Raw genomic sequence first — 55,363 nt, 5'->3', positions numbered from 1 at the left:
CGATCAATGTGCCCCAGGGCCAGCCTGTGCCAAGGGTGGTCAGGGCGGCGCGCCCGACGAGGTGGCGCAGGCCCGCCCCGGCGGCCCCACCGGCCATCACCAGAAGTAATCCGTTCATTACCGCGCCCCTAGAGCCAAAACGCCCAAAGGGGAACGCCGAACGCGTGCCCTGTGCCGTTCGGTCGGCTTGCTCAGCCGCCGCCGTCGGCCATCAGGTCAACCTGCGATCCGCCGTTTGGGCGCGGCTTGACGATCAGGAAGAAGGCGGCGTTCTTCTTCGTGCCTGCCAGAATATGCTCTCCGCTGTCGGCCTGATGTTCGGATCGGAATCCGGCCTCTGAGGTGCGGGTGTAATACCAGTCGAGCAGCCGCTGGGCGGGCGCTGCGCTGATGAAGCTGACGACTCGCAGCGCGCAGCCGTCGCGATCGGCGCCGGCCGCCTCGCTGATCTGGGCGTCGGGATAAAGCGGCACGCCTTGCGGCAGGCGGTTGGCCCAATCGGCGGAATAAGCGACGTTGTTCACGCATTGCGCCGAGGCGCCCTGGCTCTGCGCCAAGGCCCCAAGCGTCAGCGCGCGCCGGGCGGCGGCACATTGCGTGCAGGTCCCGGTCGGTGCGGGCGCGGCGCGGAGCGCGCCGGCGACCTGAGCGTCAGCGCGTTGGCCAATGCCTTCCGGCGGTAGCGCGCCGGAACCTGGCTGAAGCGGCGGTCGCACCGTATTGGCGTTGGCCTGTTGCACCAGCTTCGGATCGACCATGATCGGATCGCGAAGCGCACCTTGCAGCACCGGGTCATTTGCGCTTGCCGCGTCGTTCATCGTCGCGAGGCTGTTGTCGAGATCAGCCACCGCGGCTTGATCCGCGCGCGGAGATCCGCAGGAGGCGAGTGCGAGCAACGCTGTTGCCACCCCAAGCATTACGTTGGTTTTCATCATCGCTCCCTCGAAAACGGCACCATGATTATCGCCGCATCCGTAAGGAAGGATGCCCACGATGTGTCCCATGCTTGCAACACACCCCGTCCGGCACCATGTCTTGCGGATGTTGAATATCGCTTCGATTCTGATCGGCCTCGTCACCCTCTTGCTGGGAATCGTGGCGTTCATGCCGCTGCTCGGCTGGTTGAACTGGTTCGTGATCCCGATCGGGATCGTGGGCATCGCGGTGGGCGCTTTGTCGTCCACCAATGTCGGGCGCAACCTGAACATCGTGCTTGTCGTGATCTTCGCGCTGCGCCTGATGCTGGGCGGCGGGATCATCTGAACCCCGCCGCGTCAGCGATCATCAGGGAGCGACCACGACGCAGCTGACGCGGGCCTTGGCGCACGCCGCCTGCGCCGCGCTGCGTGAGGCAAATCCCGTCGCCTGCAAGCGCGTGACGGCGCCTGCCTTCACGTAGCTGGGGCTGCCGCCGGTGCGGCTGCCGACCTGTGCCCAGAGGTTGCGCGCGTTGGACTCGTCGCGGAACGCGCCGAGCTGGATACGCCAATTCCCGCCGCTCGCGGCTGGAGCGGGTGCGGGCGCGGGTGTAGGCCGGGGCGCGGCGACGGCCGGCGCCGGGCGCGGCGTCGCGGCGGGGCTAGCCGCGGATGGAGGCGTGCTTCCGGACGTCGTCAGCGGCGCGCGCGTCGCCACTGCCGGGGCGGGCGATGGGCCGGTTGGCGTCGCGGCGCGCGGCGGCGCGGAATCGACCGTCGCGCCGGGGGCACGCGGTGCCGGGAGGGATGCAGCGAGCGCCCGCGCGTCAGCCTCATATTTATGGGCGAGGGTGAGCCCCTGCTGCCGCTGCACCTCCGGGATATATCGATCCATCTGCGCGAGCGTCTGCGACGCCTGTGGCAGGCCTTGCTGCGAGGAGCGGGTGACGAGTGCATAGGCGCGGGTCCAGTCGCGGGCGACACCGTCCGCGTTGAACAACATGGTGCCAAGGACGAGCTGGGTGCGCCGCTCGCCCCGCGCCACGGATTTCTCCAGCCAGGGCAATGCCTCGGCCTTCTTGCCTTCCTGGAACAGGGCGAGGCCGTAATTGTCGATCGCCTGCGCATGTCCCTGCACAGCGGCCTTGCGGAACCACTCGATCGCGGCGGGCAGATCGGCCTGGACGCCGCGGCCCAGTTTGTAGGCTTGACCCATGTTGAACTGGGCATCGGCATTGCCGGCCACCGCAAGCGGGCGCCAGGCCTGAACCGCCGCCTTATAGTCACCCCGCGTCCACGCATCGACACCCTGCTTCACGTCGGCCGCGGCCGGCGCAGCGGCGAGAAGTGCAGCCACGGGCAGCAACAGGCAGGCATTTCGCATCTGGTCAAACCCCCATCCAGCGGCTCCGGCGACCAGCGGTGTCGCGCGGCCGGAGCAGCGATCTGATCGCATAAGATTACCGCTTCCATAACCTCTTGTCAGCGAAAGTGGGCCGCCATTTACCATTCCTTAGACCCAAAGGGGCACATCTACGCTGGCAAGGTGGCAATACCATCGAGGCACGACCGCCTTCGGGCGGCAGCATGGCGACCCGCACGTCTGTGTGTGTGGGGGGAGCGGCTGACGAGCCACGCCGGCGCCGCCAACGAAGATCGTTCGGGGACTGAGACATGAAGAAGCGCGCGATTGCCGGCCTGAGCCTATCCGCGTTGATGCTGGGCGGGACGATGGTCGGGTGTGCGCAAGGCGGCATCTCGACCGCCAGCAGCCGCAGCGACGAGAAGCTCGCCAAGCTGGCCGAGAACAACGCGGCCAAGGCGCAGCAGGCGCTGGCGAAGGGCGATGCGATCAAGGCGATCAGCTATGCCGAGGCGGCCGTGGCGGCGATGCCGCGTGACGCAGAGCTTCGTGCGCTGCTGGGCGCGTCCTACCTGAAGGCTGGCCGCTTTACCTCAGCGCATACTGCCTATGCCGACGTGCTTCAGCTGTCGCCGACCAATGGCAAGGCCGCACTCAACCTCGCCCTGGCGATGATCGCCGAGGGGCAGTGGGATGAGGCGCGCACCCTGTTGGACGAACATGCCGCCATCGTGCCGGCCGCCGATCGCGGGCTGGCGATGGCCCTGGCCGGGGATCCGGCGACGGGCGCCGAATTGCTGATGACGGCCGCGCGCTCGCCGGATGCTACCGCGACGACGCGGCAGAATTTTGCTCTGGTGCTGGCGCTCGCGGGGCGCTGGGCCGAGGCGCGGCAGGTTGCCGGGATCGACATGGCACCGCAGGCGGCTGATGCCCGGATGCTGGAATGGACCGCGTTCGCCAAGCCGACGGGGGCGGCCGATCAGGTCTCGGCACTGCTCGGCGTCATTCCGGTGAAGGATCCCGGTCTGCCGGTTGCGCTGGCGCTGAATGCGAGCGTTCCGGTGACCCAGCTTGCGGCGGCCGCCCCGAGCCAGGTGCCTGCCGACGCAGCTTCGCCCGAGGCCGCGGCCAACGAGGCGGTTGAGGTTGCGCAGGTGGAGCCGGCCGCCACGATGACGTCGCCGTCGGGCAGCAAGATCGTGTTCGCCGAGCGGCAGGAGGTGGTGCAATCGCTGCCAGTGGGCCGCGTCCCGGCTGCTCCCGCAGGCGTCGAGCCCAGAACGCGGCTGGCGGCTGCGACGCCGGCCCCTGCGGCACGGGAGATGGCGAAGGGCAAGTGGTACGTGCAGCTCGGCGCGTTTGATTCGGCGGACGTGGCGAAGGATGCCTGGCATCGGGCGCAGCGCCGCTATCCCGTGCTGGCCGAGCAGACGCCGACCGGCATGGCGTTCAAGACGTTCTACCGCCTGTCGGTGGGCGGGTTTGGTCGCAGCGATGCCGAGACGCTATGCCGTGGCTATCGTGCGACTGGCGGGCGTTGCTTCGTGCGGACAGGAGCCGGCGATCAGACGGCGGTGTGGGTCAAGGCCGGCAAGGTCCAACTCGCCGGCCGCTGAACCGCCTCGCCCGGATCCGGCGGTGCTGATCGGCTGATCAGCCCGTCGTTATCTCTCGGCCGCCCTTGAACAGGCGAAGCACGCGGCCCTGTACGGGCAGTCCGTCGACCGGCGTGTTGCCGGCCATACCTGGCAGCGTATCCGCATTGATCTGCCACGGCTTGTCAGGATCGACGAGCATCAGGTCAGCCTCCTGTCCCGGCGCAAGGACGCCGCTATCCAGCCCAAGCACCGACGCCGGATTGCGGGCGAGCAGCGCCGGCAGGCGATCCAGTGTGACGGTGCCGTCCAGCGCGAGGCCGAGCGCCAGCGCAAGGAGCGTCGCGGCGCCGGCGGCGCCGGGAACGGCATCAGCGAAGGGCAGACGCTTTTCCTCCGGCCCGCGCGGATCGTGGCCTGAACACAGTACGTCGATCGTGCCATCCGCCAGCGCGGCGAGCGCGGCGCGGCGATCCTCCTCCGAGCGCAGCGGGGGGGACAGGCGCGCGAAGGTGCGAAAATCGCTCATGGCGATGTCCGACAGCAGCAAGTGAGCGGGCGTGATGCCGCAGGTGACGCGCACGCCGCGACGCTTGGCCGCGCGGACGAGATCGAAGCCGGCGGCGGTCGTGACCTGGCGAATGTGGATGCGCGCGTCGGCGGCCTCCGCCAGCATCAGGTCGCGCGCGATCGCCAGCGGTTCGGCCAGCGCCGGGGCGGCGGGCAGGCCGAGGCGAGTCGCCGTCTCACCGATCGTGGCCACGGCATCGCCGACCAGCCCGCCGTCTTCGGCATGGGTGATGACGGCGAGGTCAAGGTCGCGGGCATAAGCGAGGACGCGTGCCATAACGCCCGAATCAGCGATCCAGCGCGGGCCGGTACCAACCGCGCGCGCGCCGGCAGAGGCGCAGATCGCCATCTCGGCAAGATCGGTGCCCTCAAGCCCGCGGGTGGCGGCGGCGATCGGGTGGATCCACAGGTCTGGCCGGCCGATCAACGCCGACCGCTGCACGATGCCGGGCTCGTCCAGTACGGGATTTTGATCGGGCAACAGGCCGACGCGGACGATGCCACCGGCGCGGAAGGCGGCGCGATCGATCGTCGCGACGCCCAAGTCGACGATCGCAGGCGCGAGCAGCTTGCCGGCGCAGTCAATGACGGTGGCGCCGTCGCGAGCCTCGTCGACGATGCGGCCATCGGCAACATACAGGTCGCCGCGGCGCTCGCCATCACGCGCGCACAGGATGCGGGCGTTGCGGAAATGAAGCGCGTTGCTCATGCCCAGCCCTCCACGCCGCGTGCTCGTCGGGTCAGCACGTCGAGGCAGGCCATGCGTACGGCCACGCCCATCTCGACCTGTTCGGTGATGGCGGAACGTTCGGGATGGTCGGCAACGCTGGAGTCGATCTCCACGCCGCGGTTCATCGGGCCCGGGTGCATGACCAATGCGTCGGGCTTGGCGCGCGCCAGCCGCTCCGGTGTGAGGCCATAACGCAACCGGTATTCGCGGCTGGAGGGGACGTAGCCGCCCGACATGCGCTCGGTTTGAAGCCGCAGCATCATGACCACGTCGGCACCCTCAAGCGCGACGTCGAAATCGGTGAAGGGGGTGACGCCCATGCGGTCGATCGCGGGCGGCATCAGCGTCGAAGGGGCACAAACGCGCACCTCCGCGGCGAGGGCCGTCAGGGCCAGGATGTTGGACCGGGCAACGCGGCTGTGCAGCACGTCGCCGCAGATGACGACGCGCTGATTGTGGATCGTGCCGCGGCGCCGGCGGATGGTCAGCGCGTCGAGCAGTGCCTGCGTCGGGTGTTCGTGCCGCCCGTCGCCGGCGTTTAGGACGGGGCAGTCGACCTTGTCCGCGATCAGCCGGACCGCGCCGGACGACATGTGCCGGATGACCAGCACGTCCGCCCGCATCGCGTTCAGCGTCATGGCTGTGTCGATCAGCGTCTCACCCTTTTTTACGCTGGACTGCGCGGCGTGCATGTTCACGACGTCCGCGCCGAGCCGCTTGCCCGCAATTTCGAAGCTGAGCAGCGTGCGCGTCGAGTTTTCGAAGAAGGCGTTGATCTGGGTGAGGCCCGCCAGCCTCTTGTCGGGCGCCGCGCGATCACGGTTCGCGGCGATCCAGCCTTCCGCCTCGTCGAGGAGGAAGCTGATCTCGTGTGGCTGAAGACCCTCGATCCCGGTGAGGTGACGGTGCGGAAAAACATCGCCTCCGGAAATGAGGGAAGCGGGGCGGTGGTCCGACATTGGCATCGAAGGCGCCGGATAATCATGGCGCGCAGGCAGGGCAAGCCGCTGTATCCCGTAGCGGCGCGCCGATGATCAGCCGGTCGTGAGGGCGTCGATCGCCGCCTGAAGGATGTGCGCCGCCGCCAGCGAATCGATTCGCTCGGCACGTTTCGCGCGGCTCATGTCCTGTTCGATCATCACCCGTTCGACCGCCACGGTGGACCAACGTTCGTCCCACAGCAGGATGGGACCAAGATCGGTGATGTTGCGGGCAAAGGCGCGGGTCGACTGGCTGCGCGGACTTTCGCTGCCATCGAGATTGAGCGGGAGGCCGAGTACGATGCCGGCGACCTTCTGCGCGGTGATCAGCTCCGCCAGCGCGGCCTTGTCCTGCGTGAACTGCCGCCGCCGGATCAGTGCGGCGGGGCTGGCGAAGGTCCAGCCGGCGTCGCACAGCGCGGTACCGATCGTCTTGGTGCCAAGGTCAAGACCAAGCAGGCGGCCCCCGGCGGGCAGGGTCTCGCGAAACTCGGAAGCGCTTGCCGTAATCATCGTGCCGCCACCCGCCGGGCTGCGTCCTGGCGGACGTTCGCCCAGAACAGGGAATAATCATAGACGTGGTAATTGTTGCCGGGGAGCACATAGGGCCCGACGTCCGGTCCTTCGCCGATGAGCAGCAGCCCGCGATCGCCACAGCGTGCGGGCACCTTGCCCGCCTCGATCGAGGCGCTGGCAAGATCCTCTGACGGGAACAGCGTGCCCGCGTTGGCGGTGGCGGGTGCAGCGGCGTTGGCGGTGCCGGTCAGCGGATTGGTGCAGACAAGCGTGCTGCCCCGGCGCGGCTTGCCATCGAAGCCGGTGCTGCTGTCATAAGTGTCGATCACCAGCGCAGGGTCTGCCGGCTCGGCAAAGCTTTCCCACGACAACAGGCAGCCATGCTGATCGGCGCGGGTACATTCGGGGAGACCCAGCGCAGGCAGATCGTTGCTGCGGCTGACCGGCCAGCCCACGACATAGGCTGCCACCACGCGGCGGGCGAGCGGCGTGCCCGCAACCTGATCCTTCAGCAGATGAGTCAAGTGCAGGGCGCCCTGGCTGTGGCCGGCAAGGATCATCGGTCGTTCGGGCCCGATCTCTCTGAGGAATGCAGCGAAAGCGGCCTGGATGTCGCCATAGGCGAGCTCGAGCGCGCGCTGCGCATCCGCCGCATTGGTGAGGAACGACCCAAAGGTCGCCTGACGATAACGCGGCGCCCAGATCTCGCCCACCTCGTTGAACACGCTTGCCTGTCCACGGAGGAACAGCGCTGCACGGGCATTCGCCTCCTCATCGTCGAGCGGCGCGTTCCAGTGGTCGGCGCTGAGATAGGAGGTCGGATGGATGAAGAAGACCGCGGGCCCGCCGGGCGTCGTGCGCGGCTGATACCCCGCCGGGGTCCATAGTGCCGGGTTCCCGGTCCGATCCGGCCGCGCGAGCCACATGTCGGCGCGGTCATATTCGTTTTCCTGCAAGGCCGGCTGCTGCTCGAACGCGACCTTCGGCTTGTAATACCAGCGGACCAGATCGCTGCCGTAGAAGTTCCAGGTGATCTGAAACGCGATAATCAGCGCGATCAGCACCGCCATGACGTAAAGAAACTTGCGAGCCATGGGCGCCGCCTGCCCCAGTCGCGGCGGCCGCGCAACTTCGGGCATGGTGAACGCCATCGCAGATGGGCGCGCAGGGGCGTGCGCGATCCGCTTTCCCGCCCATTGCGCTTCGCCCCGCGCCGATGGTAGCGGGCGCCATGTCCGTAGATACCGTCACCGTGAAGAAGGTCGCGAGCCTTGCGCGCATCGCGATCGACGATGCCGCCGCCGAGCGGCTCGTGCCCGAGCTGAACAACATCCTCGGCTGGATCGAGCAACTGGGCGAGGTGGATACCAGCGGCGTCGCACCGATGACCGCGGTGATCCCGAACAAGCTGCGCCTGCGCGACGATGTGGTGAATGCCGATCCGTTGACCGGTGGCGGCATCCGCGACGCGGTGCTCGCCAATGCGCCGCAGGCGGAGCATGGCTTCTTCACCGTGCCCAAGGTGATTGAATGATGGCGATCGTGGCCGCACGGCGCCCGATGGCGCTCCTTTTCCTTGAACAGCCGGCGATGGCCGGCGTGACGGTGTTTTGATGACTGACCTCACCGATCTTGGCATCCGCGATATTCGCGACGGGGTGCGTGCCGGCACCTTTTCCGCGCGCGACGTCGCCACCGCCTTCAACGACGCGGTCAGCCGCGCCAAGCCGCTGAACGCCTTTCTGGTCGAGACGCCGGATCACGCGCTGGCCGCCGCCGATGCCGCCGATGCCGCGCGCGCGGCTGGCGAGGAGCTGAAGCCGCTGGCCGGCGTGCCGATCGGCATGAAGGACCTGTTTTGCACCAAGGGCGTGCCGACGACCGCTGCCAGCCACATCCTGGAAGGCTTCACGCCGCAGTACGAATCCACGGTGTCGCAGAACCTGTGGAATGCGGGCGCCGGGATGCTGGGCAAGCTGAACATGGACCAGTTCGCCATGGGCTCATCCAACGAGACCAGCGCGTTCGGCAATGTCATCTCGCCCTGGCGCAGCAATGACGGCAGTACAACGCCGCTGGCGCCGGGTGGCTCGTCCGGTGGTTCTTCCTCCGCCGTGGCGGCGCGGCTGTGCCCGGGTGCGACCGGCACCGATACGGGCGGCTCGATCCGTCAGCCGGCGGCCTTCACCGGCATTTCGGGCATCAAGCCGACCTATGGCCGCTGCTCGCGATGGGGCACGATCGCCTTCGCCTCGTCGCTGGATCAGGCCGGGCCCATGGCGCGCGACGTGCGCGATTGCGCGATTATGCTGGAGGCGATGAGCGGCTTCGACGCGAAGGACGCCACCTCGCTCGACCTGCCGGTGCCGCAGTGGGAGCAGTCGCTGAACGCCAGCATGGCAGGCAAGCGCGTCGGCATTCCGCGCGAATATCGCGTCGAAAGTATGCCCGAGGAGATCGAGGCGCTCTGGCAGCAGGGTATCGCCTGGATGAAGGATGCGGGCGCCGAGATCGTCGAGGTGTCGCTGCCGCACACCAAATACGCGCTGCCGGCCTATTACATCATCGCGCCGGCCGAGGCGTCGTCGAACCTCGCGCGCTATGATGGCGTGCGTTATGGTCTGCGCGACCTGCCGGACGGCGCGAACCTGCAGGAAATGTACGCAGCGACGCGCGCCGCCGGCTTCGGCGACGAGGTGAAGCGGCGTATCCTGATCGGTACCTATGTGCTGTCGGCTGGCTTCTACGATGCCTATTTCACGCAGGCGTCGAAGGTCCGCACGCTGATCGCGCAGGATTTCGAAAAGGCCTGGGAAAGCTGCGACGTGCTGCTGACGCCGACCGCACCGTCGGCGGCGTTCGCACTGGGCGAGAAGAGCGCCGATCCGCTGGCGATGTACCTCAACGACGTGTTCACCGTGCCGTCGAGCCTTGCCGGGCTGCCGGCGATGAGCGTGCCGGGCGGGCTGGATCGCAAGGGGCTGCCGCTGGGGCTGCAGGTGATCGGCAAGGCGCTGGACGAGCAGGGCGTGCTGAACGCGGCGCTCGCGATCGAGGAGCGCGCGGGCTTCGTCGCCCGGCCGCAGGCGTGGTGGTAATGACGTTCGAATTCGGGAATCTGGCCAATGGCTGACGCAACCGCACCATATCGCATCAAGGGTGCCACCGGCGACTGGGAGGTCGTGATCGGCCTCGAGGTGCACGCACAGGTGACCTCCAACGCCAAGCTGTTCTCCGGTGCGGCCACCGCGTTCGGCGCGGAGCCCAATTCGCAGGTCAGCCTGATTGACGCGGCGATGCCCGGCATGCTGCCGGTGCCGAACCGCGAGTGCATCCGCCAAGCGGTTCGCACGGGCATGGCGATCGACGCGCAGATCAACAAATGGTCGCGGTTCGACCGCAAGAATTATTTCTACGCCGATCTTCCCCAAGGCTATCAGATTTCGCAGCTTTATCATCCGCTTGTCGGTGAAGGCTCGATCGAGATCGAGGATGGCGAGACGGTGAAGATGATCGGTGTGGAGCGCATCCACGTCGAGCAGGACGCCGGCAAGCTGATGCACGATCAGCATCCGACGCGTTCCTATGTCGACCTGAACCGGTCGGGCGTGGCGCTGATGGAGATCGTCAGCCGGCCGGACATGCGCTCGCCGGCCGAGGCGGGCGCCTATCTGCGCAAGCTGCGCGCGATCCTGCGCTATGTCGGCAGCTGTGACGGCAACATGGAGGAAGGCTCCATGCGCGCGGACGTCAACGTCAGCGTGCGGCGGCCGGGCGAGGAATTCGGCACGCGTACGGAGACGAAGAACGTCAATTCTGTTCGCTTCGTGATGGCGGCGATCGAGCATGAGGCGAACCGTCAGGTCGACGTGCTGGAGAGCGGCGGGAAGATCGTTCAGGAAACGCGGCTGTTCAACGCCGATACGGGCACAACGCGGTCGATGCGGTCGAAGGAAGACGCGCACGATTATCGTTACTTCCCCGATCCCGACCTGCTGCCGCTGAAACTGGATGACGCATTCCTCGAGGAATGCCGTGCGTCGCTGCCGGAACTCCCTGATGCGAAGCGCAAGCGCTATGAGGCGGCGGGGGTTACCCCGTATAACGCCGCAGTGCTGACCGCGGAGGTTGAGACGGCGCGCTGGTTCGATGCGCTGCTGGAAGAAGGCACGGCGCCCGTCGCGGCATCCAACTGGGTGACGGGTGAGCTGTTCGGTGCGCTGAACCGTATCGGCAAGGACATCACCGAATCGCCGGTTACGCCGGGGCAGGCGGCGGAACTGCTCGCGCTGGTTGCGGACGGTACGTTGTCGGGCAGTCTGGCGAAGCAGGTGTTCGAGGTGATGCTGGAAACCGGCGATGCACCGGGCAAGATCGTCGAGGAGCGCGGGCTGAAGCAGACCAGCGATACGGGCGCGATCGAGGCGGTGATTGCCGAGGTGCTGGCGAAGAACCCGAACCAGCTGGAGCAGTATCGCGGTGGCAAGGTCGCGCTTTTCGGCTTCTTCGTCGGGCAGACGATGAAGGCGATGGGCGGCAAGGCAAACCCAGGCGTCGTCAACGAGTTGCTGAAGAAGGCGCTGGGCTGATCGGAGCGTCACCCCGGCGGCGGGCGCCGGGGTGACCGCCAGCGTCGTGCTGGCGCTGCGTCAGCGCAGCGAGCGGAAGGTGGCGCGCACCTCTTCCACGAACAATTCGGGTTGTTCGAGCGCGGCGAAATGCCCGCCGCGGTCCAGCTCGTTCCAGTGGATGATGTTGGTATAGCTCTTCTCCGCCCAGCGGCGGGACGGCCGCAGGATTTCCTTGGGGAAGATGCTGCACCCGGTTGGCACCGGGACCTTCTGCCCGCCGAACGCGCCGAAGCTTTCCCAATAGAGCCGCGCTGACGAGGCGCCGGTGCCGGTCAGCCAGTAGATCATGATGTCGTCGAGCATCTCGTCCCGGGTCAGCGCATTCTCTGGCACCCCCCTGCAATCAGTCCACTCGTGGAACTTCTCGTAGATCCACATGGCCTGGCCGACCGGGGAATCGACCAGACCATAGCCCAGCGTTTGCGGCCGGGTGGACTGCTGCTTCGAGTAGCCAGTGCCCTGATCGGCGTGACGCTTCAGGTCGGCCAGCGCCGCCTTTTCCGCGTCAGTGGCATTGGCGATATCCTCCTCTGACGGGCGGACGGTGACCATGTTGAGGTGGATGCCCGCGACAGCCGGATCGCCGCTCGCCCCAAGTGCGGTCGTGACGGCCGCGCCCCAATCGCCGCCCTGGGCGCCGAACCGGGCGTAGCCCAGCCGCTTCATGAGCGTGATCCAGGCGGCGGCAATGCGCGGCACGCTCCAGCCCTTTCCGGCAGGCCGATCGGAAAAGCCATAGCCACGCAAAGAGGGGCAGACGACGTGAAAGGCGTCGCGCGGATCGCCATCATGCGCCGCGGGGTCGGCGAGCGGCCCGACGACCTTCAGGAACTCGACGACGGAGCCGGGCCAACCATGAGTGAGGATGAGCGGTAAGGCGTCCGGATTGGGGGAGGGGCGATGCAGGAAATGCACGTTCAGCCCGTCGATCGCGGTGGTAAATTGTTCGACGGCATTGAGCGCCGCCTCGCAGCGGCGCCAATCGTAGCGGTGCTGCCAATGATCGACCAGCGCGCGCGCGGCGGCGAGCGGCACACCCTGTTGCCAATCGTCCACCGTCTCGCGTTCCGGCCAGCGGGTCCGCGCCAGCCGGTCCTTCAGGTCGTCCAGTTGCGCCTGCGGGATAGCGAGCGTGAAGGGGGTTATCGTTTCAGTCATCGGGTCATCCGCGCCGGAGGAGGGAGAGTGCCTGTTCCGCCAGCATCGGGGTGCCGTTCACGGCCTCCCCGGCGTTCGGCGTCACCCCGGCAAGCGCGCGGGCGTAGACGCCCTGGCTGATCGAGGCGAGGCGGAACACCGCGAAGGCGAGGTAGAAGTTCCAGTCCTCGATCGCGTCGCCGCGTCCCGTTCGGCGGCTGTAGGCGGCGACATAATCCTCCTCGCGGGGGATGCCGCTGGTCGCAAAATCGACGCCCTCCAGCGTGCCCCAGCTGGGCGACGTCGAATGCCACATGAAGCAATTGTAACCGAGGTCGGCGAGCGGGTGTCCGATGGTCGACAATTCCCAGTCGAGCACCGCGATCAGCCGCGGTTCGGTTGGATGGAACATGACGTTTTCGAGCCGGTAGTCGCCATGCGCGATGCTGACCGCCTCATCCTTCGGAACGCGTGCGGGCAGTTCTGCGATCAGCGCCTCCATCGCGGGGATCGGCTCCGTCTCCGCCCCGCGATATTGCTTGATCCATCGTGCGATCTGGCGATCGAAATAGCCGGTCGGGCGACCGTAATCTTCGAGGCCGACGGCGCGGTGATCGACCTGATGGAGTGCAGCCAGCGTCTGATTGAGCTGGTCATAGACGGCCGATCGCTCCGCCGGGGTCAGATCGGGGAGCGTCGCATCGCGGAAGATGCGCCCTTCGAGATAATCCATGACGTAAAAGGCAGTCCCGATCACGTTGGGGTCGTCGCAAAGCGCGCGCATGCTGGGAACCGGGACGTCCGTTTCCTGCAGCGCCGCCATCGCGCGATACTCACGCTCCACCTGATGTGCGCTCGCCAGCAGCTGCCCAGGCGGCTTCTTGCGCAGCACATAGTCGCCGGCGTTAGTGGACAGCATGAACGTCGGGTTGGATGCGCCGCCGACGAATTGCTGCACCCGCATGTCGCTGCCAAAACCCTCGACATGGCGGCCCAGCCATGCCGCCAGACGCGGTTCATCGAACTGGTGGCGTAGCGAAACGTCGGTAAGTCGTGCGCCTGTCATGCACGCGCCGCCCGCAATGCAGGCGTTGAAAACAGCGGCATCATCCTCTCCCTCGCGCATGTTCTGCGTCGTTTCACGACACCTAACGCGAAAGATGAGGTCGTTAGAAGATCAAATCGGCCGATCCCTGACGGATGACAGTATTTCGGCGAGGAGGCGAAAATCCTTTTCACGCGGGGAGGCGCGGCGCCAGGCGAGCGCAATCGTCCGTTTCGGATTGTCGCCGCCGAGCGGCCGGGCCGTGATCCCCGTATGGTCGAGGATGCCCGCGGTAAGCGCGATCTCGGGCAGCATCGTCAGGCCCAGGCCATTGTCGACCATCTGTACGATGGTGTGAAGCGACGTACCCATCATGGTCGCCTCCGCGCGCAACTCCGGCCGGTTGCAGGCGGCGAGCACATGATCCTTCAGGCAATGGCCATCCTCCAGCATCAGGAGGCGGGTTTCATCGATTTCCAGCGGCGACACGGGCTGGACGCTGTCCGGAAGCTCGCCGGTCGGAAAGGCGAGGAACAGGCGATCGTCGAACAACGGTTCGGTCGTCACGTCGCCGCAGGCGTAGGGCAGGGCGAGTAGGACACAGTCGGCCCTGCCACTGTGCAGCGCCTCGCACGCCTGGGCGCTGGGTTCCTCGCGCAGGTAGAGTTTCAGATCGGGATAATCGGCGCGCAGCCGGGGCAGCACCCGGGGGAGCAGGAACGGCGCGATGGTCGGGATCACGCTCATCCGCATCTCGCCCGACAGGGGGCGGCCGGCAGCCCGTGCCATGTCGCCAAGCTCCTCCGCCTCGCGCAGGATACGCCGTGCCTTGGCGACAATCTGATCACCCAGCGGCGTGAAGCGGACCACGCGGCGAGTGCGTTCAACCAGCGTCACCCCGATCAGCGTTTCCAGTTCACGGATGCCCGCCGACAGCGTCGATTGCGTGACGTAGCACGTCTCCGCCGCGCGGCCGAAATGCCCCTGATCCTTGAGCGCAACGAGATATTGAAGCTGCTTCAGCGTCGGTAGATAGATGTTTGCCATATAATCGGTCCGATCGATCAATGGCCATGATATAGTGCATTCGGTCGATCATGCGAGATCCACCGCAGAGGTTACAGAACCGCGCGGATAAAACCGTAAGTGCTTGTGATCGTCAGGACGGCGCCGACCAGAACCAGCATCACGGTGGTCGGGATGCGCTTCGCCATGACGGCGCCAAGCGGCGCGGCGATGACGCCGCCAATCAGCAGGCCGACCGTAGCGGTGGCGAAATCCTCCAGGCCGAGATGCCAGATGAACGTTGCCGATACCGTCAGTGTCAGGAAGAATTCGACCGCATTGACCGTTCCTACCACTCGGCGTGGCTCCAGCCCCTGCACCAGCAGGTTGGACGTGACGATCGGGCCCCAGCCGCCGCCGCCAGCCGCATCGAGGAAGCCGCCGACGAGGCCGAGCGGCTCCACCACCTTGGGCTTGCCGCGCGGCGCAGAGAACAGCAGCCCGCGGACGAGCAGGTAGATGCCGACAAAGATCAGATAGCCCAGCACAAAGGGCTTCACCGTTTCACCGTCCAGATTGGTCAGTAAATACGCGCCGCTTACCCCGCCAATGATGCCGGGCACGAGCAGCCGGAAGAACAGCCGCTTGTCCACGTTGCCGTGCAGCACATGGCTGATGCCGGAAATGGCAGTGGTGAAGGTTTCGACGATGTGGATGTTGGCTGAAGCGCGTGCGGGCGACAGGCCGATCACCGCGACCAGCAACGTGTTGCAAATCAGCCCGAACGCCATGCCGAGCGCGCCGTCGACGATCTGGGCGCCAAAGCCGACGAGGATGAACGGCAGCAGCGCTTCCAAGGTCAGCGACGAAAAATCCACACTCATCCCCTAGTGACTGACGCGAATGCCATGCCGCACGAGAGCAAATCCCACAAGATTGCTATGCTTTCGCCGGCCATGTTCATTCTTTGCGGTGCTGGAAATCGTGCGCACGACATCCTAGATCGCGCGTTCGAAAGGGGACGCGTGATGGGGCGTTTGGCGGTTTATCTCGATTCGATCCGCGCGCGTGATCCAGCACCGCATTCGCGGCTGGAGATCCTGACCTATCCTGGCGTGTGGGCGCTCGGCTGGCACCGGCTTGCGCACCGCCTGTATCGTGCGCGGCTGTTCTTCCTGGCGCGCGCGGTCAATCATCTCTCCCGCTTCCTGACGGCGATCGACATCCATCCGGGTGCAAAGATCGGGCGCAACTTCTTCATCGACCACGGGTTCGTGGTGATCGGCGAGACCGCGGAGATCGGCGACGACGTCACCATCTATCAGTGCGTGACGCTGGGCGGGACCAGCCCGGACAACGGCATAGCGGGCAAGCGGCACCCAACGATCAGTGACGGGGCGATCATCGGATCGGGCGCGCAGGTGCTGGGCCCGATTACCGTCGGGCGCCGGGCGCGGGTGGGCGCCAATGCGGTGGTCACGCGCGACGTTCCCGAGGGCGCGGTGATGGTCGGTATTCCCGCGCGGCCGACGGTGGTGGAGGGTGGTCAGGCGCCTGAGCGCAAGTTCATGGCCTATGGCACGCCGTGCAGCGAGATGTTCGATCCGGCGACGCAGAAGGTGGAAATCCTGCGTTGCGAACTGGAGGCGATGAAGAAGCGGCTCGACGCCCTGGTGGATGAGCAGGGCGAGGGGCGGGAGCGTAACCGCGCCTGATGGGGGTCGTCACACCCTTTCCGCTGAAGGGCAAACCGAGTCAGATCGGCTTCGACCGGGGCGAGCTGAACCGTATTCTCGATCTGTACGGGCGCATGGTGGCGGCCGGGCATTGGCGCGATTATGCGATCAGCCTGGGACGCGACGCTGCCGAGTTCGCGGCGTTCCGGCGGACGGCCGAGCGGCCGGAGTTCCGGATCGAAAAGCGGCCCTCGTTGCGCAACCGGCAGGGCATGTGGGCGCTGTACGGCGAGGCAGGCCAGATCGTGAAGCGCGGGCACGAACTGGGCCCGGTGCTGGCACCTGTCGAGCGACGTCTGATGAAGCTGGTCGACGGCTGAGCGGCTACGCTGCGGTGACCGCCACCGCTTCCAATTGCCGGTGACAAGCAAGTCAAACACCGGCGCGCGCTGGTGACACGCGCCGGTGGTTGAGGATCAGCCGCCCTGCAGCTTCTTGCCGATCATCATCGACTGGCCGGCGCCCGAATCAGGCACGATCTCACCGGTACGATCGGTGATTTCCGCCCAATGCTTGGCGATGCCTTCCGGTGACAGCTCGTCGCCGCTCAGCGCAACGCCGGGCGTCAGCGTGACATAGGCAGCCTGGAACACGCCAGCGCCGGCGCCGACGATCTGGTTGGTCGGTGCATCCTCGCTGACGAGATACAGCGCGGCGGGGACGACCTTGTCGGGCGAGAAGGCCTGGAACAGCTGCTCGGGAAACAGATCCTCGGTCATACGGGTGCCCGCCACCGGAGCCAGCGTGTTGACCTTGATGTTGTTCTTCGCGCCTTCGAGGTAGAGCGACTTGGTGAAGCCGGCGAGGCCAAGCTTCGCGGCGCCGTAGTTGGTCTGACCGAAGTTGCCGTAGAGGCCGGTCGACGACGCGGTCATCAGGATGCGGCCATAATTCTGCTCGCGCATCGTCTCCCACACTGCCTTGGTGGCATAAGCCGAACCGAGCAGGTGAACCTGGACGACGAAGGCGAAGTCGGCCGGCTCCATCTTCGCGAACGACTTGTCGCGCAGTACGCCGGCGTTGTTGATCAGGACGTGGACACCGCCCCAGGCTTCCTTGGCCTTGGCCACCATCTCGACCATCTGATCATATTCGGTGACGCTGGCACCGTTCGCCATCGCCTCGCCGCCAGCGGCCTTGATCTCCTCGACCACCTTGTGGGCGGCGTCGGACGCGCCAGAGCCGGTGCGATCGCCGCCGAGATCGTTGACCACGACCTTTGCGCCGCGCCGCGCGAGCTCGAGCGCATATTCACGGCCAAGACCGCCGCCGGCGCCGGTGACGATGGCTACCTTGTCATCGAAACGAATGGACATGGAAAAGGCGCTCCCTCACTTGGATAGAAGCGCCCTCCCATACTCGACATTCAAACGGGTGCAACTGCCCGTCGGGTAGACCTTCCGCTCAGACGATCACTTGCCGCCGCGCTGCATGCAATTGTTGAACTGTCCCTTCTTGCATGGCGGATAGCTCGGCAGCGGCGGGGGCGGCGGGAAGGCGACCGACGGTGGCGGCGCAGGCTGGAACACGACCTTTGAGCCCGGCTCCGGCGTGCCCTTCAGCGGAGAGCCGGCGGGCTCATAGCCGCCCGGAGTCTCGACGATGCGCATGCCGTCGGGATCGGTGCTGGTTTGAACCTGGCCGCCGGACTGGGTGGTCGGTGCCTGATCCGCCATCGCCGACTGATCCTGTGCAATCGCAGGAGCGGCGAGAATGGCGGCAGCGGCGAAAAGGAAGGACTTCATGAGGAAATCTCCTGTGAAAACGCTCGATTGCGCACAAACGCAGCCCATCCAACGCGCTGGGTGACCGATGTATCCTTTGTTTCGGTGGCGATTCGACGCTCCAGCCCTAAGGAAAGTCCCTAGTCGGCGGCTCTAATCGGCCTGTTTTCGCCGACTAATGGCCTGCATCCAGCGCATAACCGGCCGATCTTACCGTGCGGATGATGTCAGGCCGGCCACCTTCGTTGATCGCCTTGCGCAACCGCCGGATGTGAACATCGACGGTGCGGCTCTCGATATCGCTGTCATGCCCCCAGACGCTGTCGAGCAGCCGTTCACGTGAGAAGACGTGGCCGGGATGTTCCAGGAAGTGCTTCAGCAGCCGGAATTCGGTGGGACCAAGGGGAATAACCTCCCCGCTGCGGCGTACCTTGTGGCCGACGGTGTCCATCTCGAGGTCCGCATAGGTCAGGGCCTCGCCAGCCAGCGCAGGGCGGACGCGACGGAGCACGGCCGAGACGCGCGCCACCAGCTCGCGCGGGCTGAACGGCTTGGTAACATAATCATCCGCGCCGGTTTCGAGCCCGCGGATGCGATCCTCCTCCTCGCCGCGTGCGGTGAGCATGATGATCGGAACGTTGGCGGTTTCGGCATTGCGGCGCAGTCGGCGGCACACCTCGATGCCGGACAGGCCCTCCACCATCCAGTCGAGGAGAACGATGTCGGGCACCTTCTCGCGTGCCAGGAGCAGCGCTTCTTCCCCGTCGATCGTGTGGACGACGTCGAAATCCTCGCGCTTGAAATGCCAGACCAGCAGTTCGGCGAGTGCGGCGTCGTCCTCGACCAAGAGCATGCGTGCGCGCGGCATCATTCCCCCTTTTCGCGATCAGCCATCTGGGTACCAGTGGCGGCGAAATACACCATTTCTGCAACGTTGGTGGCATGGTCGCCGACCCGTTCCAGGTTCTTGGCGACGAACAGGAGGTGCGCGACCTCGCTGATGGTCTTGGGGTTTTCGACCATGTGAGTGACGAGGGTGCGGAAGATCGCATCGTAGAAATCGTCCAGCGCCTTGTCGCGCTCGCAGATCTCGACCGCCGCCGCCGCGTCGCGCGCGGCAAAGGCGTTGAGCACGTCATGCACCATCTCGGCCGCCATCCGCGCCATCGCCTGGATGACGGAAATCGGCTCGATCCGATGCTCGCCCTCGATCATCGGCACGCGCTTGGCTATGTTCTTGGCATAGTCGCCGATCCGCTCGACGACGGCCGCGATCTTCAGCGCGGCGACCACCTCGCGAAGGTCGTTGGCCATCGGCGCGCGCAGCGCGATGATGCGCACTGCCAAGCGTTCGACCTCCGCCTCGATCGCGTCGATCTGCTTGTCGTCCTTGCGCACGCGCTTCGCGAGTTCCAGATCGCCGCGCTGGAGCGCGCGCATCGCGCCGTCGATCGCCTGTTCGGCCAGGCCGCCCATCTGGCTGATCAGCCCGCGCAGCCGGCCGATATCCTCGTCGAACGCCTTTACCGTATGCTCTGGCATAGCCCCGTCCCTTAGCCGTAGCGGCCGGTGATATAGTCGGTGGTGCGCTGTTCGCGCGGGTTGGTGAAGATGTTGTTGGTGTCGCCATATTCCACCAGTTCACCAAGGTGGAAGAAGGCGGTTTTCTGGCTGACGCGCGCCGCCTGCTGCATGTTGTGCGTGACGATCACGATCGCGTACCGGCCGCGCAGATCGTGGATCAGTTCCTCGATCCGGGCGGTGGCGATCGGATCGAGCGCGCTGCACGGCTCGTCCATCAGGATCACCTCCGGATCGACGGCAATGGCGCGGGCGATGCACAGCCGCTGCTGCTGCCCGCCGGACAAAGCGGTGCCACTGTCCTGCAGGCGATCCTTGACCTCGTTCCACAGGCCGGTCCGGGTCAGCGACTGTTCGACGATCCGGTCGAGATCGGCCCTGCCGCTCGCCAGCCCATGAATGCGCGGGCCATAAGCGACATTCTCGTAGATCGACTTCGGGAACGGATTGGGCTTCTGGAACACCATGCCAACACGGGCGCGCAGCTGAACGACGTCCATGTCCTTGGAATAAATGTCCTCCCCGTCCAGCCGGATGTCGCCCTCGACCCGTGCGTTCGGAACCGTGTCGTTCATGCGATTGAGCGTCCGCAGGAAGGTCGACTTGCCGCAGCCCGATGGGCCGATGAAGGCAGTCACATCCTCCTGATCGATATCGATCGATACGTGACGGATTGCCTGTTTGTCACCGTAGAAGACGTTGACGTCACGGGCCGTGATCTTGTGGGTCACCAGCGGGTCTCGAAGCGGTTGCGAAGATAGATGGCCAGGCCGTTCATCGAGAGCAGCACGACCAACAGGACGATGATAGCGGCAGATGTCTTTTCCACGAAGCCGCGCGCGACTTCGTCGGACCAGAGGAAGATCTGAACCGGAAGCACGGTGGCGGGATCGGTCAGGCCCTGCGGCGGGGCGGCGATGAATGCGCGCATCCCGATCATCAGCAGCGGTGCCGTTTCGCCAAGCGCACGCGCCATGCCGATGATGGTGCCGGTCAGGATGCCGGGTAGCGCGAGCGGCAGGACGTGGTGAAAGACCACCTGTACCGGGCTGGCGCCGATGCCGAGCGCGGCGTCGCGGATCGACGGCGGCACCCCCTTGATCGCGTTTCGCCCCGCGATGACGATCACCGGCATGGTCATCAGCGCGAGGGTAAGCCCACCGACGATCGGCGCCGATCGCGGCAGTCCGAAGGTGCCCAGAAACACCGCCAGTCCAAGCAACCCGAAGATGATCGAGGGGACGGCGGCCAGATTGTTGATCGATACCTCGATAAGGTCGGTCCAACGGTTCTTGGGCGCATATTCCTCAAGGTACAGCGCGGAAAGAACACCAATGGGAAACGCGAGCGACAGCGTGACCAGCATTGTCAATAGGGAGCCCTTGAGCGCGCCCCAGATCCCCACGCGGGTCGGATCGGTCGCGTCGGCATTGACGAAGAAGTCCCAGTTGATCCCGCGCGACAAATGATCGCCGAGCGCAGTGACGGTCTTTCGGGCGGCGGGGGTGCCATCGCCCTTGAACGCCATGTCGATATCGCTGGCGACGGGCACTTCGACCACGGCGGTGCCGCGCAGCAGGGCAGGGTTCGCCTTCACCGCATCGCGCACCCGCAACCAGGCGCCGTCGGACAGCAGCGCAGCGCCGCCCTCGCGCGGGAACGCCGCGGTCGCGGCCGCATCGACGACACTTTCCAGCCCGGCGCCGGCAAGGGCCAGATCGGCGCGATTGCCGCGCAGCTGATCCGGCTGCACCTGCAGGTCAGCGGCGGCGAAATTGATCGGCAACGCGAGACGCGTCTCGGTAAACCCGCCCAGCCCCTGCGCCAGCATGGTCACGATCAGGAAGGCCAGGAATCCAGCCGACATGATGATGGCGCCAAGGCCAAGCGCGCGAAAGCGACGTTCGGAGCGGTAGCGGCGGGCAATCCGGCGCCGCATGGCGTCGGTCCGCCAGTCGGTGGGCGCGCGATCAGTCATAAGCCTCGCGGTACCTCCGCACGATCATGAGGGCGAAAATGTTGAGCAGCAGCGTGACGACGAACAGCGTCAGGCCCAGCGCGAAGGCTGCCAGCGTCTTTGCGCTGTCGAATTCCGCTTCGCCGGTCAGCAGGTCGACGATCTGCTTGGTCACGGTGGTGGTGCTGGCGAACGGGTTGAGCGTGAGTTGCGCGACGCCAGAGGCGGCCATGACGACGATCATGGTCTCGCCGATCGCCCGGCTCACCGCCAGAAGCACGCCGCCCACGATTCCCGGCAGCGCGGCCGGCACCAGCACGCGGCTGATCGTTTCGGAGGGGGTTGCACCCAGCGCCAGACTGCCGTCGCGCATCGAACCGGGCACCGCGGCCAGCGAATCGTCGGCCATGGACGACACGAACGGGATGATCATGACGCCCATGACGAGCCCTGCGGCGAGCGCGCTTTCGCTGCTTGCCCAGGTGATGCCGATCGACACGGCAAAATCACGCACGGCGGGCGCGACGGTCAGCGCGGCGAAATAGCCGTACACGACGGTGGGCACACCGGCGAGCACTTCGAGGACCGGCTTCATCCACCGCCGGGTCGCCGGGCGGGCATATTGCGTCAGGTAGATGGCGCTCATCAAGCCGAACGGGATCGCGACCAGCATCGCGATCACCGCGCCGATGAAGAAGGTGCCCCAGAACAACGGCACGGCGCCGAGGCTCGCGCCGGGATCGCGCGGGTCGAGGACCTGCGGCGACCAGTGGGTGCCGAACAGGAAATCGGTGATCGGCACGATCGAGAAGAAGCGCGCGCTTTCGAACAACAGGCTGCCGACGATGCCGACGGTGGTCAGGATGGCGATCAGCGACGCCAGCAGGAGCAGCAGCATGACGATGCGCTCCACCTGCGTCCGGGCGGCGAAGCCCGGACGTACCCGCGCAAAGGCATAGGCGAAGCCGGCGAAGGCGAGCACCGCCGCCAAGATCGTGCCGATCCAATTGTAGCGGCTTTGCGCGCTGGCGTAGGCTGGGGCGAGCACCTCCGCCAGATCGTGGAACGCGCCAAATGCCTCACCGCGCGACAGGTTGCGCGCTTCGGAGAGGATCGCCGCACGCTCGAAGCCCGCCGCCGGCAGAGCGGCCGCCGCCGGGTTGGCCAGCACCGCATCGGTGACCAGTGCCGGCGACACGAACCACCAGATGCCGAGGAAGACGAGTGCCGGCACCAAGGTCCAGAGCGCCACATAGGAGGCGTGGTGGCCGGGCAGCGCGCTGAAGCGCTGCGTGCCGCCCACGCGGAAGGCCGCGGCGCGGGCGCGCGCGACAAACCAGGCGATCAGGCCCAACGCGACAATGACGAACAGCAATGCGCCAGCGCTCATTTCAGTGCGTCCAACGCCAGCGGGGTTTCGGTGCGAACCAGGTCGGCCGACTGCTGCTGGACCTCGGCAGGCGCAGCGATCAGGCCGCGACGCGCGAGCGGCCCGCCGGCACCCCAAAGGCCGGTATATTGCTGCACAAAGGCGCGGAGCCCGGGCACGGCGTCCATGTGCTGCTTCTTGACGTAGATGTAGAGCGGCCGGGCGCCGGGATAGCGGCCGTCGACGATGGTCTCGGTGGTCGGCGCAACGCCGCCGATCGGCACACCCACGACCGATCCTCCATTCTCTTCCAGATAGGAATAGCCGAACACGCCGATCGCATTGGGATTGGCGGTCAGTTTCTGCACGATGAGATTATCGTTCTCGCCGGCGTCGATATATGCGCCGTCCTCGCGCACGCGCTGGCAGCGTGCCTTGAACCCATCCTCATCCGTCTCCTTCAGCCGCCGCGCTTCGGGATCGGTGTCGAGGCAGCCCTGCGCCATGATGAGCTCCGCCAACGCATCGCGTGTGCCGCTGGTCGATGGCGGACCGTAAATCTGGATCGGAATGGCCGGCAACGCCGGATTGACGTCCCGCCAGGTGCGATAGCGGTTGGGCTTGCCCCCCGGCGTAGCGGCGAGCGCCCGGTAAAGGTCCGCCGAGGTAAGCGCCATCTTGGGCCCGTTCTTCGCTTCGGCAAAGGCGACGCCATCGATGCCGATCTGCACCTCCAGGATCTCCTTTGCGCCGTGGCGCAGGCAGTCCTCGAACTCGCTGCGCTTCATCCGGCGAGAGGCGTTGACGATGTCGGGGTAAGCGGCGCCGATCCCGGCGCAGAACAGGCGCATGCCAGCGCCAGTGCCGGTGGATTCGATTACCGGCGGGCGCGCATCCGGATTGTTGGCCAGATATTGCTCGGCCGCGATGGTCGTGAACGGATAGACGGTGGACGATCCCACCGCCTTGATCTGCGCGCGCGCGCCAGCACCACCGCTGGCCTGGTCATGGCAGGCGGAAGAGAGCGCAAGCAGCGCGACGATCACAGCGGCGCGAATCATTCAACATCCCGAGAGCGCCGCACGACGCGGCGTTCGCGCCTGTGTGACACGAGCATTACTGCTTGATGACAGCGGCTCCCGGCGCATCAATCGGTAGAGTAACGGAACCTGCCGCACGCAGCATGACCGTGACGCGGGTACCCTCGCCGACCTGGCTGGCGATATCGAGCCGGCCGCGATGGCGCTCCACGATATGCTTGACGATTGCCAGGCCCAGACCCGTCCCGCCGATCGAGCGGCTACGGCCCGGATCGACACGGTAGAAGCGTTCGGTAAGCCGCGGCAGGTGCTGGGGCGGGATGCCCTCCCCTTGGTCGGCGACGACCAGCCGAACCATGTCGTCGGCCCGGGTGATCGAGACGCGGATCGGCGTGCCGGGCCGACCATATTTCATCGCATTGCCGATCAGATTGTGCAGCAGTTGGGAAAGCTGCGCGGCATCGCCCTGCACCATGATCTCGCCCGGATCGTGTTCAAGGATGATGTCCTTGCCGCGGCCGTCATGCGCATCGGCAAGCTCCTGCTGCGTCCTGTCGACCAGGGCCGCGAGGTCGATCGAACTGGCGGGTGCACGGTACTTGTCGGCCTCGATCCGAGAGAGGCTCATCAGATCGTCGACCAGCCTATCCATTCGCTGCGCCTCGTCGAAAACGATCTTGAGGAAGCGGGCGCGCGTTACCGGATCCTCGCCCGCGGTGTCGGCGAGCGTTTCGACATAGCCGAGGATCGAGGCGAGGGGAGTGCGCAGCTCATGGCTGGCATTGGCGACGAAATCCACCCGCATCCGCTCTGCGGCATGGCTGCCGCTGCGGTCGGAAAGATGGACGAGGCGGCGACCGTCGCTGAACGGGGCAAGGCGCATTTCCCAGCGCTGATCCGGCGCGCCGAGGCCCGCGAGCGACGCGACGGCGTCGGCGGCATCCTCGCCAAGCAGCCGTGCGGCGGCCGGATGGCGGATGCCGGTGCGCGCGTCCTCGCCGATAATATGCGCGCCCAGCAATGCGCGGGCCGCCTTGTTGGCGTGGGCGACCCGTGGCCCCTCCAGGATGAGGATCGGCTCGGCCAGCGCATCCAGCACCGGCTCGATTTCGCCAAACGGCGCGGGCGTGGTCGATCCGGCAGGATGTTCGCCCGCATGCTGGCCGCCGCCCGTCATCGTCAGCACCGCGACAATGCCGCCGACGATGCTGACCGCCACAGCATCCAGTCCCGCACCGATGACGCCTAGAATGACGGCGGTGACAACGACGATGGCAAGCGCGGTCCAGCCGCGTGGAGAGATGATCTCGTCCATAGGTCCCTTGGCGGCGAATGACGCAGTTGCGGTCAGTTATGGACGCGAAAGAACGATTGTCCAGCACGCTGGTGAGCGCCGCGCGACGTACGAGGGTGCTGGCGGGGCGCGCCGGCAGTGTCCCGCTACGACACGCTGCCGCGGCGATGCTTGTGCCGGCATTAGGATTATGGAAGGGCTCGGTCGTGGATAGATGCCCGTCATGAGCGATCAGGATCAACCCGAGCAGCCCGGGCGGCGACGCGCCCTGCGCCTGGGTGCCGTTGGCGCGGTGGCGATCGTGTCGATCCGCCCGGCAATGGCGCAAGCCTACGGCTCGGTGATGACGTGCGATATTCCCGTTCCCGATCCGGGCCGCGCGGGCAGCTTCATCGATAAGAATGGCAAGGTGGTACCGCCGGGCACCCCGGGCGCCTATGCGCCGCCCGGCCGACCGCTCAGGGGCGAGGACATTCGGCGCGCGCTGGCGTCTGGCGGCAACCTGCCGGGTGTCGATTACGAACGCAGCCGCGCCTATCTGAAATATGTCCAGAGCCTGCGGAGCGGAACGACGGGGTTCACCTGTTTTGCCTCGTTGCAGATGCCGCGGCGGTAGCCAGTGGACGCGACGCGCTATCGCGCGCCGCCGGCGGCCGACCTGATCGTCACGCCGCTGGACGACATCGTAGCGCTGTTTCACCGTACATCCGGCATGACGCACCTGGTGGCATCGCCAGTGCCTGAGGTGCTGGAGGTACTTGCCGGGCGCTGGATGGCGATTGCCGAGATTGAGGCCGCGTTCGACATCGTGGAAGGCGGTCGCGCGGAACTGATCGCGCTCCTTGATGAGCTTGCGGTCACCGGCTTGATCGAGCGCGCATGACCAGCGAATTCCGCGTTCAGGTTGGACCGGTCAGCTTTCGGATTGGATCGGCATGGCGGCGGCCGCTTGATCAGATGCGTACGCTGTACCGCGACTATCCGACCGACGTGTCGGTGCCTGATTTTACCGTTCGTCTTGAGCCATCGCGGCCCTGGCGCCGGTTCCTTCGCCCCGCCGTGCGCATCGCCGGCGACTTCGTCATTCCGGATGCCGCCCCGCTCCCCTTGCCGCAGGGGTTGCTGGCGGCGGAGATGGCGATGAACCTGCAATTGGCGCTGGGGCTGCGCCGCTTCCTCCTGCTCCACGCCGCTGCGGTGGAGCGCGACGGACGGGCAGTGGTCATGACCGGCGAGTCAGGAGCCGGCAAGTCGACCCTCGCGGCGCTGCTGCAGGCGCGCGGATGGCGGCTGATGGCCGATGAGTTCGTCCTCGTCGATCCGGATACCGGGGCGATATGGCCATTCCCGCGGCCGGTGAGCGTGAAGAATGCTGCAATCCCGGTCGTGAAGGCGGCGCTACCGGATGGCCGCTGGGGACCGGCGATGACGGACACGCCCAAGGGCACGATCCAGCATCTCGTTCCCGAGGGCGCGGCACTGGCGATGGCGAACGTTCCCGCGACGCCGGCGCTGTTGCTGTTTCCCCGCTTTGGCCACGTGGCTGATCAGCGGCCCGTCGGGGCAGGGGAAGCGTTCGTCAGGCTGACGCAGGCTTCGACCAATTATGTGGGCCTGGGCGAGCGCGGCTATCGCGCGCTAACCGGACTGGTGAGGGGCGTTACTCGCGCGGCGATCGACTATCCCAATATTGAGACCGCAGCGTCGATGATCGAGGATCTCTGGTGAGCGCGGCGCGCGATCTGGTCGCCGTCCTCGTGGATCCATCACGTGCCTCGGGCCTCGATGACCAAAGGTGGACGGCGCTATTGTCCGTGGCGCTGGCCGAGCAGATGATGGGAACACTGGCCTGCCGCGTCGGCGATCTGGCCCCGCCGCGCGTGGCCGCCATCCTAGCCGATGCCAGGGCAACCTCACTGGAGGGGCGTCGGCAGGCGTTATGGGAGGCGGAAATGGCGCGCCGGGCGCTGGAAGGCGTCGTGGCGCCACTGATCCTGCTGAAGGGCACGGCCTTTGCCGCCGCCGGCCTTGCGGCGGGAAGCGGACGAGCGATCGGCGATCTCGACATACTCGTTCCCGCTGCCGCGCTTGCAGACGTGGAGGCGGCGCTGCTGGCGCATGGATGGGCGTGGGTGAAGCCCGATCCCTATGACGACAGCTACTACCGGCGGTGGATGCATGAACTGCCCCCCATGATCCATCGCGAGCGCGACCGGATGATCGACGTGCACCACACGATCCTGCCGTTGACGGCGCGGCTGCGACCGGATGCCGCGCGATTGCTGGAGGGAGCGCGGCCGCTGGGCAATGGTCTGGCAATGCTGTCGAACGAGGATGTCGTGCTGCACGCCGCCATTCACCTGTTGGCGGATGGCGATCTCGCCGGTGGACTGCGCAACCTGTGGGACATCGATCGTCTGTTGCGTGAGTTCGCCGATGACGATCCCGGCTATTGGGATCGGCTTACGGCCCGGGCGCGGGACCACGGCGTCTCCCCGGTCCTGGCGCGCGCACTTCGCCTGACGCATCGCCTGTTCGACACGCCCGTGCCGCTTGCATTTCGCCGGACGGAAGTGACCGACCGGCTGTACCTGCGACGATTGCTCGGTCGCGATGGCTGGGGTCGCGCCATCCACCCTGCCACCCGGCTGACGTTTTACGTCCGCTCCCACGCGCTGCGGATGCCGCCGCTGATGCTGGCGCGGCACTTGTGGATCAAGTGGCGGAAGAACGGAGCCGTCGGCTGATCGCGACCACGACAAGCACGCCGATGATGACCGCGGTGTCGGCCACCCAGTCCATGATGTCGCAGTCGCGGTGAAGCACGGGGATCGACTGAACCACTTCGATCATCGCGCCGAGAAAGGACAGCCGCTCGCCGATCCGCAGCAACGGTGTCTGTGGAAATGCGAGGACCGACAGGATCGTCAGCGTGCCGAACGCGAGCATGTGCTGATATTTGTCGCTATCGATCGGCACTTTCGGCGGGTGCGGCAGCAGCGCCATGGTCACCGCAAAGACGAGGGCGGCCAGAAGGATCAGCCGCCAGATCAATCGGGATGTTACCATTACCGCAGCCCGTTCAACGCGGGGACGAGCTCGTCGAAATGATCGATGATCGCGTTGGCGCCCAGTTCTTCCACCGGTTGCATCAGAAAGCCGAATCGGCAGGCGACCGCCGGAATGCCCGCCGCATGGGCCGCGGCGACATCGTAGATCGAATCCCCGACGAATGCTGCCGTTCCGCCGCCTGATCGCCGGATCATCTCGAGGATCGGATCGGCCGCCGGCTTTGACTTGCCTGGCCCCAGCGTGTCCCCGCCGATCACGCAGGTCAGCCGATCAAGCAGGCCGGCGTCGCGGAGTACCTCAAGCGCGAAACGCTCGAGTTTGTTGGTGACGACCGCGATCTGCACGCCCCTTCGTGCAAGTTCGTCCAGCGCCCGCAAAGCGCCGGGAAACGGTACGCTGTGAACGTAGATGTTGGCCTCGTAATACTCGAGCAAGACACGGTGCAGCTGATCAAGAAGGGGGTCGGCACCCCCGCCGGTCGCGGCCAGCCCCTGGGCGAGCATATGGCGTGCGCCACCCCCGATCATGGGCTTGATCGCGTCGACGCTGAGCGGCGGCCGGCCGTCCTGCGCCAGCGCGTGATTGACCGCCGCAGCCAGGTCACCGCTTGTGTCGATCAACGTGCCGTCGAGGTCGAAACCGACCGTGTCGAAGTGAAATCGTTCCATCGTCATGCGCGGTGACGGCTCGCTATGGAATTGGCAAGCCGACGATGGCACAGGCGCGCCATGACGAGCCGACCTCTCGCCGTAATCGTGCTTGCCGCTGGCAAGGGCACGCGGATGAAATCTGACACGCACAAGGTGCTCCATCCTCTCGCGGGGCGGCCGATGCTGCATCATCTGCTGGCTGCGGCGGAGGGGCTGGGCGCGGCAAAAACCGTCGTGGTCGTCGGCGCGGGGCGCGAACAGGTGGAGGCCGCGGTGGTGCCGCTGGGCGTGGCCGTCGCGCAGCAGCAGGAGCAGCTTGGCACTGGCCATGCGGTGCAGCAGGCCGAGCAGGCCTTGGCCGGGTTCGCCGGTGACGTTCTGATCCTCTACGGCGACGTCCCGCTTGTGACGGAAGCGACGATGCGCCGGATGATCGATCGCCTGCATGCCGAGGAAGCGCCGGCTGTCGTCGTCCTGGGCTTCCGCCCGTCCGATCCGGGTGCCTACGGGCGTGTGATCGCCGACGCCGAGGGTCGTATCGCGCGCATGGTGGAGTTCAAGGACGCCTCAGCGGAGGAACGCGCCGAGACACTCTGCAACTCAGGCTTGATGGCGGTTCGATCGGAGGACCTGTTCGATCTGCTGCGGCGCGTGGACAATGCCAATGCTGCTGGCGAATATTATCTGCCGGATATCGTGATGTTGGCGGGCGCCGACGGCCGCTCGTCTGCGGTCATCGAAACCGATGCCGAGGAAGTGACCGGCGTGAACAGCCGTGCTGAGCTCGCCGCACTCGAACTGGTCTGGCAGCAACGCCGGCGCAAGCAGGCGATGGACGATGGCGTCACCCTCATCGCGCCTGAGACCGTCTGGTTCAGCTACGACACGGTTGTTGGCCGAGACGTCATTGTAGAGCCCAATGTGGTGTTCGGCCCTGGCGTATCCGTGGCCGACAAGGTCGTGATCCACGCATTCAGCCATGTCGAAGGCGCGACGATCGGCGAGGGCGCATCGGTTGGCCCCTATGCACGGCTGCGGCCAGGCGCGGTGATGAAAAAGGGCGCACGCGTCGGCAACTTCGTGGAGATGAAGAAGGCGGTGCTGGGTGAGGGCGCCAAGGCGAACCATTTGACCTACCTCGGCGACGCGGAGGTCGGCGCGGGCGCGAACATCGGCGCCGGCACGATCACGTGCAATTACGATGGCTTCTTCAAGTACAAGACCCGGATCGGCGCAGGCGCCTTCATCGGCTCGAACTCGGCACTGGTTGCACCGGTGACAATCGGCGATGGCGCGATCGTGGCAGCGGGATCTACCGTTACAAGCGATGTGGAGGCCGACGCGCTGGCGCTCGTGCGACCGCCGCAGACCGAAAAGCCCGGTTGGGCAGCGAAGTTCAGGAACGTGATGCGCGCTCGGAAGGAATCTCGATAAATGTGTGGGATTGTTGGGATAGTCGGCAAGGAGCCGGCCGCTGATCGTCTGCTGGATGGTTTGAAGCGGCTGGAATATCGCGGCTATGACTCCGCCGGCATCTGCACCGTGACTGATGGTTCGTTCGATCGCCGCCGCGCGCCGGGGAAGCTGCGCAACCTGGCGCAGCGGCTGGCCGAGGAGCCGTTGGGCGGCGAGAGCGGCGTTGCGCACACCCGCTGGGCGACGCACGGCGCACCGACCGAGGACAATGCGCACCCCCATATCGTTGGCGATGTGGTTGTCGTGCACAACGGAATCATCGAGAACTTCAAGCCCTTACGCGACGAACTTATCGCGGAGGGACGCACCTTCCTCAGCCAGACTGACAGCGAGGTCGTCGCGCATCTCATCGCCCGTGAGGTCGAGAATGGCGCAGAGCCGCGTGCCGCGCTGGCGGCTGTCCTGCCGCGGCTCCATGGCGCCTTTGCGCTGGGCGTCATGGTCCGCACACACCCGGATCTGCTGCTCGGTGCCCGCCTCGGCGCACCGCTCACGGTCGGCTATGGGGATGGCGAGAACTTCCTGGGCTCGGACGCGCTTGCCCTTGCGCCGCTGACGCAGCGGATCGCCTATCTGGAAGAGGGTGACTGGGTTGCCATCACCCATGAGGAGGTCGAGGTGTACGACAGCGCCAACCAGCGCGTGTCACGCCCGATCGTCAACTCCGGCGCTTCCGGCCAGCTAATGGATAAGGGCAACCATCGCCACTTCATGCAGAAGGAGATTTACGAGCAGCCGGTCGTCGTGGCGCAGACGCTCCGCTCATATCTCCGCCCGTTGGAATCGCAGGTCTCGCTGCCGGACATCGAGTTCGACCTGTCGACGGTCGAGCGCGTCGTCATCGTTGCGTGCGGCACGGCCAGCTATGTCGGCATGATCGGCAAATATTGGATCGAGGGGCTGGCCCGCATCCCGGTCGAGGTCGATGTGGCGAGCGAATATCGCTACCGTGATCCCGTCCTGCTGCCCAACACGCTCGGTCTGGTGATTTCGCAGTCGGGCGAGACCGCGGACACGCTTGCTGCTCTGCGCCACATGAAGGCAGGCGGCGTCACGACCGGCGGTATTATCAACGTGCCGACCAGTTCGATGGCGCGTGAGGTCGATCTGTTGCTGCCGACGCATGCGGGGCCGGAGATCGGTGTCGCCTCCACCAAGGCATTCACCTGTCAGCTCGCGGTCATGGCCGCACTTGCCACGAACCTCGCGCGCGCCCGTGGCCTGCTGGCGAACGAGGCGGAGATCGTCAAGCAGCTGCAGCACGTGCCCGAGGCCATGAGCATGGCCCTCGCGCACGATGCCGAGATCGAGGCGATGGCGCCGAAGATCGCAGCTGCGCGCGACGTGTTGTACCTGGGCCGCGGACCGGAATATCCGCTGGCACTGGAGGGCGCGCTAAAGCTAAAGGAAATCAGCTACATCCATGCGGAAGGTTACGCATCGGGTGAGATGAAGCACGGGCCGATCGCCTTGATCGACGAGGCGGTGCCGCTGGTCGTCATCGCGCCGTCCGGCCCGTTGTTCGACAAGACCGTCAGCAACATGCAGGAGGCGCAGGCACGCGGCGCTCAGGTTGTGCTGATCTCTGATGCCGATGGTATCGCACAGGCGGGCGAGAACACGATCGCGACGATCGAAATGCCCAAGGTGCATCCGCTGATCGCACCTTTGGTCTATGCGGTACCGGTCCAGTTGCTGGCGTATCACGTCGCAGTCGCCAAGGGCACTGACGTGGACCAGCCGCGTAACCTTGCCAAATCGGTGACCGTGGAATGATCGTAGCCCCTCCCGCCGCCAGAAACGGCGGGAGGGGCAACACGGCGCAGCCTTAATCGAAACCACGATTGAGGAAGCGGTCGGCCAGGGCGCAGTGCATCGCAACGCCCCTGGCCATGACCTGCTCCTCGATCGTCATCTTCACATTGTGCAGCGGCGGGTTGGTGCGCGGATCGCTGCCCTCCGGCGCGACCCCCATGAACGCCATGGCCCCCGGTATCTCGCGCAGGACGTAGGAGAAATCCTCTCCGCCCATCATCGGTGCCGGCATCGTCGTCCAGCCGCGTTCCCCGGAGATGTCCTGTGACAGTTCACGGATCATCGCCGTCGCGCGCGGGTCGCAGAAGGTGACCGGATAGCCTTCCTCGACCCTGGTATCCGCCTCGCAGCCATGCGCCGCAGCGATGTTCCCGGCGATCTGATGGAAGGCGGCACGTGCCTTCTCCCGGGTCGCATCCGACAGGGTGCGCAGCGTTCCCATGAGCTTCACTTCATCGGGAATGATGTTGTGGCTGCTGCCGGCGTGAATCTGCGTGATGGTCAGGACGGCGGGATCAGACACCGGGATACGGCGCGCGACAAAGCTCTGCAGCGCGGTGACGATCTCGCAAGCGACCGGGATCGGATCGATGCAATCGTGCGGCATGGCGGCGTGACCGCCCTTGCCACGGATCGTCGCGATCAGCGTGTCGGTGGAGGCGAGAAGGGGTCCTTCGCGTCCGACGAACACACCGGCGGGCGCGTTGGGGAAGATGTGGAGCGCGAAGGCGGCGTCGGGGCGCGCGAGGTTGAGCAACCCGTCATCGATCATCCAGCGGGCGCCATGGTGGCCCTCCTCGCCGGGCTGAAACATGAAGACCACCGTTCCGGGCAACTCTTCCTTACGCGCGCACAAGGCGCGCGCGGCGCCGGCGAGCATGGCGGAATGGGCGTCGTGGCCGCAGGCGTGCATCGCGCCCGGGATGGTGGAGGCGAAGGGCAGGCCGGTGTCTTCAGACAGGGGCAGCGCATCCATGTCGCCGCGCAACAGCACGGTGCGGGTGTTGTCGCCCGCGCCGCTGCGGCCGCCGCGAAGGATGGCGATGAAGCCTGTGGTGGAGGTGCTGTCGTGAATTTCCAGCGGCAGGCCGGCAAGCGCGGCCTTCAGCTTCGAAGTCGTCTTGGGACAGTGGAGGCCGATCTCTGGCTCGGCATGGATGGCGCGTCGCAGGGCGATCGTGTCGTCGAGCTGCGCCACCCCGGCGGCCTGCCAATCGTCACGGATGAGGGGAGCGTTCATGGGCGATCCTTTCCTTGGTTCGTACCTAGAACGGATCGCCGCCGGCGCAAATCGGCCATTGCGCCGGCGGTCGTGGCCAGATGAGTGCGCGCGCGGCTACCAGGCGACTGCAATCTTCCCGAAATGACTGGCGGATTCGAGGTGACGGAACGCGTCGCCCAGATCCTCGAGCGCGAATGTCCGATCAATGACGGGTCGGATACCGGTCGCCTCGAGGGCGCGGACGAAGTCCTCCTGCTCCTGGCGGCTGCCGACGATCAATCCCTGCAGCTTGGCCTGCTTCGCCATGAGGAATGCGGTCGGCACGTCGCCGCCGACCCCGGTGAGGACGCCGATCAGCGCGATATGGCCACCGATCCGCACGGCCTCGATCGACTGGACGAGCGTCCCCGGGCCGCCGACCTCGACCACGATGTCGGCGCCGCGGCCGCCGGTCAGATCCAGGACCTTGCGGCCCCATTTGGGCTCCTGACGATAATTGATCACATGATTGGCGCCGAGTTCCTTCGCGCGCGCCAGCTTCTCGTCCGAGGAGGAGGTGACGATCACCTCGGCGCCCATCGCATGGGCGAGTTGCAGCGCGTAGATCGACACGCCGCCGGTCCCGAGCAGCAGCACGGTGTCGCCAGCGCGCAGGCCGGCGTCGACGACCAGCGCGCGCCAGGCGGTGAGTCCCGCCGTGGTGATGGTTGCGGCTTCCTTGTGGCTCCAGCCGCGCGGCGCCCTGGTGAAGGCAGTGGAAGGAAGGACCACGCTGTCGCAGGCGAAGCCGTTGATGCCGTCGCCTGGGACGCGGCGGAAGTCGCCCACCTTCGGGCCGCCATCCTGCCAGTCCGGGAAGAAGACCGAGACGACATGGTCGCCGACGCTGAAGTCCGTCACGCCGTCGCCGACCGCCTCGACGACGCCGGCGCCATCCGCCAGCGGGATGCGACCGTCCGCCGTCGGGGACTTGCCCGAGCAGACCAGATAGTCGTGGAAGTTGAGCGAGCTGGCGTGGAGCGCCACGCGGATCTCGCCAGCGCCGGGCTGGCCGGGATCGGGCGCGTCGGCCACGTGCAGACGATCAAGCCCGCCCGGCTGCGACAGGGTGACGGCCCTCACGGCTGGATGCTCGCCTGGGCCGGCATGCGCCGTGCGGTGGTGACCGGCACGGTCGGTTCGAGCATCTGGCCCTTCATAATTCCCTCTCCCTTGGTTGGCGATGTGGGCATGTCCATGATGCGGTGGACGACATCCATGCCGTGCACGACGCGGCCGAAGACCGCATAGCCGGGGTTCGTTCCGTCGGCGTCCATCGCCGGCGTGTTGCCGACGATGATGAAGAAATCGCCGCGTGCGGTGCCGGGTTCGGCCATTGCCATGGAGATGGCGCCATCGACATGGCTGAGCCCGGTCTTGCTGGTCGGCTCATGCGCGATCGGCGGCAGTGTGCGCTTCGGATCGTTTTGGGTGCCGAACTGGATGAAGCCGTAGCGCGGTTCCGCCTGCACCTTCACGGTGCGGTAGAAAACCGTCCCGTCCAGCCGCTTTCCATCGACATATTTGAGGAAGTTGGCGGCGGTCACCGGCGCCTTCTCCGTTTCGATTTCGAGCACGATCGGGCCAGCGGCGGTTGAGAGCGTGACGATCGTGGTCGCTGCCTTTGCCGGAGCAGGGGGCGTAGCGCTGGTGGTGGCCGGTGCAGCCGCAGGAACATCCTGCGCGGCGACGCCGGTGGGAAGGAGGAGCGCGGCGGCGAGGGCGATCATCCGCATCAGCCGACCTTCGCCACCAGCAGCGGCATGTTGTCCGCCTGACTGCCGGACAATTGAATCGTGTAGCGACCGGGCTTCAACGTATAGTCCACCATCTTGCGAATTCCCGTGCATTTGGGGCCATGACCATGCGCGCTGGAGGAGAGCGCACGCCCCTTGTCGACCAGATCGACCCATGCGCGTCCACCCAGTGCCACGCGGTAATTGCCTGCTTCCTGCACGGTCAGCGTCAGCGTTCCGGCATGGCCGCCGTTTTCCTTCGGCACGGGCGCCAGTGTGACGAGATTCGCCGGATGAAGCGCGACCAGCAGCGCCTGGCCGGGCGTCACCGATGCGCCGCCGCCGGCCTTGATCCCTGCCGCGACGGGCGTCTGCTTCGACCAGGCGGCAAGCTCTGCCGGGATCGCGACCCGGACATTCGCGCAGGAAGGATCGTCAGGGGCCTCCTGCGCAACGGCGGGGGAGGCGGCCAGCAGGAGGCCGGCGACGGAAGCACGGATCACGCAAGGTTCCTTTCTTGCTCATTCGTATCGCCCTTCAACGTTCAAGGCGACAGATGGGAGCAAGGACACGGACCATTTGCCATGCCAAGGGCGCGGCCCGTCCCCTGCCGGGGCAGGGGACGGTCGCTGACCCGCGCGCCCGGTCAGGCGCGGGTCGGGATTTTCTCGAACGGGACGTCCTTGTCGACGCGCACGTCGCCGGGCAGGCCAAGGACGCGCTCGGCGATGATGTTGCGCAGGATTTCGTCCGTGCCGCCCTCGATTCGGGTGGCCGGGCTGCGCATCAGCGTCGCCTGGAAGCGTGCCGCATGCGCCGCCTGTGCGGGATCGGTCAGCACGCCGGCCTCGCCCTGAAGGTCGATCGCGAAGGTCGCGATATCCTGGCTCGTCGCGCCGGCGACCAGCTTGCCGATCGAATTCTCCGGGCCCGGCTCCTGTCCCTTCGACAAGGCGGTCAGCGCGCGCATCGAGGTGTATTTCAGGCCGCTGGCCTTGGTGGCCCAATCGGCGAGGCGCGAGCGGATCGAGGGATCGTCGACCAGCCGGCCGCCGTCACGACCGGGCGCCCGGACGGCATAATCGAGCAGCGTTTCGAAGCCGGTCGACATGCCCGAGCCGATCGACAGCCGCTCGTTCATCAGCGTGGTCAGTGACACCGTCCAGCCCTGACCCACGCCGCCCAGCCGCTGGCTGTCGGGAACGCGCAGGTCGGTGAAGAACACCTCGTTGAAGCCGGACTGGCCGTGGGCCTGAAGGATCGGGCGGACTTCGATGCCGGGCGAACGCATGTCGACCCAGAACATCGTCAGCCCCTTGTGCTTGGCGACGCTGGGATCGGTGCGGGTCAGCAGGATGCCATATTGCGAGATATGCGCGCCGGAGGTCCAGATCTTGGACCCGTTGATGACCCATTCGTCACCATCCTTGACCGCGCGGGTGCGAAGGCCCGCGAGGTCCGAGCCGGCCGACGGTTCGGAGAACATCTGGCACCAGATGTCCTCACCCGCGGCGAGCGGCGGCAGCAGCGCCTGCTTGTCCTCCTCACGCCCCCACGCCATCACCGTCGGGCCGCACATGCCCTGACCGATGATGAAGGTGAAGGAGAGGGTGGCATAGACGCCTTCCTCCTGGTTCCAGATCACCCGCTGCATCGGCGTCGCGCCGCGCCCGCCATATTCCTTTGGCCAGTGAAGGCACGCCCAGCCGGCGTCATATTTCTTCTTCTGCCACGCCTTGCTCTCGGCCAGCATGTCGAAATCGGCGATGTCGCCGGCGGTGCCGTGCCCCGACCCCGAAAGGATCGGGTACAGGTGCTTGGGGGCATTGGCATCGATCCACGCGCGAGCCTCGGCGCGGAAGGCGGCTTCTTCGGGAGTGTCGTCGAAGTTCATGGCACGGGGCCTCCGGTTCTGTCCGTGGTGGGGCTCAGGCAGCGATCGGCTGGTTGGCGGCAGCCAGGCGGCTGACCAGCTTCTCTTCCCAGTCGGGCTGGCTGCCGAGTGCGAGCGCGAGGTGGTTCGCGCGCCGGTAGTAGAGGTGGCAATCCATCTGCCACGTAAAGCCCATGCCGCCGTGCACCTGGATGTTGTTCTTCGCGCAATGGCGGAAGGCGTTGGTGGCCGAAACGCGCGCCGTCGCTGCCGCGCGCGGCAGTTCGGCCGCCCCAGTGGAAAGCGCCCAGGCACCGTAATAAGCGTTCGACCGGGCGAGCGTTGCGGAGACATACATGTCGGCGAGCATGTGCTTGATCGCCTGGAAGCTGCCGATCTGGCGACCGAAGGCCATCCGCTCCAGCGCATAGTCGCGGCCCATTTCGAGCGCGCGGTCCGCGCCGCCGATCTGCTCGAACGCCACCAGCACCGCCGCGCGGTCGAGCAGGGTCTGATATTGCGACCAGCCCTCGCCCGGCTCGCCCAGCCGCTCGGCCGCTGCGCTGTTGAAGGTCAGTTCGGCTTGGGCACGCGTGGGATCGATCGTGTCGAGCGCGCGCCGTTCGACCGCCTTCTGCGCGAGATCGACGAGCACCAGGCTCAGCCGATCGCCCTCCTTCGCCAGCACCAGCGCCACGTCGGCAATCTCGCCGTCGAGTACCGGAGCCTTCTTGCCCGACACGGTGCCGCCCGCGAAGGTCGTGCGAACCGAGGTCTCGCTCAGTCGCTCACCCTCCGCGGCGGCGACGCAGCCAATCGCTGCGCCGGCCGCGATGCGGGGGAGCCATGACGCCTGCTGCTCGGCCGTGCCGAACGACTTGATCGCCTCTGCCACCAGGTAGACCGAGGAGAGGATCGGGAGCGGCGCCAGCGCCCGGCCGAATTCCTCCGCCACGGCGCACAGCTCAAGATAGCCAAGGCCAAGGCCGCCATGCTCCTCCGGGATGGCGATGCCGAGGAACCCCATCTCGGCCACCCCGCGCCACAGGTCGCGATCGAAGCCGCCACCCTCCAGCGCCTTGCGCACGCGGTCCGGCGGGCATTCCGCCGCCAGGAAGCGCCGTGCTTCCTGACGGAATTCATTTTGTTGTTCGTTGAAATCGAACTGCATTGATCCCCTCCCTCTTATTCCTGTGGCAGCTGGTGCACATAGACTTCGTTGTGGGTGATCCTGTCGCCATCGAGCAGGACCATGTCGAACCCGCGCATCCGACCCGCCCCTTCAACATCGCAATACCAACGGCCGCAGAAGCCGCCCGGAATGGGCCAGGTCTCGTCCGGGGTGTAGGTCATCGGCGGGGTCGCGGCGAACAGGCCGGTCAGATACGCCCGCAGCGCCTCGTGGCCGGTGATCCCGCCCGCTGTCTGCGGATCGAAATAGCGGCAATCCTCGGCGTAGAAGCCGAGCAGCGCCTCGACGTCCTTGGCGGTCCAGGCGGCCAGCCAGTCGGCATTGTAGCGCGCGATATCCATCGATCAGGCTCCCACCACGCGGGCGACATGCGCCGGCTCGAAAATCTCTGCCGGGACGGCTTCGGGCCCGGCGAGCGTCGCGACGCCGTGGAGGCCGAGCATCGGATCGGCGGCGCTTGCCTCATAGTAACGATGCCGCCGCGCACGGGCGGCCTCGCCAAACTCCATGTCGAGCGTCGCCTGCATCTCCGCCGCGATGCGCAGCCGGCGCATCCGCTCCGCGCGTTCCTCGGCATAAGGTCGGAAATCGGGCGCGTTTCCCGGCGCCGTTTCCTTGAGGATGTCGCTGACGAGGCGAACGTCGCGGTAGGTGATCGACAGGCCGAGGCCCAGGATAGGATCGTTCCACCCGGCGGCATCGCCGACCAGCACGGCGCCGGGCGCATAGGGGCGCTGCGCGGCGCTGCTGTTATTGTAATAGGCGAACAGCGGGCTGGCGGGGGTGCCGCCAGCGATCGCCTCATTATGCGGCGCCGATTTCATCCGGAACGCCTCGAGGAAGCGGGTTGGCCCGTCCTTTCCGGCAAACCGCTTGGTATCGGCGAGCGACCAGCCGCCATAGACGCGCATCCGCTCCTGGCCCTGCGGGAAGGCAAGAAAGCCGAAATCATCCTCCGTGCCGATCGCCTGGCGTGTATCGTCCCAGCCGGCGACACCATCGACCAGCAGCCCGGCGAACCAATGGTGCGGCTTGTCCTGATGCAACGTCAGCCCGGCGGCGCGGCGCACCCCGGATTGCCGCCCCTCGGCCCCGACGATCAGCGGGGCACGCGCCGTATGCTCGGCGCCATCGAGGAGGTAGCTGACCGCGGGCGATGCGCCCAGCGTGATGGAGGTAATGGTGACGCCGCGATGCGCCGTCGCGCCCGATGCGGCGGCGGTGTCGAACAGCGTCTGACAATGGACGGGGTGGCGTAGGCATAAGGGGCCTGGCACGTCGGGCGCGAACATGCCGAGCGGCATCGCCGCTGCCTCCGCCGCAGCGGGATCGCGCGTCTCGTCATAAGTGACGTGGCTGGTCAGGTGATGGCCACCCGCGGCGACCAATGTGTCGTAAAGGCCGAGCCGTTTGGTTTCGGTCACTCCCCACGGCGCGATCCATTCGCCGCGCACCTTGTCCTCATAGACCGTCGTTTTTTCCAGCAGCAGCACGGACCGGCCGGCGCGCGCCATGGTCGCCGCCAGCGCCGACCCGCCGATGCCGCCCCCGACGATGATGAGGTCGTATGTCATGCACGCTCTCCTGCCGTCGGCGGCCATCGTGGGCAGCGCGATCGGTATGGATTAAGTCGATCGACCTAATCGCCTGACAGGTACGAGCGGCGCGGCGGGCAAGTCAATGGGCGGGGCACGCAAAACGACGATTGGGTCCGGGCGGCTGCCGATACGATTGCGATCGTGCCTTAGGGCGGGGGCGGCCGGGTCAGAGAACGAAGTAAAGCAGGACCACCAGACAGAGGCCAATCGCCGCGAGGAAAATCAAAGCGTCGGTGCCGGTGATTTTCGACATGGCTGACCCTTCCTTCGCCGCCGTCATGGATGCTGCGCAGGAGTCATCACCCCTCCCGCGGCAACATGCATTGCGCAATTGCCCGTAGCGGGGCGGGGAGTGGTGGTGTTGGGGATTGGCGAACCAAACATCCGGCCGGTCCGCGCCCCGATTGGGGGGGGCTGCCATCTCAGCCGGACATGCCACTCCACCGAAGCGGTGTGCCCTAAGGCATTGAAACTATTCGGAGGAGGGTGGTGGACGCACTTGGGCTCGAACCAAGGACCCGCTGATTAAGAGTCAGCTGCTCTACCAACTGAGCTATGCGTCCGTTCCGGTGTAGGCTGGTGCCTCGCCGCCGGGAGGCGCGTCATTAGCATTGCTCCGGCGGGACGCAACCACTTTTTTCGGGTTTCACCAATTTTGTTCGCCGCGATTGCTGCGGTCGATCGACATGAGGATGCCAAGGCACAGGAACACGGTCATCTGCGCCGATCCGCCGAAGCTGACGAGCGGCAGGGGGATGCCGACCACGGGGGCGAGGCCCATCACCATCGCCAGGTTGATCGCGACGTAGAAGAAGATCGTCGTCGCGAGGCCCGCCGCGGTGAGCTTGGCAAAGCGGGTGCGGGCGCGCAGGCCGACGTTGATGCCCCAGCGGATCACCATCAGATAAGCGACGATGATGAACAGGCCGCCGAGCAGGCCCCATTCCTCCGCCATGGTCGCGAAGACAAAGTCGGTGTGCCCCTCCGGCAGGTAATCGAGGTGGCTCTGCGTGCCGTTGAGGAAGCCCTTGCCGGTGATGCCGCCAGAGCCGATCGCGATCTTCGACTGGCTGATGTGATAGCCGGTGCCGAGCGGATCGCTCTCGGGATCAAGGAAGATGAGCACGCGATTGCGCTGATAGTCGTGGAGCAGATAGGTCACCGCAAGCGGCGCGGCGACGGCGAGGCCGAGCGCGCCGCCGACGAACAGGCGCAACGGGACGCCGGCGAGGAACATCACCGTCAGGCCGCCGCCAGTGATCATGAGCGCCGTCCCGAGATCGGGCTGAAGCATGACCAGGCCGGCCGGCAGCCCGATGAGGATCGCCGCCGGCCAGATCGCGCCGAAGCGCCGCGTCTCGTTGGGCGGCAGCAGCTCGTAGAAGCGCGCGCAGGCGAGCACGATCGCCGGCTTCATCAGCTCCGACGGCTGCAATCTGATGAAGCCGAAATCCAGCCAGCGCTGGCTGCCGCCGCGCACCGCACCGAGCAGTTCAACCGCAAACAACAGAATGACGATCAGGACATAGCCGGGCAGCGCGCCACGTCGCCACACGTCCTCCGGCACGCGGGAGATCACGATCGACCCGCACAGGAAGATGACGAAGCGAATTCCCTGAGAGAGTGCCCAGGGACGCATGTTGCCGCTGGCGGCGGAGTAGAGGATGACGAGGCCGAACCCGCCAAGCGCGATCACCAGCAGCAGCATCCGCCACGGCAGCCGCGCCAGCGGCGCAGGCACGATCGACGGTCGGCTCATTGTGGATCCGATGGTTCGGTGGTGCCGACGCTCGCGGGACCGGCGCCGTTGGCGATGTCGCTGACGGTCGCCTCCTGCGCCGCGTTCGAGGCGTCGGTCGCCTGGCGAACGGCCGGCGCGCGCGTCGGGGCGGGGGCGTCGGTTTCGGTGGCGGCGCCCTGCGCCGGGGACGGCGCATTGGCGGCGGCGCGGTAGGCGGCTTCCTGCGCGGCCATGCGCGTCCGGATGTCGCCGCCCCATGTCGGTTCGACCTCGGCGAGCGCCTTCAGCGCACGCTCCTTGTCGAACAGATAGGTCATGATGTCCTTGCCGATCATTGGCGTGTCGAGGTTGCGGATGACGTGGCCGTTATGCTCGAGCACGATGGCCGCGGCGTAGCGCGGCTTGTCCGACGGCGCGAAGCAGATGAACAAGGCGTGGTCGCGCAGCTTGAAGGGAAGCTGCGAATTGCGCAGCACGCCGGTACGACGTTCGGCCATGGTGATACGGCGTACCTGGGCGGTGCCGGTTTTCGCCGCCAGATCGATGCCAGGCAGGTACAAGCGGGAGGCGCCGCCCGTGCCGCCGCCATTGACCACCTTCCACATCGATTCGCGAACAATCTGAAGATGCTCTTCCTTGTACGGCAGCAAAGGGGCGTTGCCGTGCACGCGATCCATCAACAGGCTGGGCTGGACCTGCCGTCCCGACGCAATGCGCATCGCCATCACCGCAAGCTGGAGCGGATTGGACAGGACATAGCCCTGGCCGATCGATGCGTTCAGCGAGTCGGCGACGGTCCACTTCGTCTTGTACTTGCGCTCCTTCCACACGCTGTCGGGCACGGTGCCGTAGCGCTGCGTCGCGAAGGGCAAGTCGAATTTCTCGCCCATGCCGAGCGAGCGGGCGACCGGCGCCACCTTGTCGTAACCAAGGCGGCGGATCATCTCATAGAAATAGATGTCGCAGCTCTGCGCGACGGCGCCGCGCAGGTCCATCGGGCCATGCCCACGCCGCTTGTGGCAGTGGAACACGCCGCTTCCGACCCGCATCGCTCCGCTGCAATACACCCGCTCGTCGGGGCTGATCCCGGCTTCCAGCAGCGCAAGGCCGTTCATCGGCTTCACCGTCGAGCCCGGCGGATACAGCCCCTGCGTCACCTTGTTCATCAGCGGGACGTGATCGTCCGCCGACAGCATCTTCCACTCCATGTGGCTGATCCCGTCGGAGAAGCTGTTGGGATCATAGGCCGGCATGGAGACCATCGCGAGCATCTCGCCCGTGTGACAGTCGAACACCACCGCGGAGCCGGAGTTCGTGCCCAGCCGGCGCGCGGCATATTCCTGCAAGCCGGAATCGATCGTCAGCTTCTGCGTCTTGCCGGGCACGTCGGGGCGGGTGGCAAGCTCCGCGACCAGCTTGCCGCGCGCCGTCACCTCGATCCGTTTTGCCCCGGGCTTGCCGCGGAGCTCATTTTCCATCGTCTTTTCAAGGCCGTCCTTGCCGACCTTGAATCCCGGTGTCAGCAGCAGCGGGTCGCGCGTCTGCTTGTACTGCTCCGCCGTGGCGACCCCGACATAGCCGGTCAGGTGTGCGACGGCGGCGCCAGCGGGATAGTTGCGCGCGAACCCGCGCGTGGGCGCGACGCCGGGCAGCTCGGGCTGGCGGACCTGCACCGCCGCGAACCGCTCCCAGCTCACATTCTCGGCCACCTTGACCGGCTGAAAGCCCGCCGCCCGCTTCAGGTCGGCGCGGACACGCAGCAGGTCGTCGTCGGTCAGCGCCAGGAGATCACGAAGCGCCGCCAGCGTCCGTTCCTCGTCAACGATCCGATCGGGGATCAGGTCGACGCGAAAGTCGGTGCGGTTGTCCGCAATGGCGTGACCATGGCGATCAACCAGCCAGCCGCGACGCGGCGGGATGAGGGTCATGTTGACCCGGTTGTTCTCGCTCAGCAGGTTGTAGCGTTCGTTCTCGGCAATCGACAGCCAGCCCATTCGACCGGCCAGCACGCTGCCCACGCCGATCTGCATCGCGCCGAGCAGCCAAGCCCGGCGCGAAAACGTGTAGCCCTGCTGCGCCTCCGTGGCGATCCGCGGTGTCCGGTTCATTCGGCAACGCGACGGCGATCAACCCAGGCGACGGCGCGCGCGGCTAGGGGGAAAAGAAGAATCGACACGATGATCTGGATCACTAGCACGCTATCGACCTGCGCGCCGAGGGGGGTGGCCAGAAAACGACCGGCAATCAGGCAGAAGGCGATACCCACCGCTGCGATCAGCCAATCCTGTGCGAAGGCGCGGAAGATGGTGCGCTGATCAAACAAATCGACCAGGAAAAAGGTCAGCGTCCACAGCAGCATCGCGCTGCCGAGCGGCTGGCCGCTGAGGCAATCGTCGAACAGGCCGAGCAGCGCCGGTGCCCAGCGGCGCAGCGCAAGCGGCGCGAGCAGGCGCCACGAGAGGAGCATGAGGAGGCCGAACGGCGGCAGCAGTGGCAGCGTTGCCACCACCGGGATGATCGTCACCAGGGAGCCGCCCATGACGGTCAGCCATGGCAGCGCACGCGCCGGCGACTGCTGCATCGGCGCCTGGAAGGGTTTGGGCGCAGTGCTCACTGCGCCGCCGCGCTCCCGACGGGCTGGCTGCCGGTTGCCTGGGGGTCGGCAGGGTCGGGCCGCGCCGGGGGCGGGGGCGGCAGGAACGGCGCGCTGACGATGGCGAAATCGAACGTATTGGCCTCGGCAAACGGCTTGGCGGGGGCGCTGTCGGCGCCCGGCTTCAGCACATGGGCGACCAGCACGCCGGGGGTGTAGAGGCCGCCGATGCCGGACGTGATGAAGCGGTCGCCTGGCTTCAGCCGCGCATTGGTGGTGCCGACCGAACGGATATCGAGCAGGCCATCGCCGCGCCCGGCGGCGAGGGCGGGCAGCCCGTCGCCGATGCGCTGCACGGGGATGACGCTTTCCGCGTCGATGGTGAGCAGCACGCGCGCTGAATTGGGGCCGGCCTCGACAATGCGGCCGATGAGCCCGTCGGGGCCGCGCACCGGCATGCCGGGCCGCACGCCCTGCCAGCGCCCGGCGTTCAGGATCCCGAAGCGCCGCGTGCTCGATGCACTGGAGCTGACGATCCGCGCCGTCGCCACGGTATCGGGCGTCGCCTCGCGCAGTTGGAGCAGCCCGCGCAGGCGGCGATTGTCGCGCACGATGATCCGCGCCTGGGTCAGCGCCTCCCTGGTGCGGGCGACTTCGGCGCGCAAAGCGGCATTTTCGTTATGGACGCGGAAATAGGTGGCGATCGTCTCCGGCACGGAGGCAATGCCGCGCACGACCGCGGCCCCCGCGGTGGAAGCCGGCGCGGTGACCTCGGTCGCGGCCGACCGCAGCGCGGCAAAGGCGGGCGGATTGAATTGCGACAGGACGAGCAACACCGCACCGACCAGCGCTCCCGCGACGGCCAGGATGTAGCTCATAAAGAGCGTATATTGCGCCCGTCGCGAGAAACCCGGGCGCCGGTCCCGCGGCGGCGCCATTCGCTATTCCTTCAGATCAGCCGCTTTGCAGCACGCCGCGATAGATCGGATCCTCAAGCGCGCGACCCGTGCCCAGCGCGACGCAGGTCAGCGGATCTTCCGCCACCGTCACCGGCAGGCCGGTCTCGTCGCGAAGCACCTCGTCCAGACCCTGCAGCAGCGCGCCACCGCCGGTGAGCACGATGCCCTGATCGACGATGTCCGCGGCGAGTTCGGGCGCGGTATTCTCAAGCGCCACGCGAACACCCTCGACGATCGTGGCGACCGGCTCGGACAACGCCTCGGCGATCTGGCCCTGGTTGATCTGGATTTCCTTGGGCACGCCGTTCACCAGGTCGCGACCCTTGATGTGGATCGTCATGCCGATGCCATCGACCGGCGGCTTGGCGATGCCGACTTCCTGCTTGATCCGCTCGGCGGTGGCTTCGCCGATCAGCAGATTGTGGTTGCGGCGTACGTAGCTGACAATCGCCTCGTCCATCTTGTCGCCGCCGACGCGCACCGACGTGGTATAGGCGAGACCGCGCAGAGACAGGACGGCGACTTCGGTCGTGCCGCCGCCGATATCGACGACCATGCTGCCGATCGGTTCGGTGACCGGCATGTCCGCGCCGATCGCGGCCGCCATCGGCTCCTCGATCAGCCACACCTGGCTCGCGCCGGCGTTCGACGCCGCGTCGCGGATCGCGCGGCGCTCAACCTTGGTCGAGCCCGACGGCACGCAGATCACGATCTCCGGCCAGCGCATGAACTTGCGCTGCCCATGGACCTTGTAAATGAAACTCTTGATCATCTGCTCGGCGACATCGATGTCGGCAATAACGCCATCGCGCAGCGGACGGATCGCCTCGATGTTGCCGGGCGTCTTGCCCATCATCAACTTGGCGTCTTCACCGACGGCCTTGACCTTCTTGATGCCATTGATCGTCTCGACCGCCACAACGGACGGTTCATTGAGCACGATACCGCGGCCACGAAGATAGACCACGGTGTTCGCAGTCCCGAGATCGATCGCCATGTCATGGGACATGAACTTGAAGAAACGCGAGAAGGCCATGTTCAGCTTAATTCCGTCCCCGAGTCGCCGGAGCGAGGTACATCAATCATCCCGCCGCCGCGGCCGCAAGTCGCTTCTAGGGCTTTGATCGTGCTGTCACGGGGTCGCGGGATGGCGCCGATTGGGCTAGGGGGCTGATGGTGTCAATACGTCGCCTCCCTGAACATCTGATCAATCGCATCGCCGCCGGTGAAGTGGTGGAAAGACCGGCTAGTGCGTTGAAGGAACTGGTGGAGAACGCGCTTGACGCGGGCGCCACCCGAGTCACCGTCCGGCTGGCAGAGGGTGGCCTGTCGCGGATCGAGGTGGTCGACGACGGCTGCGGCATGACCGCGGCCGATATGGCGCTCGCGCTGGAACGCCATGCCACGTCCAAGCTTCCCACCGATGAGATCGATCAGGTCGCCACGATGGGGTTCCGCGGCGAGGCGCTGCCCTCGATCGCCAGCGTTGCGCGGCTGACGCTCGAAAGCCGGGTGCGCGGCGCCGATGGCTGGTCGCGCGTCATCGACAATGGCGCGGTGGTGGGGGACGGCCCCGCCGCGTTGCCGCCGGGCACACGGGTCATGGTGGAGGAATTGTTTGCGCGCGTGCCCGCCCGCCGCAAGTTCCTGCGCTCGGGCCGCAGCGAATATGCCGCCTGCCTGGACGTGGTGCGGCGTCTTGCGATGGCACGGCCGGACGTCGCCTTTCTTCTCGAACATGATGGCCGCCGCGTCCTTGCGGCGCTCCAGCCGGAGGATCGCCCCGCCCGCGTCGCGGCGCTCACCGACCGCGCGCTGAAGGAGAACAGCGTTGCGATCGACATGGAGCGCGAGGGGCTGGTGCTCGGCGGGGTCGCTGGCCTGCCGACCTTCCATCGCGGCGTTGCCGATCACCAATATCTGTTCGTCAACGGGCGCCCGGTGAAGGATCGGTTGCTCACCGGCGCGATCCGCGGCGCTTATGCCGAGATGATGCCGCGTGACCGGCACGCCGTGGTCGCCTTGTTCCTCGACGTTCCGCCCAGCGAAGTCGACGTCAACGTGCATCCGGCCAAGACGGAGGTTCGCTTCCGCGATCCGGCGATGGTGCGCGGCCTTATCGTGTCCGGCCTACGCCGCGCGCTCGACATGGCCGGACATCGCGTGGCGCATCGCGCGCCAGCCGACGCGATGGCGATGTTTCGTCCGGAGCCGAGTGGCGGCGGGGCGGAACCATCGGCCCTCTTTGGCGGGCAGGGGCAGGCGGCTGTCACTCCTGGCGGCGCGCCTTTCGCGGGCGGCAATGTGGTGCGTGACCAGCGGCCGACCTTCTTCGCGCCGCCGCCGCAAGCGCGTGCCGAGCCGGCGACGGCGCCGCTGCCGGACACCGGGGATCACCCGCTGGGCGTGGCGCGGGGGCAGGTCGCGAAAACCTATATCGTGGCGGAGGCGGCGGACGGGCTGGTGATCGTCGATCAGCACGCCGCGCACGAGCGGCTGGTGCTGGAACGGATGCGCGCCGCGCTGGCTGGGGGGCGCGTGGCGGCGCAGGCGCTGCTGATCCCCGAGGTGGTCGAACTGGACGAGCCGGCATGCGACCGGATGGAATCGCGCGCGCCGGAATTGAGCGAACTTGGCCTCGATGTGGAGCGTTTCGGCCCCCGTGCGATGCTGGTGCGGGCAACCCCGGCGCTGCTCGGCCGCGGTGATCCTGCCGGGCTGGTGCGCGACCTGGCCGATGAACTCGCCGCGTTCGACGAGGCGCTGTCGCTACGCGAGCGGCTCGATGCGGTGGCAGGCACCATGGCCTGCCACGGATCGGTGCGCGCCGGCCGGGTGCTGTCGGTCGCCGAGATGAACGCGCTGCTGCGCGAGATGGAGGCGACGCCGCATTCGGGGCAGTGCAACCATGGCCGCCCCACCTGGGTGAAGCTGGCGCTGTCCGACGTCGAGAAGCTGTTCGGGCGCAAATAGCGGCGGGATTACCCCGCCGCCTTCGCCAGCCCCTTCGACAGTTGCAGCGCGCCGTGCAGCCGCGCGGCCGGATCGGCCCAGTTGCGGGTGAGCGCCAGCTTCGAATCCGGACGCAGCTTCGCAATGCCGCCGAGCTTGTCGACATAGGCGAGCAGGCCGGGGACATTGGGCGGCGTATCGTCATGGAAGCTGACGAGCGCGCCCTTCGGCCCGACGTCCATCTTCGACACGCACGCCTTCTTGGCGTTCATCTTGATCTCGATAACCTTGATGAGATTGTCGGTCGCCTCAGGCAGCGGCCCGAAGCGGTCGATCATCTCGGCGGCGAACGCTTCCAGTTCGCGCTTCTCGTCCAGTTCGTTCAAGCGGCGATAGAGCGCCATCCGCAGGTCGAGATCGGGGACATAGTCGTCCGGGATCAGGATCGGCGTATCGACGGTGATCTGCGGCGAAAAATCGCGCGGGCGGCTGGCGAGGCCGCCGGCCTTGGCGTCCATGATCGCCTCTTCCAGCATCGACTGGTAGAGTTCGTAGCCGACCTCCTTGATGTGGCCGGACTGCTCGTCCCCGAGCAGATTGCCCGCGCCGCGAATGTCGAGATCGTGGCTGGCGAGCTGGAAGCCGGCACCCAGGCTGTCGAGATCGCTGAGCACCTTGAGGCGTTTCTCCGCAGCGTCGGTCATCATCCGTTCGGGCGGGGTGACCATATAGGCATAGGCGCGCGTCTTCGATCGGCCGACGCGGCCGCGCAGCTGGTAGAGCTGCGCCAGCCCGAACCGGTCGGCGCGGTTGACGATCATCGTGTTGGCGGACGGGATATCGATGCCGCTTTCGATGATGGTGGTGGAGACGAGCACCTCGAACTTCTTGTCGTAGAAGGCGCTCATCCGTTCCTCGACCTCGCTTGCCGCCATCTGGCCGTGGGCGATGACGTAGCGGATTTCGGGCACTTCCTTGCGCAGGAACTCCTCAATGTCGGGGAGGTCGGCGACGCGCGGCGTGACGAGGAAGCTCTGCCCGCCGCGATAATGTTCGCGCAGCAATGCCTCGCGCAGGACGACGGGGTCCCACGGCATGACATAGGTGCGCACCGCCAGGCGATCGACCGGCGGCGTCTGGATCACGGACAGTTCGCGCAGGCCCGACATCGCCATCTGCAGCGTGCGCGGGATCGGCGTCGCGGTGAGGGTGAGGATATGGACGTCGGCGCGCAGTGTCTTGAGGCGTTCCTTGTGCGTGACGCCGAACCGCTGTTCCTCGTCGACGATGACAAGGCCGAGGCGCTTGAAGTCGACGTTCTTGGCGAGCAGCGCGTGGGTGCCGATGACCACGTCGATCGTGCCGTCGGCAAGCCCTTCCTTGACGCGCTTGGTCTCCGCCGCGGTGACGAGGCGCGAGAGGCGGCCGATGCGGATCGGGAAGCCTTCGAAGCGGGCCATGAAATTGTTGTAATGCTGGCGCGCGAGGAGCGTCGTCGGGCAGACGACCGCGACCTGCATGCCGGCCATGGCGGCGACGAAGGCGGCACGCAGCGCGACCTCCGTCTTGCCGAAGCCGACGTCGCCGACGATCAGCCGGTCCATCGGCTTGCCGGCCGAGAGATCGGCCAGCGTTTCCTCGATCGCGCGGTCCTGATCGTCGGTTTCCTGATAAGGGAAACGATCGACGAAGCTGGGGTAGCCGCTGCTGTCGGGCTCGGCGACCTCGCCCTGGCGAAGCGCGCGCAGGGCCGCTGTGGCGATCAGCTCACCCGCGATCTCGCGGATGCGCTCCTTCATCTTCGACTTGCGGCGCTGCCACGCCTCGCCGCCGAGCCGGTCGAGGCTGGCGCCTTCCTCGCCGGAGCCGTAGCGGCTGAGCACCTCGAGGTTCTCGACCGGCACGTAAAGCTTGTCGCCGCCGGCATATTCCAGCTGCACGCAGTCGTGCGGCGCCTTGGCGACCGGGACCTGAGTCAGCCCGACGTAGCGGCCGATGCCGTGATCGGTGTGGACGACGAGATCGCCGGGCGAGAGCGTGGCGAGTTCGGCGAGGAAGGCGTCGGCGGACTTGCGGCGCTTGGCACGGCGCACGAGCCGGTCGCCGAGCATGTCCTGTTCGGTGAGGACGGCTACGTTGGGTGCGGTGAAGCCGTGGTCGAGCGGCAGGACGATGAGCGCGGTCTGCGTCTCGCCGACGCCCTGCGCCTCCTGCCATGTTTCAACCGCCTTCGCACCGGTGAGGCCATGGTCCTTGAGAAGATTGCCGAGCCGATCGCGTGCGCCGGTCGAGTAGCTCGCGAGGACGGGCGTGCGGCCTTCCTTGCGTAGCGCCTTCAGGTGATCGACCACCGCCTCATAGACATTGGCATGGGCGGCGCGCTCGGGCGCGAAATCGCGCGGGCCGTCGACGTCGAAGTCGACCACGGTGGCGGATTCGGGCTCGTGGAACGGCGTGGTGACATGCGCCGTCGCGGCGGCGAGCGCGTCCTCCCATTCCTTGGGCGGCATGTAGAGCGTCTTGGCGGGAAGCGCGCGGTAGCTGCCGGGCTGCGCTGCCTCGGCGCGCTTGCGGTTCTCGTAATAATCGGCGACCGCCTCGAACCGCGCCTCGCCCGCGGCCTTCACGCCGCCGTCGCGCACGACCAGCGCATCCTCGCCGATATGGTCGAACAGCGTCTCGAGCCGCTCCTCGAACAGCGGCAGCCAATGTTCCATGCCGGCCAGGCGGCGGCCTTCGCTGACCGCCTGGTAGAGCGGGTCACCCGTCGCGGTGGCGCCAAAGGTTTCGCGATAGCGGCTGCGGAAGCGCTTGATGCTTTCCTCGTCCAGCAGCGCCTCGGAGGCGGGGAGGAGGGTGAAGCCGGGGATCTTGCCGGTGGTACGCTGATCGGCAGGGTCGAAGGTGCGGACGCTCTCGATCTCGTCGCCGAAGAAGTCGAGCCGAAGCGCCTGCGTCTCGCCCGAGGGGAAGAGATCGACCAGGCCGCCGCGCACGGCATATTCGCCGGCGTCGTGGACGGTATCGGTGCGCACATAGCCGTTGGCGGAGAGCAGCGCGGCGAGCTTGTCGCGTGCGATCCGCTCACCCGGTTTCAGGTTCGCGACCAGCTGGCGGATGCGGAACGGGGTGAGCGTGCGCTGCGTGGCGGCGTTGACGGTGGTGAGGACGAGCTGCGGCGTCTTGGGGGTCGCCTGCAGCTTGTGCAGCGCGCCGATCCGCTCCGCCATGACGCGCAGGGAGGGCGAGGCCCGGTCATAGGGAAGGCAGTCCCACGCCGGATATTCGACGATCTCGATCTCCGGCGCGAAGAAGCGCGCGGTGCCGGCGATCGCGCGCATCGCCGCTTCGTCCGGCGCGATGAACACCGCCCGCGTCGTCGCCGCGCGGGCGAGATCGGCGAGCAGGCTGGGCAGGAAGCCGGTCGGCACGCCCGAGAGGGTGAGCGGCGTCTTGGCGGAGAGAATCGTCTTCAGATCGGGCAAAGGCGGGTCCGTTCGTATCGGGCGGCGGCAGGTAGGGGCTTGGTCAGGCGCCGGGCTGGCTGCCCGGGGTGGCGAGCGCGAAATCGACGCGGCGCATCGTCTGCATCATCTCGCCTTCCCATTCGGGCGGGCAGGGGATGGAGCCGATCGCCCAGCCCATGATGTCCACGTCCTGCTCCTCCAGCAGGCGTTCGAACCATTGCAGCTGTTCTTCGGACCAGCTGGCGTGATGCGCATCGAAGAAGCCGCCGATCATGAAATCGGCCTCGCGCGTGCCCCGGTGCCAGGCGCGGAAGCGGGTGCGCCGCAAACGAGTTTCTTGATCCATCAGGGGCTCCAACGACACTTGGCCGGCCGTGGTTTCGCACGGTCGGCGACGATAATTCATCCGCTCGCCTGACAGGATCGATGCGAACGGCTAGGCGTGGCGCAAGAGATAGTCATGCGACCCAATATCCTCAATCCACTGTTCGCCGAAGTCACCGCGCTGAAGGGCGTCGGGGCAGGGCTGGCCAAGCCGCTGGATCGGCTTGGCCTTGCGAGGGTGGTGGACGTGCTGTTCCATTTGCCGAGCGGCTGGATCGATCGCCTGCCGCGCGACGAGCTGATGGCGCAGGATGCCGGGCGGACGATCGCGATCACGCTGACGGTGCGCGACATTCGCGTGTCTTCAAGCCCGCGCGGGCCGACGCGGGTGCAGGCTGCGGATGGCTACGGCAATATCGTGAGCCTCGTCTATTTCGGGCGATCGAGCGGGCTGGTGCGCAAGCTCTATACCGTTGGCGAGCCGGTGCGCGTATCTGGCAAGCTGGAGACGTACGGCCAGGAATTGCAGATCATCCACCCGGAGATCGTCGACGGCGAGGACAGCTTTCGCGAGCGCGAGGCGATCTATCCCCTGTCGGAGGGGATTACGTCGCGGCGCGTCGGCGGGCTGGTCGAGCAGGCGATCGCGCGGGCGCCGGAGCTTGGCGATTGGATCGAGCCCGGCCTGCTGGCGCAGCGCGACTGGCCGGGGTGGAAGGAGGCACTGGCGCGCGTCCATGCCGATCCCGCCGACGCGGTGGCGCGGGCGCGGATCGCCTATGACGAGATTTTCGCCAACCAGCTGGCGCTGTCGCTGGTGCGGCAGGATACAAGGCGTCGGCGCGGGCGCGCGCTGAAGGGCGACGGGCGGCTGCGCGACATGCTTCGGCTGCCCTATGCGCTGACCGGCGCACAGGCGCGGACGGCGCGCGAGATCGAGGGCGATCTGGCGCAGGACGCGCCGATGCTTCGGCTGCTGCAGGGTGACGTCGGATCGGGCAAGACGCTGGTCGCCGCGCTTGCGTTGCTGATCGCGGTGGAGGCTGGGGCGCAAGGCGCGCTGCTGGCGCCGACCGAGATATTGGCGCGGCAGCATTATGACACGCTGCGCGAGACGCTGGCCGGCCTGCCGGTGAACATCGCGGTACTGACCGGGCGCGACAAGGGCCGGGCGCGCGAGGGCGTGCTGATGGGGCTGGCGGATGGATCGATCGACATTTTGATCGGCACGCACGCGATCTTCCAGGATGCGGTGACTTACCGCGATCTGGGGCTGGTGGTGGTGGACGAACAGCATCGCTTCGGCGTGGCGGAGCGGCTGGCGCTTTCCGCCAAGGGCAAGACGACGCCGCACCTGCTGGCGATGACCGCGACTCCGATCCCGCGCACGCTCGTCCTCGCGCAGCATGGCGAGATGGACCAGAGCCGGCTGGACGAAATGCCGCCGGGGCGCGAGCCGGTGGAAACGCGCGTCATCAGCGAGGAGCGGCTGGACGAGGTGGTCAACGCGCTCGGCCGGCATCTGGCGGAGGGCAAGCAGGCCTATTGGGTCTGCCCGCTGGTGGAGGAGAGCGAGAAGAGCGACCTTGCCGCCGCCGAGGCGCGGGCGGCGGCGCTGGCGGGGCGCTTCGGGGATCGCGTCGGGCTGGTGCATGGCAAGATGCGGCCGGCGGAGAAGGACGCGGTGATGGCGCGCTTCGCCGGCGGCGAGCTTGGCGTGCTGGTGGCGACGACGGTGATCGAGGTGGGCGTGAACGTGCCCAATGCGACGCTGATCGTGATCGAGCATGCCGACCGCTTCGGCCTGGCGCAGCTTCACCAGCTGCGTGGGCGGGTGGGGCGTGGCGGCGGGCAATCGCGCTGCCTGCTGCTGCGCGGCAATGCGCTGAGCGAGACGTCGCGCGCGCGACTGGCGCTGATGCGCGAGACGAACGACGGCTTCATGATCGCCGAGGAGGATCTGCGGCTGCGCGGCGGCGGCGAATTGCTCGGCACGCGGCAATCGGGCGAGGCGGCGTTCCGGCTGGCGACCCCGGAGCTGCTCAATGAGCTGCTGCCGATCGCTTATGATGACGCGCGGCTGCTGATCGATCGCGACGGCGGGCTTTCCGGCGCGCGCGGGCAGGCGGCGCGGGTGGCGCTATATCTGTTCGAGCGCGACGCGGGCGTGGCGCTGCTGCGATCAGGCTGATCAACGATTGCGCGCCGCGTCCCGGATGCGCGGGCAAGCGGCGCCGTCAGAACGAGGTCAGCGCGACGTAGAGGCCGACAGCGATGACCATCACGGCAAAGCCGCGTTCGAGCAGGCCCTTGCGCGTGGCGAGGCCCCGAGCGGCGGCCATCCCGGCGACGGTGCCGATCGCGCCGCCCGCGATCATCAGCGCGGTGACCCGCCAGTCGACCATGCCCGAGGTGGCGTAGGACGCTGCGGTGGTCAGCCCCAGTGCGCTCACCACCACGAGCGAGGTTCCCACCGCGTTGGCGATCGGCATGGCAGTGGCCAGCATCAGGCCCGGCACGATGAGGAAACCCCCGCCGATACCGAAGAAGCCGGCTGCAAGGCCGACGCCAAGGCCAATCGGGATCAGCCTCGGCAGCAGCGTCTCGGCGGACTCTCGCGACAGGCGAACGTCCGGCGCTGGCGCAGACTTGCGGGGGCGGAGCATCGAGACGCCGACGCCGACCATCAGCAGGCCGAACAATGCCAATAGCCGCGCGCCACCCATTGCCTTGCCGAGTTCCGCACCGATGCTCGCCCCGGCGACGCCCACCGCCGCGAACACGGTGGCGCAAGGCCATTTTACCGTGCCCGCCTGGGCGTGACCGGCAAGGCTGGCCAGCGCGCTGGCGGCGACTGCAACGGCGGCCGTCCCGATCGCGAGATGCGCAGACCCGGTCCCGACGACATAGACGAGCAACGGCACGGCGAGGATCGACCCGCCGCCGCCGACCAGCGCCAGGATCAGGCCGATCGCCGCGCCGGACGCGAGCGTGGCGAGGATGGCGGCGGCGGTCATGAGCGGCTCAGCTCGCGGCGCGCCGGTTCCACGGCATCATGCGCAGCAGGTTCGCCATCCCACACCAGCCGGTCGCCCCGGCGAGCATCAGGCCGGCACCAACGAAGGCGGACAGGCCGAAGAAGGCGGGAGTGACGAACAGGCCCAACAGCACGCCCGCAAGCACCAGCATGCCTGCCGTGATCTGCACCTGCCGCATGACCTCAAGTGGCTGGGCGCGATCGACCACCGTCGGTTGCCCGGCCGAGCGCCAGGCATCCACGCCGCCATCCAGGATATAGGCCGGGGCGCCTGCGGCAGCGGCGGCGAGCGCGCTGGCGTTGGCAGCCGTGCGCATCCCCGACTTGCAGTGGAAGATCACCGGGCGCTCTTCGCGCCGCAGGGTGGCAACGCGGTCGAGCGGCAGATTGACCGCACCGGGAATGCGCTCGCGCGCGAATTCGT

Annotated in this window: 54 protein-coding genes and 1 tRNA gene (2 of these 55 only partly in view); 15 read left to right on the top strand and 40 right to left on the bottom strand. The window is 66.9% G+C overall.

Annotation, left to right across the window (positions count from 1 at the left end; genetic code table 11):
* Positions 1-118 carry the 5' end (the start) of a fluoride efflux transporter CrcB gene (gene crcB, locus XM50_RS15840; RefSeq protein ID WP_046410828.1) on the bottom strand. 260 nt of this gene lie to the left of the window's left edge, so the window shows 118 of its 378 coding nt (coding positions 1-118); its start codon is at positions 116-118; the stop codon falls past the left edge of the window.
* Positions 119-191: 73 nt separating this feature from the next.
* Entirely contained in the window at positions 192-848 is a 657-nt protein-coding gene (locus tag XM50_RS15835; RefSeq protein ID WP_156167276.1) for a hypothetical protein, read from the bottom strand.
* 193 nt (positions 849-1,041) lie between these two features.
* On the opposite strand from XM50_RS15835, the gene XM50_RS15830 reads away from it, so the two are divergent.
* Entirely contained in the window at positions 1,042-1,263 is a 222-nt protein-coding gene (locus XM50_RS15830; RefSeq protein ID WP_046410827.1) for a hypothetical protein, read from the top strand.
* A gap of 21 nt (positions 1,264-1,284) precedes the next feature.
* Here the strand turns inward: XM50_RS15830 and XM50_RS15825 are convergent, their stop codons facing one another.
* Positions 1,285-2,301: an SPOR domain-containing protein gene (locus XM50_RS15825; protein WP_046410825.1), complete on the bottom strand. Its 1,017-nt coding sequence runs from the start codon at positions 2,299-2,301 to the stop codon at positions 1,285-1,287.
* Between the two features lie 290 nt (positions 2,302-2,591).
* On the opposite strand from XM50_RS15825, the gene XM50_RS15820 reads away from it, so the two are divergent.
* On the top strand, positions 2,592-3,899 hold the full coding sequence (locus tag XM50_RS15820; RefSeq protein ID WP_046410823.1) for an SPOR domain-containing protein: 1,308 nt from the start codon (positions 2,592-2,594) through the stop codon (positions 3,897-3,899).
* A 37-nt stretch (positions 3,900-3,936) separates the two neighbouring features.
* Here the strand turns inward: XM50_RS15820 and XM50_RS15815 are convergent, their stop codons facing one another.
* The 4 genes from XM50_RS15815 to XM50_RS15800 all read right to left on the bottom strand — a co-directional run bounded on the left by XM50_RS15815 (position 3,937) and on the right by XM50_RS15800 (position 7,768).
* Positions 3,937-5,157 carry a dihydroorotase gene (locus XM50_RS15815; protein ID WP_046410822.1) on the bottom strand — a complete coding sequence of 407 codons (1,221 nt, stop codon included), beginning with the start codon at positions 5,155-5,157 and terminating at the stop codon, positions 3,937-3,939.
* On the bottom strand, positions 5,154-6,143 hold the full coding sequence (locus tag XM50_RS15810; RefSeq protein ID WP_046410821.1) for an aspartate carbamoyltransferase catalytic subunit: 990 nt from the start codon (positions 6,141-6,143) through the stop codon (positions 5,154-5,156). The genes XM50_RS15815 and XM50_RS15810 overlap by 4 nt, the downstream gene beginning before the upstream one ends.
* A gap of 69 nt (positions 6,144-6,212) precedes the next feature.
* The gene (gene ruvX / locus XM50_RS15805; protein ID WP_046410819.1) at positions 6,213-6,671 is read right to left on the bottom strand and encodes a Holliday junction resolvase RuvX; all 459 of its coding nucleotides are present in this window, start codon (positions 6,669-6,671) and stop codon (positions 6,213-6,215) included.
* Complete coding sequence (locus XM50_RS15800) at positions 6,668-7,768, bottom strand: DUF3089 domain-containing protein (RefSeq protein ID WP_046411792.1); 1,101 nt, start codon at positions 7,766-7,768, stop codon at positions 6,668-6,670. The genes ruvX and XM50_RS15800 overlap by 4 nt, the downstream gene beginning before the upstream one ends.
* A gap of 137 nt (positions 7,769-7,905) precedes the next feature.
* Here XM50_RS15800 and gatC point away from each other — a divergent pair, with 137 nt between their 5' ends.
* The 3 genes from gatC (at position 7,906) to gatB (ending at position 11,263) form a co-directional block, all read left to right on the top strand.
* Positions 7,906-8,208 (top strand): Asp-tRNA(Asn)/Glu-tRNA(Gln) amidotransferase subunit GatC, encoded by a 303-nt coding sequence (gene gatC / locus XM50_RS15795; protein WP_046411790.1) that lies wholly within the window; start codon positions 7,906-7,908, stop codon positions 8,206-8,208.
* 79 nt (positions 8,209-8,287) lie between these two features.
* Positions 8,288-9,772, top strand: coding sequence for an Asp-tRNA(Asn)/Glu-tRNA(Gln) amidotransferase subunit GatA (gene gatA, locus XM50_RS15790; protein ID WP_046410816.1), 1,485 nt, complete (start codon positions 8,288-8,290; stop codon positions 9,770-9,772).
* A 27-nt stretch (positions 9,773-9,799) separates the two neighbouring features.
* Positions 9,800-11,263, top strand: a complete 1,464-nt coding sequence (gene gatB / locus XM50_RS15785) for an Asp-tRNA(Asn)/Glu-tRNA(Gln) amidotransferase subunit GatB (RefSeq protein WP_046410814.1) — start codon at positions 9,800-9,802, stop codon at positions 11,261-11,263.
* Between the two features lie 60 nt (positions 11,264-11,323).
* On the opposite strand, the gene XM50_RS15780 is transcribed toward gatB, so the two are convergent.
* From XM50_RS15780 to XM50_RS15765, 4 genes are all read right to left on the bottom strand, one after another.
* A complete protein-coding gene (locus XM50_RS15780; RefSeq protein WP_046410812.1) occupies positions 11,324-12,463 on the bottom strand; it encodes an epoxide hydrolase family protein in 1,140 nt (379 codons plus the stop codon).
* A gap of 4 nt (positions 12,464-12,467) precedes the next feature.
* A complete protein-coding gene (locus XM50_RS15775) occupies positions 12,468-13,508 on the bottom strand; it encodes a phosphotransferase family protein (RefSeq protein WP_046411789.1) in 1,041 nt (346 codons plus the stop codon).
* A 111-nt stretch (positions 13,509-13,619) separates the two neighbouring features.
* Positions 13,620-14,534 carry a hydrogen peroxide-inducible genes activator gene (locus XM50_RS15770; RefSeq protein WP_046411788.1) on the bottom strand — a complete coding sequence of 305 codons (915 nt, stop codon included), beginning with the start codon at positions 14,532-14,534 and terminating at the stop codon, positions 13,620-13,622.
* A 71-nt stretch (positions 14,535-14,605) separates the two neighbouring features.
* Positions 14,606-15,376 (bottom strand): sulfite exporter TauE/SafE family protein, encoded by a 771-nt coding sequence (locus XM50_RS15765; protein WP_046410810.1) that lies wholly within the window; start codon positions 15,374-15,376, stop codon positions 14,606-14,608.
* A 144-nt stretch (positions 15,377-15,520) separates the two neighbouring features.
* Here XM50_RS15765 and epsC point away from each other — a divergent pair, with 144 nt between their 5' ends.
* Entirely contained in the window at positions 15,521-16,207 is a 687-nt protein-coding gene (epsC, locus tag XM50_RS15760) for a serine O-acetyltransferase EpsC (protein WP_046410808.1), read from the top strand.
* Positions 16,207-16,548, top strand: a complete 342-nt coding sequence (locus XM50_RS15755) for a DUF2794 domain-containing protein (RefSeq protein ID WP_046410806.1) — start codon at positions 16,207-16,209, stop codon at positions 16,546-16,548. The genes epsC and XM50_RS15755 overlap by 1 nt, the downstream gene beginning before the upstream one ends.
* A 96-nt stretch (positions 16,549-16,644) precedes the next feature.
* Here the strand turns inward: XM50_RS15755 and XM50_RS15750 are convergent, their stop codons facing one another.
* The 9 genes from XM50_RS15750 to XM50_RS15710 form a co-directional block, all read right to left on the bottom strand.
* Positions 16,645-17,544: an SDR family NAD(P)-dependent oxidoreductase gene (locus XM50_RS15750; protein ID WP_046410804.1), complete on the bottom strand. Its 900-nt coding sequence runs from the start codon at positions 17,542-17,544 to the stop codon at positions 16,645-16,647.
* 96 nt (positions 17,545-17,640) lie between these two features.
* On the bottom strand, positions 17,641-17,973 hold the full coding sequence (locus tag XM50_RS15745) for a hypothetical protein (protein ID WP_046410802.1): 333 nt from the start codon (positions 17,971-17,973) through the stop codon (positions 17,641-17,643).
* A gap of 154 nt (positions 17,974-18,127) precedes the next feature.
* Positions 18,128-18,820, bottom strand: coding sequence for a phosphate regulon transcriptional regulator PhoB (gene phoB / locus XM50_RS15740; RefSeq protein ID WP_046411787.1), 693 nt, complete (start codon positions 18,818-18,820; stop codon positions 18,128-18,130).
* The gene (gene phoU / locus XM50_RS15735) at positions 18,820-19,494 is read right to left on the bottom strand and encodes a phosphate signaling complex protein PhoU (RefSeq protein WP_046410800.1); all 675 of its coding nucleotides are present in this window, start codon (positions 19,492-19,494) and stop codon (positions 18,820-18,822) included. The genes phoB and phoU overlap by 1 nt, the downstream gene beginning before the upstream one ends.
* A gap of 11 nt (positions 19,495-19,505) precedes the next feature.
* Positions 19,506-20,264 (bottom strand): phosphate ABC transporter ATP-binding protein PstB, encoded by a 759-nt coding sequence (gene pstB, locus XM50_RS15730; RefSeq protein ID WP_046410798.1) that lies wholly within the window; start codon positions 20,262-20,264, stop codon positions 19,506-19,508.
* Positions 20,261-21,511 (bottom strand): phosphate ABC transporter permease PstA, encoded by a 1,251-nt coding sequence (pstA, locus tag XM50_RS15725; RefSeq protein ID WP_046410797.1) that lies wholly within the window; start codon positions 21,509-21,511, stop codon positions 20,261-20,263. Before pstA ends, pstB begins: the two co-directional genes overlap by 4 nt.
* Positions 21,504-22,880, bottom strand: a complete 1,377-nt coding sequence (gene pstC, locus XM50_RS15720; protein WP_046410795.1) for a phosphate ABC transporter permease subunit PstC — start codon at positions 22,878-22,880, stop codon at positions 21,504-21,506. The genes pstA and pstC overlap by 8 nt, the downstream gene beginning before the upstream one ends.
* A complete protein-coding gene (locus XM50_RS15715; protein ID WP_046410794.1) occupies positions 22,877-23,920 on the bottom strand; it encodes a substrate-binding domain-containing protein in 1,044 nt (347 codons plus the stop codon). The genes pstC and XM50_RS15715 overlap by 4 nt, the downstream gene beginning before the upstream one ends.
* A 55-nt stretch (positions 23,921-23,975) precedes the next feature.
* The gene (locus XM50_RS15710; RefSeq protein WP_046410792.1) at positions 23,976-25,214 is read right to left on the bottom strand and encodes an ATP-binding protein; all 1,239 of its coding nucleotides are present in this window, start codon (positions 25,212-25,214) and stop codon (positions 23,976-23,978) included.
* A 202-nt stretch (positions 25,215-25,416) separates the two neighbouring features.
* Between XM50_RS15710 and XM50_RS15705 the strand changes: the two genes are divergently transcribed.
* The 4 genes from XM50_RS15705 to XM50_RS15690 are packed head-to-tail and all read left to right on the top strand — an operon-like array spanning position 25,417 to position 27,940.
* Positions 25,417-25,809: a hypothetical protein gene (locus XM50_RS15705; protein WP_046410790.1), complete on the top strand. Its 393-nt coding sequence runs from the start codon at positions 25,417-25,419 to the stop codon at positions 25,807-25,809.
* A gap of 3 nt (positions 25,810-25,812) precedes the next feature.
* Entirely contained in the window at positions 25,813-26,076 is a 264-nt protein-coding gene (locus XM50_RS15700; protein WP_046410788.1) for an HPr-rel-A system PqqD family peptide chaperone, read from the top strand.
* Positions 26,073-26,921 (top strand): HprK-related kinase A, encoded by an 849-nt coding sequence (locus tag XM50_RS15695; RefSeq protein WP_046410786.1) that lies wholly within the window; start codon positions 26,073-26,075, stop codon positions 26,919-26,921. The genes XM50_RS15700 and XM50_RS15695 overlap by 4 nt, the downstream gene beginning before the upstream one ends.
* Positions 26,918-27,940 carry a nucleotidyltransferase family protein gene (locus XM50_RS15690; RefSeq protein WP_046410784.1) on the top strand — a complete coding sequence of 341 codons (1,023 nt, stop codon included), beginning with the start codon at positions 26,918-26,920 and terminating at the stop codon, positions 27,938-27,940. The genes XM50_RS15695 and XM50_RS15690 overlap by 4 nt, the downstream gene beginning before the upstream one ends.
* Here the strand turns inward: XM50_RS15690 and XM50_RS15685 are convergent.
* Positions 27,909-28,262, bottom strand: a complete 354-nt coding sequence (locus tag XM50_RS15685; protein WP_046410782.1) for a hypothetical protein — start codon at positions 28,260-28,262, stop codon at positions 27,909-27,911. The two genes, XM50_RS15690 and XM50_RS15685, sit on opposite strands and share 32 nt — an antisense overlap.
* On the bottom strand, positions 28,262-28,933 hold the full coding sequence (locus XM50_RS15680) for an HAD hydrolase-like protein (protein ID WP_046411786.1): 672 nt from the start codon (positions 28,931-28,933) through the stop codon (positions 28,262-28,264). Before XM50_RS15680 ends, XM50_RS15685 begins: the two co-directional genes overlap by 1 nt.
* A 60-nt stretch (positions 28,934-28,993) precedes the next feature.
* On the opposite strand from XM50_RS15680, the gene glmU reads away from it, so the two are divergent.
* Positions 28,994-30,349, top strand: a complete 1,356-nt coding sequence (gene glmU / locus XM50_RS15675) for a bifunctional UDP-N-acetylglucosamine diphosphorylase/glucosamine-1-phosphate N-acetyltransferase GlmU (protein WP_046410780.1) — start codon at positions 28,994-28,996, stop codon at positions 30,347-30,349.
* Positions 30,350-32,167 (top strand): glutamine--fructose-6-phosphate transaminase (isomerizing), encoded by a 1,818-nt coding sequence (gene glmS / locus XM50_RS15670; RefSeq protein ID WP_046410778.1) that lies wholly within the window; start codon positions 30,350-30,352, stop codon positions 32,165-32,167.
* 52 nt (positions 32,168-32,219) lie between these two features.
* On the opposite strand, the gene XM50_RS15665 is transcribed toward glmS, so the two are convergent.
* The 14 genes from XM50_RS15665 to XM50_RS15600 form a co-directional block, all read right to left on the bottom strand.
* Positions 32,220-33,446, bottom strand: coding sequence for a M20 metallopeptidase family protein (locus tag XM50_RS15665; protein ID WP_046410776.1), 1,227 nt, complete (start codon positions 33,444-33,446; stop codon positions 32,220-32,222).
* A 96-nt stretch (positions 33,447-33,542) separates the two neighbouring features.
* Positions 33,543-34,550, bottom strand: coding sequence for a zinc-dependent alcohol dehydrogenase family protein (locus tag XM50_RS15660; protein WP_046410774.1), 1,008 nt, complete (start codon positions 34,548-34,550; stop codon positions 33,543-33,545).
* A complete protein-coding gene (locus XM50_RS15655; protein WP_125945038.1) occupies positions 34,547-35,203 on the bottom strand; it encodes a peptidylprolyl isomerase in 657 nt (218 codons plus the stop codon). The genes XM50_RS15660 and XM50_RS15655 overlap by 4 nt, the downstream gene beginning before the upstream one ends.
* Complete coding sequence (locus tag XM50_RS15650; protein WP_052742603.1) at positions 35,203-35,706, bottom strand: hypothetical protein; 504 nt, start codon at positions 35,704-35,706, stop codon at positions 35,203-35,205. The genes XM50_RS15655 and XM50_RS15650 overlap by 1 nt, the downstream gene beginning before the upstream one ends.
* A 143-nt stretch (positions 35,707-35,849) precedes the next feature.
* Positions 35,850-37,097: an acyl-CoA dehydrogenase family protein gene (locus XM50_RS15645; protein ID WP_046410772.1), complete on the bottom strand. Its 1,248-nt coding sequence runs from the start codon at positions 37,095-37,097 to the stop codon at positions 35,850-35,852.
* Positions 37,098-37,131: 34 nt separating this feature from the next.
* Positions 37,132-38,247, bottom strand: a complete 1,116-nt coding sequence (locus tag XM50_RS15640) for an acyl-CoA dehydrogenase family protein (protein WP_046410770.1) — start codon at positions 38,245-38,247, stop codon at positions 37,132-37,134.
* 14 nt (positions 38,248-38,261) lie between these two features.
* Positions 38,262-38,609 carry a YybH family protein gene (locus XM50_RS15635; RefSeq protein WP_046410768.1) on the bottom strand — a complete coding sequence of 116 codons (348 nt, stop codon included), beginning with the start codon at positions 38,607-38,609 and terminating at the stop codon, positions 38,262-38,264.
* Between the two features lie 3 nt (positions 38,610-38,612).
* Positions 38,613-39,842: an FAD-dependent oxidoreductase gene (locus XM50_RS15630; protein WP_046410766.1), complete on the bottom strand. Its 1,230-nt coding sequence runs from the start codon at positions 39,840-39,842 to the stop codon at positions 38,613-38,615.
* A gap of 511 nt (positions 39,843-40,353) precedes the next feature.
* Positions 40,354-40,429: transfer RNA gene (locus tag XM50_RS15625), tRNA-Lys, on the bottom strand.
* Positions 40,430-40,512: 83 nt separating this feature from the next.
* On the bottom strand, positions 40,513-41,625 hold the full coding sequence (gene rodA, locus XM50_RS15620; protein WP_046410764.1) for a rod shape-determining protein RodA: 1,113 nt from the start codon (positions 41,623-41,625) through the stop codon (positions 40,513-40,515).
* Complete coding sequence (gene mrdA, locus XM50_RS15615) at positions 41,622-43,715, bottom strand: penicillin-binding protein 2 (protein ID WP_046410762.1); 2,094 nt, start codon at positions 43,713-43,715, stop codon at positions 41,622-41,624. Before mrdA ends, rodA begins: the two co-directional genes overlap by 4 nt.
* Positions 43,712-44,131, bottom strand: coding sequence for a rod shape-determining protein MreD (mreD, locus tag XM50_RS15610; protein WP_443024673.1), 420 nt, complete (start codon positions 44,129-44,131; stop codon positions 43,712-43,714). Before mreD ends, mrdA begins: the two co-directional genes overlap by 4 nt.
* Before the next feature lie 86 nt (positions 44,132-44,217).
* Entirely contained in the window at positions 44,218-45,078 is an 861-nt protein-coding gene (gene mreC, locus XM50_RS15605) for a rod shape-determining protein MreC (RefSeq protein WP_231622001.1), read from the bottom strand.
* Positions 45,079-45,154: 76 nt separating this feature from the next.
* Complete coding sequence (locus tag XM50_RS15600) at positions 45,155-46,195, bottom strand: rod shape-determining protein (RefSeq protein WP_046410758.1); 1,041 nt, start codon at positions 46,193-46,195, stop codon at positions 45,155-45,157.
* 140 nt (positions 46,196-46,335) lie between these two features.
* Here XM50_RS15600 and mutL point away from each other — a divergent pair, with 140 nt between their 5' ends.
* Positions 46,336-48,132 (top strand): DNA mismatch repair endonuclease MutL, encoded by a 1,797-nt coding sequence (gene mutL, locus XM50_RS15595; protein ID WP_046411781.1) that lies wholly within the window; start codon positions 46,336-46,338, stop codon positions 48,130-48,132.
* An 8-nt stretch (positions 48,133-48,140) separates the two neighbouring features.
* Here the strand turns inward: mutL and mfd are convergent, their stop codons facing one another.
* A complete protein-coding gene (gene mfd / locus XM50_RS15590) occupies positions 48,141-51,596 on the bottom strand; it encodes a transcription-repair coupling factor (protein ID WP_046410757.1) in 3,456 nt (1,151 codons plus the stop codon).
* A 43-nt stretch (positions 51,597-51,639) separates the two neighbouring features.
* On the bottom strand, positions 51,640-51,924 hold the full coding sequence (locus XM50_RS15585; RefSeq protein WP_046411778.1) for an FAD assembly factor SdhE: 285 nt from the start codon (positions 51,922-51,924) through the stop codon (positions 51,640-51,642).
* A 114-nt stretch (positions 51,925-52,038) separates the two neighbouring features.
* Between XM50_RS15585 and recG the strand changes: the two genes are divergently transcribed.
* Positions 52,039-54,093: an ATP-dependent DNA helicase RecG gene (recG, locus tag XM50_RS15580; RefSeq protein WP_046410756.1), complete on the top strand. Its 2,055-nt coding sequence runs from the start codon at positions 52,039-52,041 to the stop codon at positions 54,091-54,093.
* A gap of 46 nt (positions 54,094-54,139) precedes the next feature.
* Here the strand turns inward: recG and XM50_RS15575 are convergent, their stop codons facing one another.
* Both XM50_RS15575 and XM50_RS15570 read right to left on the bottom strand, forming a co-directional pair.
* A complete protein-coding gene (locus XM50_RS15575; RefSeq protein WP_046410755.1) occupies positions 54,140-54,919 on the bottom strand; it encodes a sulfite exporter TauE/SafE family protein in 780 nt (259 codons plus the stop codon).
* A gap of 7 nt (positions 54,920-54,926) precedes the next feature.
* Positions 54,927-55,363, bottom strand: partial view of a rhodanese-like domain-containing protein gene (locus XM50_RS15570; RefSeq protein WP_046410754.1) — the 3' portion only. Its footprint extends 82 nt past the window's final position; only the last 437 of its 519 coding nucleotides appear in the window; its start codon lies beyond the right edge, outside the window; the stop codon is at positions 54,927-54,929.

This window comes from Sphingomonas sp. Ag1 (genome assembly GCF_000980895.1).
Classification (GTDB): domain Bacteria; phylum Pseudomonadota; class Alphaproteobacteria; order Sphingomonadales; family Sphingomonadaceae; genus Sphingomonas; species Sphingomonas panaciterrae.
This window is presented reverse-complemented; position numbering and strand designations above follow the sequence as displayed.

What these genes read in the sequence shown, in the direction of transcription:
- XM50_RS15830 (WP_046410827.1), top strand. Translation starts at nt 1,042, where the DNA reads ATGTTGAATATCGCTTCGATTCTGATCGGCCTCGTCACCCTCTTGCTG.
- XM50_RS15825 (WP_046410825.1), bottom strand. Translation starts at nt 2,301, where the DNA reads ATGCGAAATGCCTGCCTGTTGCTGCCCGTGGCTGCACTTCTCGCCGCT.
- XM50_RS15820 (WP_046410823.1), top strand. Translation starts at nt 2,592, where the DNA reads ATGAAGAAGCGCGCGATTGCCGGCCTGAGCCTATCCGCGTTGATGCTG.
- XM50_RS15815 (WP_046410822.1), bottom strand. Translation starts at nt 5,157, where the DNA reads ATGAGCAACGCGCTTCATTTCCGCAACGCCCGCATCCTGTGCGCGCGT.
- XM50_RS15810 (WP_046410821.1), bottom strand. Translation starts at nt 6,143, where the DNA reads ATGCCAATGTCGGACCACCGCCCCGCTTCCCTCATTTCCGGAGGCGAT.
- ruvX (WP_046410819.1), bottom strand. Translation starts at nt 6,671, where the DNA reads ATGATTACGGCAAGCGCTTCCGAGTTTCGCGAGACCCTGCCCGCCGGG.
- XM50_RS15800 (WP_046411792.1), bottom strand. Translation starts at nt 7,768, where the DNA reads ATGGCTCGCAAGTTTCTTTACGTCATGGCGGTGCTGATCGCGCTGATT.
- gatC (WP_046411790.1), top strand. Translation starts at nt 7,906, where the DNA reads ATGTCCGTAGATACCGTCACCGTGAAGAAGGTCGCGAGCCTTGCGCGC.
- gatA (WP_046410816.1), top strand. Translation starts at nt 8,288, where the DNA reads ATGACTGACCTCACCGATCTTGGCATCCGCGATATTCGCGACGGGGTG.
- gatB (WP_046410814.1), top strand. Translation starts at nt 9,800, where the DNA reads ATGGCTGACGCAACCGCACCATATCGCATCAAGGGTGCCACCGGCGAC.
- XM50_RS15780 (WP_046410812.1), bottom strand. Translation starts at nt 12,463, where the DNA reads ATGACTGAAACGATAACCCCCTTCACGCTCGCTATCCCGCAGGCGCAA.
- XM50_RS15775 (WP_046411789.1), bottom strand. Translation starts at nt 13,508, where the DNA reads ATGACAGGCGCACGACTTACCGACGTTTCGCTACGCCACCAGTTCGAT.
- XM50_RS15770 (WP_046411788.1), bottom strand. Translation starts at nt 14,534, where the DNA reads ATGGCAAACATCTATCTACCGACGCTGAAGCAGCTTCAATATCTCGTT.
- XM50_RS15765 (WP_046410810.1), bottom strand. Translation starts at nt 15,376, where the DNA reads ATGAGTGTGGATTTTTCGTCGCTGACCTTGGAAGCGCTGCTGCCGTTC.
- epsC (WP_046410808.1), top strand. Translation starts at nt 15,521, where the DNA reads ATGGGGCGTTTGGCGGTTTATCTCGATTCGATCCGCGCGCGTGATCCA.
- XM50_RS15755 (WP_046410806.1), top strand. Translation starts at nt 16,207, where the DNA reads ATGGGGGTCGTCACACCCTTTCCGCTGAAGGGCAAACCGAGTCAGATC.
- XM50_RS15750 (WP_046410804.1), bottom strand. Translation starts at nt 17,544, where the DNA reads ATGTCCATTCGTTTCGATGACAAGGTAGCCATCGTCACCGGCGCCGGC.
- XM50_RS15745 (WP_046410802.1), bottom strand. Translation starts at nt 17,973, where the DNA reads ATGAAGTCCTTCCTTTTCGCCGCTGCCGCCATTCTCGCCGCTCCTGCG.
- phoB (WP_046411787.1), bottom strand. Translation starts at nt 18,820, where the DNA reads ATGCCGCGCGCACGCATGCTCTTGGTCGAGGACGACGCCGCACTCGCC.
- phoU (WP_046410800.1), bottom strand. Translation starts at nt 19,494, where the DNA reads ATGCCAGAGCATACGGTAAAGGCGTTCGACGAGGATATCGGCCGGCTG.
- pstA (WP_046410797.1), bottom strand. Translation starts at nt 21,511, where the DNA reads ATGACTGATCGCGCGCCCACCGACTGGCGGACCGACGCCATGCGGCGC.
- pstC (WP_046410795.1), bottom strand. Translation starts at nt 22,880, where the DNA reads ATGAGCGCTGGCGCATTGCTGTTCGTCATTGTCGCGTTGGGCCTGATC.
- XM50_RS15715 (WP_046410794.1), bottom strand. Translation starts at nt 23,920, where the DNA reads ATGATTCGCGCCGCTGTGATCGTCGCGCTGCTTGCGCTCTCTTCCGCC.
- XM50_RS15710 (WP_046410792.1), bottom strand. Translation starts at nt 25,214, where the DNA reads ATGGACGAGATCATCTCTCCACGCGGCTGGACCGCGCTTGCCATCGTC.
- XM50_RS15705 (WP_046410790.1), top strand. Translation starts at nt 25,417, where the DNA reads ATGAGCGATCAGGATCAACCCGAGCAGCCCGGGCGGCGACGCGCCCTG.
- XM50_RS15695 (WP_046410786.1), top strand. Translation starts at nt 26,073, where the DNA reads ATGACCAGCGAATTCCGCGTTCAGGTTGGACCGGTCAGCTTTCGGATT.
- XM50_RS15685 (WP_046410782.1), bottom strand. Translation starts at nt 28,262, where the DNA reads ATGGTAACATCCCGATTGATCTGGCGGCTGATCCTTCTGGCCGCCCTC.
- XM50_RS15680 (WP_046411786.1), bottom strand. Translation starts at nt 28,933, where the DNA reads ATGGAACGATTTCACTTCGACACGGTCGGTTTCGACCTCGACGGCACG.
- glmU (WP_046410780.1), top strand. Translation starts at nt 28,994, where the DNA reads ATGACGAGCCGACCTCTCGCCGTAATCGTGCTTGCCGCTGGCAAGGGC.
- glmS (WP_046410778.1), top strand. Translation starts at nt 30,350, where the DNA reads ATGTGTGGGATTGTTGGGATAGTCGGCAAGGAGCCGGCCGCTGATCGT.
- XM50_RS15665 (WP_046410776.1), bottom strand. Translation starts at nt 33,446, where the DNA reads ATGAACGCTCCCCTCATCCGTGACGATTGGCAGGCCGCCGGGGTGGCG.
- XM50_RS15655 (WP_125945038.1), bottom strand. Translation starts at nt 35,203, where the DNA reads ATGCGGATGATCGCCCTCGCCGCCGCGCTCCTCCTTCCCACCGGCGTC.
- XM50_RS15645 (WP_046410772.1), bottom strand. Translation starts at nt 37,097, where the DNA reads ATGAACTTCGACGACACTCCCGAAGAAGCCGCCTTCCGCGCCGAGGCT.
- XM50_RS15640 (WP_046410770.1), bottom strand. Translation starts at nt 38,247, where the DNA reads ATGCAGTTCGATTTCAACGAACAACAAAATGAATTCCGTCAGGAAGCA.
- XM50_RS15635 (WP_046410768.1), bottom strand. Translation starts at nt 38,609, where the DNA reads ATGGATATCGCGCGCTACAATGCCGACTGGCTGGCCGCCTGGACCGCC.
- XM50_RS15630 (WP_046410766.1), bottom strand. Translation starts at nt 39,842, where the DNA reads ATGACATACGACCTCATCATCGTCGGGGGCGGCATCGGCGGGTCGGCG.
- rodA (WP_046410764.1), bottom strand. Translation starts at nt 41,625, where the DNA reads ATGAGCCGACCGTCGATCGTGCCTGCGCCGCTGGCGCGGCTGCCGTGG.
- mrdA (WP_046410762.1), bottom strand. Translation starts at nt 43,715, where the DNA reads ATGAACCGGACACCGCGGATCGCCACGGAGGCGCAGCAGGGCTACACG.
- mreC (WP_231622001.1), bottom strand. Translation starts at nt 45,078, where the DNA reads ATGAGCTACATCCTGGCCGTCGCGGGAGCGCTGGTCGGTGCGGTGTTG.
- XM50_RS15600 (WP_046410758.1), bottom strand. Translation starts at nt 46,195, where the DNA reads ATGGCCTTCTCGCGTTTCTTCAAGTTCATGTCCCATGACATGGCGATC.
- XM50_RS15585 (WP_046411778.1), bottom strand. Translation starts at nt 51,924, where the DNA reads ATGGATCAAGAAACTCGTTTGCGGCGCACCCGCTTCCGCGCCTGGCAC.
- recG (WP_046410756.1), top strand. Translation starts at nt 52,039, where the DNA reads ATGCGACCCAATATCCTCAATCCACTGTTCGCCGAAGTCACCGCGCTG.
- XM50_RS15575 (WP_046410755.1), bottom strand. Translation starts at nt 54,919, where the DNA reads ATGACCGCCGCCGCCATCCTCGCCACGCTCGCGTCCGGCGCGGCGATC.